The organism is Geodermatophilus sp. SYSU D01176, assembly GCF_054050015.1.
In genome coordinates this window covers 1-55,202 of sequence record NZ_JBJGYN010000006.1, presented here as the reverse complement: position 1 = coordinate 55,202, position 55,202 = coordinate 1, and the positions used below count along the sequence as shown (strand labels likewise).

The 55,202-nt window shown below is 75.5% G+C and carries 56 protein-coding genes, 3 tRNA genes and 1 pseudogene (1 of these 60 running past the window's edge); 26 read left to right on the top strand and 34 right to left on the bottom strand.

Going from position 1 to position 55,202, the window contains the following annotated elements; translation table 11 throughout:
- From ACI78Z_RS05645 to ACI78Z_RS05635, 3 genes are all read right to left on the bottom strand, one after another.
- Positions 1-705 carry the 5' portion of a ribose-phosphate diphosphokinase gene (locus ACI78Z_RS05645; RefSeq protein WP_457035547.1) on the bottom strand. The gene continues 276 nt to the left of window position 1, outside the view, so 705 of the gene's 981 nt are visible here — the first part of the coding sequence; the start codon lies at positions 703-705; the stop codon falls past the left edge of the window.
- Between the two features lie 48 nt (positions 706-753).
- Positions 754-2,250, bottom strand: coding sequence for a bifunctional UDP-N-acetylglucosamine diphosphorylase/glucosamine-1-phosphate N-acetyltransferase GlmU (glmU, locus tag ACI78Z_RS05640; RefSeq protein ID WP_457035546.1), 1,497 nt, complete (start codon positions 2,248-2,250; stop codon positions 754-756).
- Positions 2,251-2,281: 31 nt separating this feature from the next.
- Positions 2,282-2,354: transfer RNA gene (locus tag ACI78Z_RS05635), tRNA-Gln, on the bottom strand.
- A gap of 161 nt (positions 2,355-2,515) precedes the next feature.
- Here ACI78Z_RS05635 and ACI78Z_RS05630 point away from each other — a divergent pair.
- Together ACI78Z_RS05630 and ACI78Z_RS05625 are read left to right on the top strand one after the other, a co-directional pair.
- The gene (locus tag ACI78Z_RS05630; protein WP_457035545.1) at positions 2,516-3,505 is read left to right on the top strand and encodes an acyl-CoA desaturase; all 990 of its coding nucleotides are present in this window, start codon (positions 2,516-2,518) and stop codon (positions 3,503-3,505) included.
- Positions 3,506-3,567: 62 nt separating this feature from the next.
- A complete protein-coding gene (locus ACI78Z_RS05625) occupies positions 3,568-4,167 on the top strand; it encodes a TetR family transcriptional regulator (protein ID WP_457035544.1) in 600 nt (199 codons plus the stop codon).
- Between the two features lie 3 nt (positions 4,168-4,170).
- Here ACI78Z_RS05625 and ACI78Z_RS05620 read toward each other — a convergent pair whose 3' ends face one another.
- The 8 genes from ACI78Z_RS05620 to ACI78Z_RS05585 form a co-directional block, all read right to left on the bottom strand.
- Positions 4,171-5,136 carry a 4-(cytidine 5'-diphospho)-2-C-methyl-D-erythritol kinase gene (locus tag ACI78Z_RS05620; protein WP_457035543.1) on the bottom strand — a complete coding sequence of 322 codons (966 nt, stop codon included), beginning with the start codon at positions 5,134-5,136 and terminating at the stop codon, positions 4,171-4,173.
- A gap of 73 nt (positions 5,137-5,209) precedes the next feature.
- Positions 5,210-5,941, bottom strand: a complete 732-nt coding sequence (gene rsmA, locus ACI78Z_RS05615) for a 16S rRNA (adenine(1518)-N(6)/adenine(1519)-N(6))-dimethyltransferase RsmA (RefSeq protein WP_457035542.1) — start codon at positions 5,939-5,941, stop codon at positions 5,210-5,212.
- A 153-nt stretch (positions 5,942-6,094) separates the two neighbouring features.
- Positions 6,095-7,186, bottom strand: a complete 1,092-nt coding sequence (locus ACI78Z_RS05610; RefSeq protein WP_457035541.1) for a ubiquitin-like domain-containing protein — start codon at positions 7,184-7,186, stop codon at positions 6,095-6,097.
- Positions 7,187-7,657: 471 nt separating this feature from the next.
- A complete protein-coding gene (locus ACI78Z_RS05605; protein WP_457035540.1) occupies positions 7,658-8,497 on the bottom strand; it encodes a hypothetical protein in 840 nt (279 codons plus the stop codon).
- Positions 8,498-8,591: 94 nt separating this feature from the next.
- A complete protein-coding gene (locus ACI78Z_RS05600) occupies positions 8,592-9,464 on the bottom strand; it encodes a TatD family hydrolase (protein ID WP_457035539.1) in 873 nt (290 codons plus the stop codon).
- Between the two features lie 40 nt (positions 9,465-9,504).
- On the bottom strand, positions 9,505-11,298 hold the full coding sequence (gene metG / locus ACI78Z_RS05595; RefSeq protein ID WP_457035538.1) for a methionine--tRNA ligase: 1,794 nt from the start codon (positions 11,296-11,298) through the stop codon (positions 9,505-9,507).
- Positions 11,299-11,331: 33 nt separating this feature from the next.
- Positions 11,332-11,967, bottom strand: a complete 636-nt coding sequence (locus ACI78Z_RS05590; protein WP_457035537.1) for a hypothetical protein — start codon at positions 11,965-11,967, stop codon at positions 11,332-11,334.
- 102 nt (positions 11,968-12,069) lie between these two features.
- The gene (locus ACI78Z_RS05585; RefSeq protein ID WP_457035536.1) at positions 12,070-13,572 is read right to left on the bottom strand and encodes an amino acid permease; all 1,503 of its coding nucleotides are present in this window, start codon (positions 13,570-13,572) and stop codon (positions 12,070-12,072) included.
- A gap of 104 nt (positions 13,573-13,676) precedes the next feature.
- Here ACI78Z_RS05585 and corA point away from each other — a divergent pair, with 104 nt between their 5' ends.
- Complete coding sequence (gene corA, locus ACI78Z_RS05580) at positions 13,677-14,783, top strand: magnesium/cobalt transporter CorA (RefSeq protein WP_457035535.1); 1,107 nt, start codon at positions 13,677-13,679, stop codon at positions 14,781-14,783.
- Between the two features lie 51 nt (positions 14,784-14,834).
- On the opposite strand, the gene ACI78Z_RS05575 is transcribed toward corA, so the two are convergent.
- On the bottom strand, positions 14,835-15,716 hold the full coding sequence (locus tag ACI78Z_RS05575; protein ID WP_457035534.1) for an endonuclease domain-containing protein: 882 nt from the start codon (positions 15,714-15,716) through the stop codon (positions 14,835-14,837).
- A 119-nt stretch (positions 15,717-15,835) separates the two neighbouring features.
- Positions 15,836-16,675, bottom strand: coding sequence for a 16S rRNA (cytidine(1402)-2'-O)-methyltransferase (gene rsmI / locus ACI78Z_RS05570; protein ID WP_457035533.1), 840 nt, complete (start codon positions 16,673-16,675; stop codon positions 15,836-15,838).
- A 140-nt stretch (positions 16,676-16,815) separates the two neighbouring features.
- Here rsmI and ACI78Z_RS05565 point away from each other — a divergent pair, with 140 nt between their 5' ends.
- The 3 genes from ACI78Z_RS05565 to ACI78Z_RS05555 all read left to right on the top strand — a co-directional run bounded on the left by ACI78Z_RS05565 (position 16,816) and on the right by ACI78Z_RS05555 (position 20,126).
- Positions 16,816-18,339 carry a dolichyl-phosphate-mannose--protein mannosyltransferase gene (locus ACI78Z_RS05565; RefSeq protein ID WP_457035532.1) on the top strand — a complete coding sequence of 508 codons (1,524 nt, stop codon included), beginning with the start codon at positions 16,816-16,818 and terminating at the stop codon, positions 18,337-18,339.
- A gap of 16 nt (positions 18,340-18,355) precedes the next feature.
- Positions 18,356-19,138, top strand: coding sequence for an enoyl-CoA hydratase/isomerase family protein (locus ACI78Z_RS05560; RefSeq protein ID WP_457035531.1), 783 nt, complete (start codon positions 18,356-18,358; stop codon positions 19,136-19,138).
- Positions 19,139-19,238: 100 nt separating this feature from the next.
- On the top strand, positions 19,239-20,126 hold the full coding sequence (locus ACI78Z_RS05555; RefSeq protein ID WP_457035530.1) for a hypothetical protein: 888 nt from the start codon (positions 19,239-19,241) through the stop codon (positions 20,124-20,126).
- A 65-nt stretch (positions 20,127-20,191) separates the two neighbouring features.
- Here the strand turns inward: ACI78Z_RS05555 and ACI78Z_RS05550 are convergent.
- From ACI78Z_RS05550 to galU, 5 genes are all read right to left on the bottom strand, one after another.
- A tRNA-Ala gene (locus ACI78Z_RS05550) sits at positions 20,192-20,265 on the bottom strand.
- A 69-nt stretch (positions 20,266-20,334) separates the two neighbouring features.
- Positions 20,335-21,048, bottom strand: coding sequence for a divisome protein SepX/GlpR (gene sepX / locus ACI78Z_RS05545; protein ID WP_457035529.1), 714 nt, complete (start codon positions 21,046-21,048; stop codon positions 20,335-20,337).
- 155 nt (positions 21,049-21,203) lie between these two features.
- Entirely contained in the window at positions 21,204-21,824 is a 621-nt protein-coding gene (locus ACI78Z_RS05540; protein WP_457035528.1) for a GNAT family N-acetyltransferase, read from the bottom strand.
- A gap of 8 nt (positions 21,825-21,832) precedes the next feature.
- Positions 21,833-23,257 (bottom strand): molybdotransferase-like divisome protein Glp, encoded by a 1,425-nt coding sequence (gene glp, locus ACI78Z_RS05535; protein ID WP_457035527.1) that lies wholly within the window; start codon positions 23,255-23,257, stop codon positions 21,833-21,835.
- Positions 23,258-23,298: 41 nt separating this feature from the next.
- On the bottom strand, positions 23,299-24,213 hold the full coding sequence (gene galU / locus ACI78Z_RS05530; protein ID WP_457035526.1) for a UTP--glucose-1-phosphate uridylyltransferase GalU: 915 nt from the start codon (positions 24,211-24,213) through the stop codon (positions 23,299-23,301).
- Positions 24,214-24,298: 85 nt separating this feature from the next.
- Here galU and ACI78Z_RS05525 point away from each other — a divergent pair, with 85 nt between their 5' ends.
- Positions 24,299-24,883: a 5-formyltetrahydrofolate cyclo-ligase gene (locus tag ACI78Z_RS05525; RefSeq protein ID WP_457035525.1), complete on the top strand. Its 585-nt coding sequence runs from the start codon at positions 24,299-24,301 to the stop codon at positions 24,881-24,883.
- A gap of 14 nt (positions 24,884-24,897) precedes the next feature.
- Here ACI78Z_RS05525 and ACI78Z_RS05520 read toward each other — a convergent pair whose 3' ends face one another.
- The gene (locus ACI78Z_RS05520) at positions 24,898-25,629 is read right to left on the bottom strand and encodes a FadR/GntR family transcriptional regulator (RefSeq protein WP_457035524.1); all 732 of its coding nucleotides are present in this window, start codon (positions 25,627-25,629) and stop codon (positions 24,898-24,900) included.
- A 116-nt stretch (positions 25,630-25,745) separates the two neighbouring features.
- On the opposite strand from ACI78Z_RS05520, the gene ACI78Z_RS05515 reads away from it, so the two are divergent.
- From ACI78Z_RS05515 to ACI78Z_RS05505, 3 genes are read left to right on the top strand one after another with little or no spacing between them, the layout of a single operon-like run.
- Positions 25,746-27,098 (top strand): SLC13 family permease, encoded by a 1,353-nt coding sequence (locus tag ACI78Z_RS05515; RefSeq protein ID WP_457035523.1) that lies wholly within the window; start codon positions 25,746-25,748, stop codon positions 27,096-27,098.
- 20 nt (positions 27,099-27,118) lie between these two features.
- Positions 27,119-28,297, top strand: a complete 1,179-nt coding sequence (locus ACI78Z_RS05510; protein ID WP_457035522.1) for a CaiB/BaiF CoA transferase family protein — start codon at positions 27,119-27,121, stop codon at positions 28,295-28,297.
- Complete coding sequence (locus ACI78Z_RS05505; RefSeq protein WP_457035521.1) at positions 28,294-29,814, top strand: carboxyl transferase domain-containing protein; 1,521 nt, start codon at positions 28,294-28,296, stop codon at positions 29,812-29,814. The genes ACI78Z_RS05510 and ACI78Z_RS05505 overlap by 4 nt, the downstream gene beginning before the upstream one ends.
- A 135-nt stretch (positions 29,815-29,949) precedes the next feature.
- Here ACI78Z_RS05505 and ACI78Z_RS05500 read toward each other — a convergent pair whose 3' ends face one another.
- Both ACI78Z_RS05500 and ACI78Z_RS05495 read right to left on the bottom strand, forming a co-directional pair.
- A complete protein-coding gene (locus ACI78Z_RS05500; RefSeq protein WP_457035520.1) occupies positions 29,950-30,438 on the bottom strand; it encodes a MarR family winged helix-turn-helix transcriptional regulator in 489 nt (162 codons plus the stop codon).
- A gap of 65 nt (positions 30,439-30,503) precedes the next feature.
- Entirely contained in the window at positions 30,504-30,971 is a 468-nt protein-coding gene (locus ACI78Z_RS05495) for a nuclear transport factor 2 family protein (protein WP_457035519.1), read from the bottom strand.
- A 467-nt stretch (positions 30,972-31,438) separates the two neighbouring features.
- On the opposite strand from ACI78Z_RS05495, the gene ACI78Z_RS05490 reads away from it, so the two are divergent.
- The 5 genes from ACI78Z_RS05490 to ACI78Z_RS05470 all read left to right on the top strand — a co-directional run bounded on the left by ACI78Z_RS05490 (position 31,439) and on the right by ACI78Z_RS05470 (position 35,427).
- Positions 31,439-31,630, top strand: a complete 192-nt coding sequence (locus ACI78Z_RS05490) for a hypothetical protein (protein WP_457035518.1) — start codon at positions 31,439-31,441, stop codon at positions 31,628-31,630.
- 79 nt (positions 31,631-31,709) lie between these two features.
- The gene (locus ACI78Z_RS05485) at positions 31,710-32,033 is read left to right on the top strand and encodes a TraR/DksA family transcriptional regulator (RefSeq protein ID WP_457035517.1); all 324 of its coding nucleotides are present in this window, start codon (positions 31,710-31,712) and stop codon (positions 32,031-32,033) included.
- Between the two features lie 168 nt (positions 32,034-32,201).
- A complete protein-coding gene (locus ACI78Z_RS05480) occupies positions 32,202-33,479 on the top strand; it encodes an NAD(P)/FAD-dependent oxidoreductase (RefSeq protein WP_457035516.1) in 1,278 nt (425 codons plus the stop codon).
- Positions 33,480-33,556: 77 nt separating this feature from the next.
- Complete coding sequence (locus ACI78Z_RS05475; RefSeq protein WP_457035515.1) at positions 33,557-34,027, top strand: STAS domain-containing protein; 471 nt, start codon at positions 33,557-33,559, stop codon at positions 34,025-34,027.
- Entirely contained in the window at positions 34,024-35,427 is a 1,404-nt protein-coding gene (locus ACI78Z_RS05470; protein WP_457035514.1) for a DUF2254 domain-containing protein, read from the top strand. The genes ACI78Z_RS05475 and ACI78Z_RS05470 overlap by 4 nt, the downstream gene beginning before the upstream one ends.
- Before the next feature lie 91 nt (positions 35,428-35,518).
- Here the strand turns inward: ACI78Z_RS05470 and ACI78Z_RS05465 are convergent, their stop codons facing one another.
- Complete coding sequence (locus ACI78Z_RS05465) at positions 35,519-36,034, bottom strand: CBS domain-containing protein (RefSeq protein WP_457035513.1); 516 nt, start codon at positions 36,032-36,034, stop codon at positions 35,519-35,521.
- A 73-nt stretch (positions 36,035-36,107) separates the two neighbouring features.
- The gene (locus ACI78Z_RS05460; RefSeq protein ID WP_457035512.1) at positions 36,108-36,515 is read right to left on the bottom strand and encodes a DUF3040 domain-containing protein; all 408 of its coding nucleotides are present in this window, start codon (positions 36,513-36,515) and stop codon (positions 36,108-36,110) included.
- A 133-nt stretch (positions 36,516-36,648) separates the two neighbouring features.
- Between ACI78Z_RS05460 and ACI78Z_RS05455 the strand changes: the two genes are divergently transcribed.
- From ACI78Z_RS05455 to ACI78Z_RS05445, 3 genes are all read left to right on the top strand, one after another.
- Positions 36,649-37,872 carry a PucR family transcriptional regulator gene (locus ACI78Z_RS05455; RefSeq protein ID WP_457035511.1) on the top strand — a complete coding sequence of 408 codons (1,224 nt, stop codon included), beginning with the start codon at positions 36,649-36,651 and terminating at the stop codon, positions 37,870-37,872.
- 73 nt (positions 37,873-37,945) lie between these two features.
- Positions 37,946-38,587: a TetR/AcrR family transcriptional regulator gene (locus ACI78Z_RS05450; protein ID WP_457035510.1), complete on the top strand. Its 642-nt coding sequence runs from the start codon at positions 37,946-37,948 to the stop codon at positions 38,585-38,587.
- A gap of 23 nt (positions 38,588-38,610) precedes the next feature.
- The gene (locus ACI78Z_RS05445) at positions 38,611-39,543 is read left to right on the top strand and encodes a DMT family transporter (protein WP_457035509.1); all 933 of its coding nucleotides are present in this window, start codon (positions 38,611-38,613) and stop codon (positions 39,541-39,543) included.
- Positions 39,544-39,572: 29 nt separating this feature from the next.
- On the opposite strand, the gene ACI78Z_RS05440 is transcribed toward ACI78Z_RS05445, so the two are convergent.
- On the bottom strand, positions 39,573-40,466 hold the full coding sequence (locus tag ACI78Z_RS05440; RefSeq protein ID WP_457035508.1) for an ornithine cyclodeaminase family protein: 894 nt from the start codon (positions 40,464-40,466) through the stop codon (positions 39,573-39,575).
- A complete protein-coding gene (locus ACI78Z_RS05435; protein WP_457035507.1) occupies positions 40,463-40,771 on the bottom strand; it encodes a proline racemase family protein in 309 nt (102 codons plus the stop codon). Before ACI78Z_RS05435 ends, ACI78Z_RS05440 begins: the two co-directional genes overlap by 4 nt.
- Before the next feature lie 181 nt (positions 40,772-40,952).
- Here ACI78Z_RS05435 and ACI78Z_RS05430 point away from each other — a divergent pair, with 181 nt between their 5' ends.
- Both ACI78Z_RS05430 and ACI78Z_RS05425 read left to right on the top strand, forming a co-directional pair.
- Positions 40,953-41,282 (top strand): FmdB family zinc ribbon protein, encoded by a 330-nt coding sequence (locus ACI78Z_RS05430; protein WP_457035506.1) that lies wholly within the window; start codon positions 40,953-40,955, stop codon positions 41,280-41,282.
- Between the two features lie 82 nt (positions 41,283-41,364).
- Complete coding sequence (locus tag ACI78Z_RS05425; protein ID WP_457035505.1) at positions 41,365-42,093, top strand: SAF domain-containing protein; 729 nt, start codon at positions 41,365-41,367, stop codon at positions 42,091-42,093.
- 12 nt (positions 42,094-42,105) lie between these two features.
- Here ACI78Z_RS05425 and ACI78Z_RS05420 read toward each other — a convergent pair whose 3' ends face one another.
- Positions 42,106-42,801 (bottom strand): YbaK/EbsC family protein, encoded by a 696-nt coding sequence (locus ACI78Z_RS05420; RefSeq protein ID WP_457035504.1) that lies wholly within the window; start codon positions 42,799-42,801, stop codon positions 42,106-42,108.
- A gap of 90 nt (positions 42,802-42,891) precedes the next feature.
- Between ACI78Z_RS05420 and ACI78Z_RS05415 the strand changes: the two genes are divergently transcribed.
- Positions 42,892-43,254, top strand: coding sequence for a VOC family protein (locus tag ACI78Z_RS05415; protein WP_457035503.1), 363 nt, complete (start codon positions 42,892-42,894; stop codon positions 43,252-43,254).
- A complete protein-coding gene (locus tag ACI78Z_RS05410) occupies positions 43,251-43,670 on the top strand; it encodes a PaaI family thioesterase (protein WP_457035502.1) in 420 nt (139 codons plus the stop codon). Before ACI78Z_RS05415 ends, ACI78Z_RS05410 begins: the two co-directional genes overlap by 4 nt.
- Positions 43,671-44,155: 485 nt before the next feature.
- On the opposite strand, the gene ACI78Z_RS05405 is transcribed toward ACI78Z_RS05410, so the two are convergent.
- From ACI78Z_RS05405 to ACI78Z_RS05390, 4 genes and pseudogenes are all read right to left on the bottom strand, one after another.
- The gene (locus ACI78Z_RS05405; RefSeq protein ID WP_457035501.1) at positions 44,156-45,118 is read right to left on the bottom strand and encodes an MSMEG_6728 family protein; all 963 of its coding nucleotides are present in this window, start codon (positions 45,116-45,118) and stop codon (positions 44,156-44,158) included.
- A gap of 341 nt (positions 45,119-45,459) precedes the next feature.
- Positions 45,460-46,326 carry an NAD-dependent protein deacetylase gene (locus tag ACI78Z_RS05400; protein ID WP_457035500.1) on the bottom strand — a complete coding sequence of 289 codons (867 nt, stop codon included), beginning with the start codon at positions 46,324-46,326 and terminating at the stop codon, positions 45,460-45,462.
- A gap of 40 nt (positions 46,327-46,366) precedes the next feature.
- Positions 46,367-46,813, bottom strand: coding sequence for an SRPBCC family protein (locus ACI78Z_RS05395; RefSeq protein ID WP_457035499.1), 447 nt, complete (start codon positions 46,811-46,813; stop codon positions 46,367-46,369).
- A 230-nt stretch (positions 46,814-47,043) separates the two neighbouring features.
- A pseudogene (locus ACI78Z_RS05390) lies at positions 47,044-47,121 on the bottom strand (DUF2695 domain-containing protein); the annotation flags it as partial.
- A gap of 270 nt (positions 47,122-47,391) precedes the next feature.
- Between ACI78Z_RS05390 and ACI78Z_RS05385 the strand changes: the two are divergent.
- The 4 genes from ACI78Z_RS05385 (at position 47,392) to ACI78Z_RS05370 (ending at position 50,782) form a co-directional block, all read left to right on the top strand.
- Positions 47,392-48,333, top strand: coding sequence for an alpha/beta fold hydrolase (locus ACI78Z_RS05385; protein WP_457035498.1), 942 nt, complete (start codon positions 47,392-47,394; stop codon positions 48,331-48,333).
- A 320-nt stretch (positions 48,334-48,653) separates the two neighbouring features.
- Positions 48,654-48,726 (top strand) — tRNA-Arg (locus tag ACI78Z_RS05380).
- 328 nt (positions 48,727-49,054) lie between these two features.
- Complete coding sequence (locus tag ACI78Z_RS05375) at positions 49,055-49,660, top strand: DUF1326 domain-containing protein (RefSeq protein WP_457035497.1); 606 nt, start codon at positions 49,055-49,057, stop codon at positions 49,658-49,660.
- 282 nt (positions 49,661-49,942) lie between these two features.
- A complete protein-coding gene (locus ACI78Z_RS05370) occupies positions 49,943-50,782 on the top strand; it encodes a DUF2182 domain-containing protein (RefSeq protein WP_457035496.1) in 840 nt (279 codons plus the stop codon).
- Between the two features lie 483 nt (positions 50,783-51,265).
- Here ACI78Z_RS05370 and ACI78Z_RS05365 read toward each other — a convergent pair whose 3' ends face one another.
- The 4 genes from ACI78Z_RS05365 to ACI78Z_RS05350 all read right to left on the bottom strand — a co-directional run.
- Positions 51,266-51,787 (bottom strand): DUF4396 domain-containing protein, encoded by a 522-nt coding sequence (locus tag ACI78Z_RS05365; protein ID WP_457035495.1) that lies wholly within the window; start codon positions 51,785-51,787, stop codon positions 51,266-51,268.
- A gap of 60 nt (positions 51,788-51,847) precedes the next feature.
- Positions 51,848-52,576: a DUF3159 domain-containing protein gene (locus ACI78Z_RS05360; protein WP_457035494.1), complete on the bottom strand. Its 729-nt coding sequence runs from the start codon at positions 52,574-52,576 to the stop codon at positions 51,848-51,850.
- A gap of 101 nt (positions 52,577-52,677) precedes the next feature.
- Positions 52,678-54,039, bottom strand: a complete 1,362-nt coding sequence (locus ACI78Z_RS05355) for a DJ-1/PfpI family protein (protein WP_457035493.1) — start codon at positions 54,037-54,039, stop codon at positions 52,678-52,680.
- 27 nt (positions 54,040-54,066) lie between these two features.
- Positions 54,067-55,202: flavin-containing monooxygenase (locus ACI78Z_RS05350; protein WP_457035492.1), on the bottom strand; the 1,136-nt coding region annotated here is incomplete at its 5' end.

The window sequence follows — 55,202 nt, the reverse complement described above, 5'->3', positions numbered from 1 at the left end:
GGTGTCGATCATGTCGTCGACGAGGATGCAGACGCGGCCCTCGACCTCACCGACGACGCGGTTGGCGACCACCTCGTTGGGCCGCATCGGGTCGCGGGTCTTGTGGATGAAGGCCAGCGGGACGCCGCCCAGCTTGTCGCTCCACCGCTCGGAGACCCGCACCCGCCCGGAGTCCGGCGACACCACGGTGATCTCGCGGTCGCCCCAGCGCTCCTTGACGTGGTCGACGAGCAGGTCGAGGGCGAACAGGTGGTCGACCGGGCCGTCGAAGAAGCCCTGGATCTGCGCCGTGTGCAGGTCGACGGTCATCAGCCGGTCGGCGCCGGCGGTCTTGAACATGTCGGCGACCAGGCGCGCGGAGATGGGCTCGCGGCCGCGGTGCTTCTTGTCCTGCCGGGCGTAGGGGAAGAACGGGACGACGACGGTGATCCGCTTGGCCGACGCCCGCTTGGCGGCGTCGACCATGAGCAGCTGCTCCATGAGCCAGGTGTTGATCGGCGCGGCGTGGCTCTGGACGATGAAGGCGTCCGAGCCGCGTACCGACTCCTCGAAACGGACGAAGAGCTCACCGTTGGCGAACTCGTAGGCCGCCGTGGGCGTGGGCGACACGCCGAGGTGCCCGGCGATCTCCTCGGCCAGCTCGGGGAAGGCGCGGCCGGAGAAGAGCATCAGGCTCTTGCTCGTGGTCTGCCGGATAACGCTCATCGGCTCGTACACCCCTGCTCGTCGCGTTCGTCGGGCCGACCGGCGGCGCTACTCGGACGCGTCCGCGCGAGTGTCGGCCGCCGCCCCGGCCCCTGCTTCCCCGGCCGCCTCGGCGGCCCTCGCGGCAGCCGTCCCGGGACGACGCCGCCGTACCCAGCCTGCCACATTCCGCTGCCGCGCCCGCGCGACACCCATGGCGCCCGGGGGGACGTCGGTGGTGATCACCGAGCCGGCCGCGGTGTAGGCGCCGTCCCCCACGGTGACCGGCGCGACGAGCATCGTGTCCGAGCCGATGCGCACGTGGTCGCCGACCCGGGTGTGGTGCTTCTCGACGCCGTCGTAGTTCACGAACACCGTCGCCGCCCCGATGTTCGCGCCCCGGCCGATGGTGGCGTCCCCGACGTAGGACAGGTGCGGCACCTTGGAGTCCTCGCCGACCTGCACGTTCTTGGTCTCGACGAACGCGCCCACCTTCGCCCCGGCGGCCAGCCGGGTGCCCGGGCGCAGGTAGCTGAACGGGCCGACGGTGGCCCGCGGGCCGACGACCGCGCCGAGGACGTGCGACCGGACCACGCTCGCCCCCTCCTCCACCGCGGTGTCGACGAGGGTGGTGTCCGGTCCGACGACGGCGCCGGTGGCCACCGACGTCGTCCCCCGCAGGTGGACGCCGGGCTCGAGCAGCGCGTCGGGCGCGACGGTGACCGTGACGTCGACCCAGGTGGTGGCCGGGTCGACCACGGTCACGCCGGACCGCATCAGCTCGTCGAGGACGCGGTCGTTGAGCGTGCGGCGGCGCGCCGCGAGCTCGCGACGGTCGTTGCAGCCCAGGACGTCGACCGGGTCCTCGGCGGGCGCGCCGCCGACCGGGGCGCCCTCGGCGACCAGCAGGCCGAGGACGTCGGTGAGGTACTGCTCGCCCTGGTCGTTGTCCTCGCCGAGGGAGCCCAGCGCCCGGCGCAGCGCAGCGGCCTCGCCGACGTAGACGCCGGCGTTGACCTCGCGGATCGTCCGCTGCTCGGGCGTGGCGTCGCGCTCCTCGACGATGGCCCGCACCGCACCGTCGGCGTCCCGCACGATCCGGCCCAGGCCCGTCGGGTCGTCGACCTCGGCGGTGAGCACCGTGAGCACGTTGCCCGCCGCGCGGTGCGCCTCGAGCAGGGCTGCGACCGTCTCGAGCCGCAGCAGCGGGGCGTCGCCGTTGACCAGCAGGACCGGGCCCTCGAGGTCGGGGACGGCGGCCAGCGCGACCGCCGCCGCGTGCCCGGACCCGTTCTGCTCCTCCTGGAACACCGGCTGCGCGCCGGGCGCGACCTGCGCCAGGTGCTCCTCGACGACCTCCCGACCGGCCCCGACCACCACGAGGGTGTGCCGGGCGGCCAGCGGCGCGGTCGCGGCCAGCACGTGGCCGAGCATGCTGCGCCCGCCGAGCGCGTGCAGCACCTTGGGCGTCGCGGACTTCATGCGGGTGCCCTGCCCGGCGGCGAGGACGACGACGGCGGCGATGCCGCCCTCGGGAGCAGGACCCGGCTGGGGCGGAACGGTCACGGATCTCCTCGGCCTCGGGCGACGGTCGTTGCTGGGGGACTCGGACTCGAACCGAGACTTCCCGGCTCCAAAGGCCGGCGGGCTGCCGATTACCCCATCCCCCACTGCGGGCGGCGTGGACGCCGGGCCGGCGTCCCCAGGGAGCCTAGGCGCCCGCCCCGCGGGTCACCCGCCTGCCGAGCGGGGCTCCCTACGGTGACGTAGCTTACGGTCCCGTACCGGTACGGCGGCCTCGCCGGACCGCATGACGCGACCTGGAGGCCGCTTGTCCGCTCCTGCCAGCACCCGGCCCACGGCCCCGGTCCTCCGGCCGGCCGACCCCGATGCCGGGCTCCCGGCGAACGCCTTCGGCAAGGAGAAGGGGGCACTGGAGCAGGTCACGCTCTACGTCTTCGTCGTCGTGCCGTTCCTGGCCCTCGCCGCCGTCGTCCCCGCCGTCTGGGGCTGGGGGCTGTCCTGGCTCGACGTGGGCCTGGCCGTCGGCTTCTACTCGCTCACCCTGCTGGGCATCACCGTCGGCTACCACCGGCACTTCACCCACGGCTCGTTCAAGGCCGTCCGGCCGCTGCGGATCGCGCTGGCCGTCGTCGGCTGCATGGCCATCCAGGGGCCGGTCGTGCAGTGGGTGGCCGACCACCGCCGGCACCACGCCTTCTCCGACCGCGAGGGCGACCCGCACTCGCCCTGGCGGTACGGCACCGACGCCCGCGCCCTGCTCAAGGGCATGTGGCACGCCCACCTGGGCTGGCTGTTCGACCGCCGGCAGACCAACGCCGAGCGCTACGCCCCCGACCTGATCAGGGACGCCGGCCTGCGCCGCACCAGCCGGCTGTTCGTCGTGTGGGCGTTCCTCAGCCTGGCGCTGCCGGCCGTCGTCGGTGGCCTGGTCACGGCGAGCTGGACCGGGGCGTGGACGGCGTTCTTCTGGGCCGGGCTGGTGCGGGTGGCGCTGCTGCACCACGTGACCTGGTCGATCAACTCGGTGTGCCACGTCGTCGGGGACCGGCCGTTCGCCTCCCGCGACCGCGCGACCAACTTCTGGCCGCTGGCGATCCTCAGCGCCGGCGAGTCCTGGCACAACCTGCACCACGCCGACCCCACCTGCGCCCGGCACGGCGTGCTGCGCGGGCAGGTCGACATCAGCGCCCGGGTGATCTGGGTCTTCGAGAAGCTGGGCTGGGCGCACGGCGTCAAGTGGCCCGACCCGGTCCGGCTGGCGGCCAAGCGGCGGCTGCCGGCGACGGCCGCGTCCTGAGCGACCCCGCGCGGGGCACGGTGGGGGCCGCGCCCGGCAGCGGGGCGCGGCCCCGGGTCCGGATGACCGGCGCGCAGCGGCGGGAGCAGCTGCTCGACGTCGGCCGGGAGGTGTTCGCCCAGCGGGGCTACGACGGCACCTCCATCGAGGAGCTCGCCGCGCGCGCCGAGGTCAGCAAGCCCGTGGTCTACGAGCACTTCGGCGGCAAGGAGGGCCTCTACACGGTCGTCGTCGACCGGGAGATGCAGCGGCTGCTCGACCGCTTCGCCTCCGCGCTGGCCGCCGGCGGCCGCCCGCGGGACCTGCTGGAGCGCGCCGCCCTGGTGCTGCTGGACTACATCGAGGAGGACACCGCCGGCTTCCGGGTGCTCTCCCGCGACTCCCCGGTCGGCGGCTCACCCGGCGGCTGCGCGTCCCTCGTCGGCGAGGTGGCCCGCAGGGTGGAGCACGTCCTGGGGGCGCAGTTCGCGGCCCGCGGCCACGACCCGGCGCTGGCCGAGCTGTACAGCCAGGCCCTGGTCGGGATGGTCGCCCTGGTCGGCCAGTGGTGGCTGGAGCGGCGCTCCCCCGGCAAGGAGGAGGTCGCCGCCCGCCTGGTGGACCTGGCCTACGACGGCCTGGCGCACCTGCAGCTCTCCTCCGGTCGCCGTCCCCGCGGCTGAGCTTCAGCCGACGAGCCGCGCGCCCGGCACCGGCCCGTGCACCGCGCGGACGGTGCGGTAGACGCCCTCCCCGGCCAGCGCCGCGGTCAGCCGGACGGCGGAGTCCTCGTCCTCGGCGAGGGCGGCCACCGTCGGGCCGGACCCGCTGACCAGCGCCGCCGCCGCACCGGCCCCGGTCGCGGCCCGCAGCGCCCGCCGCAGGTCCGGCCGCAGCGAGAGCGCCGGGGGCTGCAGGTCGTTGCCGAGGGCGGCGGCGAGCGCGGCCACCGGCCCGCTGCGCAGCGCCGCGATCACCGGGTCGGGCGAGGACAGCTCCTCGCCGGCGGGCACCCGGCCCTCGGCCCGCAGCCGGTCCAGCTCGGCGTAGACCGCCGGCGTGGACAGCCCCTCGCCGGCGATGCCGAGCACCCAGTCCCAGCGGCGGCGGGCCAGCACCGGGGACAGCTGCTCACCGCGGCCGGAGCCCAGGGCCACCCCGCCGAGCAGGCTGAAGGGGACGTCGCTGCCCAGCCGGGCGGCGAGCGCGGTCAGCTCGCCACGGGTGGCGCGGGTCCCCCAGAGCGCGTCGAGGGCGACCAGGGCGGCGGCGGCGTCCGCGCTGCCCCCGGCCAGCCCGGCGGCCGCGGGGATCGACTTGTGGATGGTGACGGCGGCGTCGGCCGGCACCCCGGCTCGCTCGGCCAGCAGCTCGGCGGCCCGCCAGACGAGGTTGCGGCGGTCGGTGGGGACGGCGTCCGGCCCGGTGCCCGTCGTCCCCTCGCCGGTCACGGACAGGGAGAGCCCGTCGCCGGGGCGCACGGTGACCGTGTCGAACAGCGAGACGGCCAGGTAGACGGTGCGCAGCTCGTGGAACCCGTCGGAGCGCAGCGGCCCGACCGCCAGGTGCACGTTGACCTTGGCGGGGGCGCGGGCGACGACGGCGCCGCCGCCGGCCAGCCGGCCGGGTCCGCCGGGCGAGGACCAGCTCACGGGCTCTCCTCGCCGGCGCTCGTCGGCAGCGCTCGCTGTGCTCCTGTGTCCATGCGTGAGTGCGCGAGCTCGTTCACGTCGCGTCCACGGGGTCGGTCGCGGCCAGCCGGGCGAAGTCGGCGATCGACAACTGCTCGCCGCGGGTGGTCGGCTCGATGCCGGCGGCGCGCAGCCGGGCCTCGGCGGCGGTGGCACTGCCGGCCCAGCGGGCCAGCGCGGCGCGCAGCCCCTTGCGACGGGTGGCGAAGGCGGCGTCGACCACGGCGAAGGTCGCGGCGCGGTCGCCGGATGGCGGCGGACGGCGGTCGAGCGCCACCAGGCCCGAGTCGACGTTGGGCTCGGGCCAGAAGACCCGCCGCCCGACGTTGCCGGCCCGGCGCACCTCGCCGTACCAGGCGGCCTTGGCCGACGGCACTCCGTAGGCGGCCGAGCCCGGGGCCGCGGCGAGACGCTCGGCGACCTCGGCCTGGACGAGGACCAGCGCGCGCCGCAGCGTCGGCAGCAGCTCGAGCAGGTGCAGCAGGACGGGCACCGCCACGTTGTACGGCAGGTTGGCCACGAGCGCCGTCGGAGCCGGCCCCGGGAGGTCGCGGACGCGCAGCGCGTCGGCCTCGACCACGGTGAGCCGTCCGGCCGACTCCGGGGCGCGCTCGGCCACCGTGCGCGGCAGCAGCGCGGCCAGCCGGGGGTCGATCTCGACGGCGGTGACGTGCGCGGCGACGGGGAGCAGCCCCAGGGTGAGCGAGCCGAGCCCGGGGCCCACCTCCAGGACGACGTCCTCGGGGGTGAGCTCCGCGGTCCGCACGATCCGCCGGATGGTGTTGGCGTCGTGCAGGAAGTTCTGCCCGAGGGTCTTGGTCGGACGCAGCTCGAGCTGCTGGGCCAGGTCGCGGATGGCGGCCGGGCCCAGCAGCCCGGAGGTCTGCTCGGGTGGGGTGCTCAGGTCAGCGGGGTCCGATCAGGAGAAGAGGCGCGGGCCGCAGTGCGGCCACTGGCCGGCGCCGGAGCGCTGGTAGAGCAGCTGCGCACGGTAGGTCTGCTCGTCGGCCGAGGCAGCGGCGGGGTCGCCGGTGCCGCCGACAGCGTTCCACGTCGCCTGCGAGAACTGGTACATGCCCCGGTACTTGCCGGTGCCGCTCACCGCGTTCGGGCGGCCGCCGGACTCGCACGCCGCCAGCGCGGCCCAGTTCAGGCCGTCGGCGCTGGGCTTGTTGGTGGGGCGCGGCTTGGTGCCGACCGTGACCAGCTCGTCGACCGGCTGCCGGGTGACCGTGGTGACCAGCTGCTCGCGGGCGGTCTCGACGCCGTCGGTGACGGTGACCCGGTAGGTGGTCACCTGCTCCCCCTCGACACCCTCCTGGGTGACGGTGTCGTCGCCCTCGAGGGCGTCGGGGTCGGGGGTCTCGACCGTCCGGTAGTCGATCGGCACGGGGACGGCGACCTCGCTGACCTGGACGCGGAAGACCTGCAGCCGCATGCGCGCCAGGAGCGCCTGGTCGGGGTACATGCTCGCGCGGTCGGTCGCCGCGAGCACGACGCCCTGCTCGGCGAGCAGGTCGCCGGCGGTGGCCGCGGTGGTGGTGACCACCCGCTCCTGACCGTCGACGACGAGGGTGACGTCCTTGGGCGTGGTGATGGACAGCGCCATGCCGTCGAGCGGGAGGCGCTCGCTGCGGCTGGCGGAGACGACGAGGTCGTCGGCGCGGTAGCCGAGCTGGGCGAGCGCCTCGTCCACCGACAGCGCCGTCACGTAGACCTCGCTCTCGACGCCGTCCACGGTGAGCGTGAGCGGGCGGGCGCGGTTGAGGACGACGGTGTCGCCGTCGGCGACCGGAGCGGCGGTGTCCGGGAGGACGACGTCGTGCGACTGCGTCTGCAGCCCCTCCTCCTCGAGCACCTCACCGACGGTGGCGGCGTAGGTGCGGACCTCTCGCGCCTGCCCGTCGACGGTCAGCGTCAGCGACTTCTGCGCGGCGAAGTAGGCCAGGGAGCCGCCCACGAGTCCGAGCAGGACGAGGGCGAAGAGGACGGACTTCAGGGCTCGGGGCACGACTCTTCCAGGGCTCGAGGACCCGGGAGGAGCGCACGCAGGCACACGCCGGCTGGCGGGTACCGAGCGCGATCCGGCGCGGACGGCAGACGACCGGGAGACGGAGCTCCCGGTCGCGGTGCCCTCCGGGTCGGTCCCCACCCCGGCTGGTCACGACACGATAACGGACACGATGTGTGTGGCGACTGTGCGCGACGAGTGAACCAGCGAGGTGATCTGTCGACTCGGGGACGCGCCGACACGGTCGGTGACGGACGCGCCGGTTGGGACGGGTGTGACAACTGCGCAGCGTGAGGTCGGCGAGGTGATCAAGGCCACGGTGCCGGCAGCGGCACCGTGGCCCCGATGGCACCGGCCGCCCCGCGCGGCGGTGCGAGGAGTGGGGCCGGAGGGTCCCCGACGAGCGGCCGGGCTGGGCTCAGCTCAGGCGGGACGGCACCTGGACGCGGTGTCGGCCGGTAGGCCGACAGATCACACAGTCAGCGCGCGGTCGTCGACCCGCACCGGCTTGAGCCAGGTGACCAGGAAGACGGCGAGGGCGAGGCCCGCGGCCAGGGCGGCGAAGCCCCCGGCGACCAGCGCCACGGGCAGCAGGTCGAGGCCCCGGCTCACGCGGTCGCCGAGGTCGATGCCCGCCGCCAGCAGCAGGGCGCCCAGCGGCAGGAGCGCGAGCACGCTGACGGCCGCGGCGACCAGGTGCGCCGTCCAGGTGCGCAGCGCCTCGTCGACCGGCACGTCGGCACCCTCGGCGGGCAGGGGGCGCACCAGGGTCCGCAGCAGCGCCACCTCGGCGAGCGCCCAGGCCAGCACGGGAACGGCGACGGCGACCCAGCCGACGGTGTCGGGGAGCTCGCCGCGCTGCCACATGAGGACGGCGGTGGCCACCTCGGCGGCGACGACCGCCCGCATCGACGAGAGCAGCACCATCGAGATCAGCTCGGACTGCCGCGGCCGGCGGGCCGGGGAACTGGTCCGCCAGCGCGGCCGGGGGCGGGTCGCCTCGGCGAGGACGACACCCAGCAGCAGCCCGAGGACCAGGGCCGGCAGCCAGAGGAACACCGACGCCTCGGCGAACAGCACGATGCTGGCGCCGATGCCGACCACCCCGAGGAGGAGGCCGAGGCGGCGCACCCGCCGTCCGTGCTGCGCCTGACGGCCCAGCACCGCCACACCCTCCGGCGTGGGGGTGGTGAACCCGACCGCCGCAGCGGCGACGGCACGACGACCGGCGGCCAGGGCCCAGGCGCGGGCCAGCAGGACACCGGGGACCAGGACGGCGATGAAGAGAACGACGGCGATGAGGCGGCCCACGCGGTCCAGTGTGCCCCTCCGATGCCACCGTCGGCCCCGCTACAGGGGTCCCGCCGAACGCCAGCGAGGGGTGGGGGGGCAGGGGGTCCTTCTGCTACCAGCTGCCGAAGACGCGCTCGGCGGTAGCGGTGAGGTGGGCGCAGAGCTCCTCGAGCGCCACGCCGGTCACCTCGGCCAGCGCGAGGACGGTGTGCGGCACCAGCCGCGAGGCGTTCGGCCGCCCGCGGTACGGCACCGGGGTGAGGAACGGCGAGTCGGTCTCGACCAGCAGCTGGTCGACCGGCGTCAGCGCTGCCGCCTCCCGCAGGTACCCGGCGTTGGCGAAGGTCAGCGTGCCGGCGAAGGAGAGCACGAAGCCCCGCTCGACGCAGGCCCGGGCGAAGGCCGCGTCGCCGGAGAAGCAGTGCATGACGACGTGCTCGGGCGCGCCCTCGTCGTCGACGACCCGGAGCACCTCGTCGTGCGCGTCGCGGTCGTGGATGACCAGCGCGACGCCGCGCTCCCCGGCGATCCGGATGTGCGCTCGGAAGGACGCCTCCTGCGCCGCCCAGCCGTCGGGCCCGGTGCGGTAGCGGTCCAGGCCGGTCTCCCCCACCGCCCGCACCCGGGGCAGCGCCGCCAGCCGGTCGATCTCGGCCAGCGCGTCGTCGGTGGCCGCGCCCTCGCCCGCCTCGTTGGGGTGCAGGGCGACGGCGGCCAGCACGTTGGGGTGCCGGACCGCGAGCTCGGCCGACCACTGCGACGACGGCACGTCGACACCCACCTGCACCAGCCGCGGGACGCCGACCGCGGCGGCCTCCGCGATCTCGGCGTCCACGGCGTCGTCGTCGGCGGGCTCCTCGGTGCGGAAGCCGTTGAGCACGATGTCGAGGTGCGTGTGGCTGTCGACGGCCGGCGCCGGCAGCGGCTCGGGGGACGGCGGCACCTCGCCCCGCCGGTTGGCGCGGGCGCTCGCCGACCGGCTCACGCACCGCTCCCCGCGCCGGCGGTCCCCGCGGGGATCGCCGTCACTGGCCGCCCTCGAGCCGGGCCAGCTCGTCGGCGACGATCGACTCGTCGAGCTTCCGGAACACCGGGGTGGGCGGCGACAGCGGCGTTCCCGGCGGCAGCGGCCGGGACGCCCACACCGCCTGTCCCGCGGAGTGGTCGCCGGTGATGATCGGGTACGGCGAGCCGTCGTCGAGGTCGGTGACCTCCTCGATCCGCGGCGCCGGCGACCACACGCCGGTGCCGCCGAGCAGTTCGTGCACCTTCTGCGCCGAGTGCGGCAGGAACGGGGTGAGCAGCGCGTTGCAGTCGCTGACGGCCTGCAGCGCGGTGTGCAGCACGGTGTCCCGGCGGGCCGGGTCCTCCTTGAGCTTCCACGGCGCCTGGTCGGACAGGTACTTGTTCGCCTCGCCGACCACCCGCATCGCCTCCGCGGCCGCGGCCTTCTGCCGGTTGCGCGACAGCAGCTCCCCGACCGGCCCGAAGGCGCCCGAGGTGGCGCCCAGCAGCGCGCGGTCGGCGTCGGTCAGCTCACCCGGCGTCGGGACGGCGCCGACGTTCTTCGCCGCCATCGACACCGTGCGGTTGACCAGGTTGCCCCAGCCGGCGACCAGCTCGTCGTTGTTGCGGCGCAGGAACTCCGCCCAGGTGAAGTCGGTGTCCTGGCTCTCCGGCCCGGCCGCGGCGATGAAGTAGCGCAGCGCGTCGGCGTCGTACCGGGCCAGGAAGTCGCGCACGTAGATGACCACCTGGCGGGAGGAGGAGAACTTGCGCCCCTCCATGGTGAGGAACTCGCTGGAGACGACCTCGGTGGGCAGGTTGAGCCGGCCCAGCGAGCCCGGCGTCCCGCCCTTGTCGCCCTCGCCGTTGTAGCCCAGCAGCTGCGCGGGCCAGATCTCGGCGTGGAAGACGATGTTGTCCTTGCCCATGAAGTAGTAGGCGTCGGCGTCCGGCGTCTGCCACCACTGGCGCCACGCGTCGTCGTCCCCGGAGCGGCGGGCCCACTCGATGGAGGCCGACAGGTAGCCGACGACGGCGTCGAACCACACGTAGATCCGCTTGTCGGGGCGGTCGCGCCAGCCGTCCAGCGGCACCGGGACGCCCCAGTCGATGTCGCGGGTGTAGCTGCGCGGCTTGAGGTCGGTGAGCAGGTTCTTGGCGAAGTTGAGGACGTTGGGCCGCCACCCCGTGCGGCTGTCCAGCCAGTCCCCCAGCGAGCGGGTGAAGGCCGGCAGGTCGAGGAAGTAGTGCTCCTCCTCGACGAACTTCGGGGTCTCGCCGTTGATCCGGCTCCTCGGGTTGATCAGGTCGACCGGGTCGAGCTGGTTGCCGCAGTTGTCGCACTGGTCGCCGCGGGCGCCGTCGTAGCCGCAGATCGGGCAGGTGCCCTCGATGTAGCGGTCGGGCAGGGTGCGCCCGGTCGACGGGCTGATCGCGCCGAGCGTCGTCCTCGGGAAGACGTACCCGTTCTTCAGCAGGCCGAGGAAGATCTCCTGGCTGATGGCGGCGTGGTTGCCGGTCGTCGTCCGGGTGAACAGGTCGTAGCTCAGCCCGAGGCTGGCCAGGTCGTTCACGATGATCCGGTTGTTGCGGTCGGCGATCTCCCGCGGGCTCACGCCCTCCGCGTCGGCGGCGACGGTGATCGGCGTCCCGTGCTCGTCGGTGCCGCTGACCATAAGCACCCGGTTGCCCACCATGCGGTGGTAGCGGCTGAAGACGTCGGAGGGGACGCCGAAACCGGAGACGTGGCCGATGTGCCGCGGGCCGTTGGCGTAGGGCCAGGCCACGGCGGTCAGGATGTGCCGATCACTCACGCGGATGAGCCTAGGCGGCGGCGTCCAGCCGACTCAGTGCTGGCTGGTGCCCGCCGTCGCCGGGGCGTCACCGGTCGACCCCGGGACCGGGGTGGCGACGGCGACGGCGACCAGGGCCAGCCCGATGACGGCGAGCGTCGCGATGCGGGTTCTCAGGCCGGCGGCGGGCGGCTGGTCGCGGCGCGCCGGGGCCCGGGGGGCCTCGGCGACCCAGGCGACCGCCGACGGCGCACCGGCGAGCAGCAGCTTGCCGACCGGCAGGCCGAGGGTCAGCAGCGCCAGCGCCGGCAGTGGCAGGCCCACCGGCAGCGCGTCGAACAGGGGCGTGATGAGGGCGAGCGCCAGGAGGGCACCCACGAGCGCGATCTCCGCGGTGGCCACGACGGTGTAGACCCGCCGTCCCGAGCCGTCGACCAGCATCACCCCGCCGCCGGCGCAGAGCACCACCCACCCGGCGAGGAGCAGGAGCACGCCGGCGACGACCGGGCCCGCCGGCCGCAGCGCGGACAGCAGCAGGCCGTCCAGCCCGGTCAGCCCGCCGGCGAGCAGCGCCACCGCCTCGGCCACGCCGACGGCCGCGGCCGCCAGCACGGCAGCCGGCGGACGGCGCCGGTCGGTGGACGACGGCGCGCGCGGGGTTCCGCGCGCGTCGAGGACGGTGCTCGCCACGGGTGTGCTCTCCCTGGCCGGGGACGTCGGTCACCGGTCGGGTCGGCGCGGGCGGCGGGCGGCTGGAGGTGCCGGCCGGGCGCCCTCACCCCTCCGAGGGGGTCAGCGCGGCGGCTCGCCCACGTCGGCGGGACGGCGCTCGCCGGTGGCCATCCGGCTCCGGCTGCGGCTGTAGGCGAAGTAGATGACGACTCCGGCCGCCATCCAGATGAGGAAGCGCAGCCAGGTGTCCGTGGGCAGGTTCGCCATGAGCCACAGCGAGGCCAGCGCCGACACGATCGGCAGGACCGGCACCCACGGCACCCGGAAGGTGCGGTGCAGGTCGGGGCGGGTGCGCCGCAGCACCCAGACGCCGATCGAGACGAGGAAGAAGGCGAACAGCGTCCCGATGTTGACCAGTTCGGCGAGCGCGGTGAGCGGGACGAACCCGGCGAGCAGCGCGACCACGATGCCGGTGGCGATCGTGATCCGGTACGGGGTGCCGTACCGGGGGTGGACCTTCGCCAGGGCCGGCGGCAGCAGGTGGTCGCGGCTCATCGCGAACAGCACCCGGGACTGACCCAGCATCAGGATCATCACCACCGAGGTGAGCCCGGCCAGCGCGCCGATCGAGATGACGCTGGAGAACACCGGCCACCCGTTGGCCGAGAAGGCGCCCGCGAGCGGGGCGGTCGCGCTGAGCTCGGTGTAGTTCTGCATCCCCACGACCACCAACGACACCGCGACGTACAGCGCGGTGCAGATCGCCAGCGACCCGAGGATCCCGCGCGGCATGTCCCGCTCGGGGTCGCGGGTCTCCTCCGCGGCGGTGGCCACGATGTCGAAGCCGATGAACGCGAAGAACACGATGGCGGCGCCGGCGAGCACGCCGCCCCAGCCGAACGTGCCGGGGCTGAACCCGGTGATCACCGAGATGAGCGGCGTGTGCAGCCAGCTGTCCTCCCCCGGCGCCGCGGGCTGCGCCGGCGGGATGAACGGCGTGTAGTTCTCGGCCTTGGTCAGGAAGAAGCCGACCGCGATCACCAGCAGGACGACGACCAGCTTGATCGCCACGATGATGGCCGTGACGCGGGACGAGAGCTTGATCCCCAGGATCAGCACGCCGGTCATCGCGAGGGCGATGAGGATCGCCGGGATGTTGACCGTCGCCGTCTCCCCCGCGATCGACGTCGGCAGCGGCGTGCCGATGTCGTCGAGCAGTTGGTTGAGGTAGCCGGACCAGCCGACGGACACCGTCGCGGCACCCAGGGCCAGCTCCAGGACGAGGTCCCAGCCGATGATCCAGGCGATGAACTCGCCGAAGGTGGCGTAGGAGAACGTGTACGCCGACCCGGCGACCGGCACCGTCGAGGCGAACTCGGCGTAGCAGAGGGCGGCCAGCCCGCAGACGACGCCGGCGATGACGAACGAGATCGCCACGGCGGGGCCGGCCTGGTCCCGGGCGACGATGCCGGTGAGCACGAAGATCCCGGTGCCGATGATCACGCCGACGCCGAAGACCGTGAGGTCCAGGCCCGACAGGTTCTTCTTCAGCCGGTGTTCCGGTTCGTCTGTGTCGCGGATGGAGTCCTCGACGGACTTCACCCGGCGGGTGTTGACGGCCACGACGTCCTCGCTCTCCGCAGATCCGGACCCAGCGAGCGTGGCACGGGCGCCGCCGGGCCGCATGCCTACGCTGCCTGCGTCGCCCCGGTCGGAGAGGAGTGCGGATGCCCGGCACGGAGGTCCCCCGCGGGACGTCGCGCGCGCTGCCGACGGAGCTGCCGTCGACCCGGCCGCGACCCGAGGGGCGGCCGCGCACCACGCCGTCCCGGCCGGACGGGGTCGGACCGGTCGTGGACTGCGCCGTCTACGTCGACGGACGCCGCGAGCCCCCCATCGAGCCGCACGAGGCGCTGCGGACCGCGGAGTCGCGGGGCGGCTTCGTCTGGCTGGGGCTCTACGCGCCGACCGAGGACGAGCTGAGCGCCATCGCCGAGCACTACCGGCTGCACCCGCTGGCCGTCGAGGACGCCGTCTACGCCCACCAGCGACCCAAGCTCGAGCGCTACGGCGACGGGCTGTTCATGGTGCTGACCACCGCGCGGTACGTCGAGCACGACCGGCTGACCGCGACCAGCGAGGTCGTGGACACCGGCGAGGTCATGGTGTTCGTCGGCCCCCACTACGTGATCACCGTGCGGCACGGCGAGCACGGCAGCCTCGCCGACCTGCGCCGGGGCCTCGAGGAGCAGCCCGACCTGCTGTGCCTGGGCCCGTCGTCGGTGCTCTACGCGGTCGCCGACAGCGTGGTCGACGCGTTCGTGGAGGTCGCGACCGCGGTCGAGGAGGACGTCGACGAGCTCGAGGCCTCGGTGTTCAGCCCCGACCGCACCGACGACATCGGCCGGCTCTACCAGCTCAAGCGGGAGCTGCTGGCGCTGCGCCGGGCGGTCTCCCCGCTGGAGGTGCCGCTGGAGAAGCTGGCCGAGAAGCCGATCGACGTCGTCCCGGAGGCGATGCGGTCCTACTTCCGCGACGTCGAGGACCACGCCATCCGGGTGCGCGACCAGGTCAACGCCCTCGACGAGCTGCTGACCTCGATCCTGCAGGCGTCGCTGGCGCGCACGTCGCAGGCCGACAACGAGGACATGCGCAAGATCAGCGCGTGGGCCGGCATCATCGCCGTCCCGACCGCGATCGCCGGGATCTACGGGATGAACTTCGAGTACATGCCCGAGCTGCGGTGGCGCTACGGCTACTTCGTGGTGCTGCTGGTGATCATCGGCACCTGCCTGCTGCTCTACCGCGGCTTCAAGCGCAACGGCTGGCTGTGACCCGCCGGCGATGTGCGCTCGGTGTGGTCTCCCGCTGATCGGAGACAACACTCAGCGCACGATGGCCAGTGCCGCTCCGATGCGCCGCACCAGCTCCTCGGGCCGGTACAGGTCGGCGGCGGTCACGAACACCACCCGCCAGCCGGCCGCCTGCAGCCGGTTGAGCCGTTGGCGGTCGCGCGCGAACTGACCGGGCTCGGCGTGCCAAGCACCGTCGTACTCGACGGCGAGCCGCAGCTCGGGCCACGCGAAGTCGACGCGCGCCACGAAGCCGCGAGCATCCCGCACGACGTACTGCGCCACCGGCGTCGGCAGGCCGCCCCGCGCCATCAGCAGCCGCACCCGGGTCTCCGGCGGCGACTCGGCGAGCCCGTCGGCGAGTCGGCCCACCTCGCGTGCCCGCGCACTGCCGGGACCGCGGGCGGTCGCGGCGAGGGCACGCACCGACCCCAGGTCGACGACCCCGGACGCGATGAACCGGTCCACCGCGACGACGGCGTCGTCCCCTGGCAGAGCGGCGGCGACTCGGACTGCCGTCGCCTCCGGCGTCGTGACGGCCACGCCACGACGGCGGAGGACCCACTCGGGAGGCAGCCGGCTCCGGCGCACGCGCAGCCCCGGGACCCGCACCGGGTGGCGGTCGGGCGGGACGGTGAGTTCGACGTCGGCTGCGGCATCGGCCAGGTCGACGTCCCACAGCACCGCAGCGCTGCAGCCCGTCACCACGGAGCCCGGCACGAGCAGCGTCGTGGCCGCACGGGCTCGGAGCGCGTGCGTGATCTCGACGTCGCGGTGCGCGAACACGTCCGGCCACACCCTCCGCCAGGTCGGACCCCTCAGCTGGCTGCGGGTGAGCAGACCCCGTTCGATGACCACCGAGGCGCGGAAGACCCTGCCGCGCAGGGCTCCGGGCACGGAGGGCGGAACGGGCACCGGCGCACCGTGCCGGACCCCGTGCCGGGGCCACGATCCGTCGTCCACAGTCGCGCCGCTGTGCACCGACGGTGGTCTCCCGCTGGCGCGAGACCACCGGACGTGCACACCGGCGGCGGTCAGTCGGACTTCGCGGCGACGACGGCGTCGTAGACCGTGCGGCGGGGCAGCCCGGTGCGGACGACGACGGCCCGGATGGCGTCCTTGCGGGTGGCGCCCGCGGCCTCCTCGTCGGCCACCAGGGCGGCCAGCTCCGCGGGCGGGAGCGACACCGGCCCCGCCGGCGCGCCGCCGACGACCAGGGTGATCTCCCCGCGCACCCCGTCGGCGGCCCACTCGGCCAGCGCCGCCAGCGGGCCGCGGCGGACCTCCTCGTGCGTCTTGGTCAGCTCGCGGCAGACGGCGGCGGGCCGGTCGGCGCCGAAGGCGGCCGCGGCGGCGGTGAGCGCGTCGGCCAGCCGGTGCGGCGACTCGAAGAAGACCATCGTGCGGCGCTCCTCGGCCAGGCCGGCCAGCCGCGACCGGCGCTCGCCCGCCTTGCGCGGCAGGAAGCCCTCGAAGCAGAACCGGTCGACCGGCAGCCCGGACACCGCCAGCGCCGTCGTCACCGCCGACGGTCCGGGCACCGAGGTCACCTCGACGCCGGCGTCGATCGCCGCGCGGACCAGCGTGTACCCGGGATCGGAGACCGAGGGCATCCCGGCGTCGGTGAGGAGCAGGACGGTCCGCCCCTCGGCCAGCGCGCTCAGCAGCCCGGGCAACCGGGAGCGCTCCACCGACTCGTGGAAGGTCACCACGCGACCGGACAGCTGCACCTCCAGGTCGGCGGCCAGGCGGTGCAGGCGGCGGGTGTCCTCGACGGCGAGCACGTCCGCGGTCGCCATCGCCGACCGCAGCCGCGGGCCGACGTCGCCGGGCTGCCCGAGCGGAGCGCCACCGAGCACCAGCCGTCCGACCATGCCCCGAGCCTGTCACGACGATCGCCGTAGGCCCGCCTGCAGGGGCCGCCCCCTGCAGGGTCCCGCCGCGAGCTGGCGGGGGCAGGGGGTGTTTCCACGAGCGCCGGGGGGCAGGCGGGTTGTTTCACTACCCTGGCCGCATGGCGGTCCTGGCTCCCGAGCGCACGGCCCGGGAGCCCGGCGAGACCCGGCCCACGGGGACGCGCCGCCGCGCGCTGCCCCGGCCGCGCCGCGACACCACCCCGCCGCTGCCCGCCGACCGCCGGACCGCCTGGGTGCTCACCGCGCTGCTCGGGCTGGCCGCCTTCGCCCTCCGGCTGTGGGGCATCGGCTACCCGGGCGACCTGCTCTTCGACGAGGCGTACTACCCGCCGGAGGCCCGGGAGCTGCTCGAGTGGGGCCATGAGTACAACCGCGGCTACACGTTCATCGTCCACCCGCCGCTGGGCAAGTGGCTGATCGCCGGCGGCATCGGGCTGTTCGGCTACGACTCCTTCGGCTGGCGGTTCCCCTCCGCGGTCGCGGGCAGCATCGCCGTCGTCGTCCTCACCCGGCTGGCCCGGCGGCTGACCGGCTCGACGCTGCTCGGCCTGGTCGCCGGGCTGCTCCTCGCCCTGGACGGACTCGCGTTCACCCTGTCGCGGATCGGCCTGCTCGACGTCTTCCTGCAGGTCCTCGTGCTGTCCGCGGTGGCCTGCCTGGTGGTCGACCGCGACACGGTGCGCCAGCGGATCCAGGCGCACGGGGTGACGTCCACCGGCTTCCGACTCGGCCCGCGCGGGTGGCGGCTGGCCGCCGGGTTCCTGTTCGGCTGCGCCTGCGCGGTCAAGTGGAGCGGGGTGTACTTCCTCGCCGCCTTCGCGGTGCTGAGCCTGTTCTGGGACCGCGCCGCCTGGCGCGCGGCCGGTGTCCCGCGCCCGACCGTCACCGCCGCGCGGCGCGGCCTGCCCGGGGCGCTGTGGGCGCTGGCCGCCGTCCCGGTGCTGAGCTACCTAGCCAGCTTCACCGGCTGGTTCCTCGGCGAGACCTCGCAGGGCAGGGCCTGGGCGCAGCAGAACCCGGAGACGGCGTTCCCGTGGGTGCCCGACGCGCTGCGCTCGCTGTGGCACCAGCACGCCGAGTGGCTGACCTTCCACAACGGGCTGTCCACGCCGCACCCGTGGGAGTCCGGGCCGTGGAGCTGGCTGGTCAACGGCCGGCCGATCCTGCTGTGGAACCCGCAGGGCCTCACCGACGCCGCGGGCGACCAGGTCATCCGCTACATCCTCATGGTCGGGACGCCGACCCTCTGGTTCGCCTTCGCGCCCGCGCTGGCCTGGCTGGCCTGGCGGCTGGTGGCCCGCCGCGACCCCACCGCGCTGGTCGTCGCCGTCGCGGTCGCCGCGGGCTGGGGCACGTGGTTCCTCAACCCCGAGCGCACGATGTTCGTCTTCTACATGGCACCGGTCCTGCCGTTCTTCGTGCTGGCCGTCGTCCTGGTCCTGCAGGACGTCCTCGGTCCCCCCGGGGCCCCACGGCTGCGCCGGCAGGTCGGCCTGGGCGTCGTTGCCCTCTACGTCGGCGTGGTGGCGGCGACGTTCGTCCACTTCCTCCCCGTGCTCACCGGGGAACCGCTGTCGCAAGCGGAGTGGCTGGACCGCATGTGGTTCCCCTCCTGGTTCTGACCCTCGGAGGCCTGACATGACCGACCAGCCGGTGCGCACCGGGACCGACGGCGACGTCTGGCGGGTGACGCTGGACTCCCCGGCCACCGGGAACGCCGTCGACCCGGCGATGGCGGCGGCGCTCGGCGCGGCCCTGCGCGCCCGCCCGCCGCGGACGCGGGCGGTGCTGCTCCTGGCCGAGGGCGAGCGCTTCTGCGTCGGTGGCGACGTGCGCGGGTTCGCGGCGGCGCAGGACCCCGGCGCCGAGGTGGGCCGCCTGGCCGCCGACTGGCACGAGGTCGTCCGGGCGCTGCTGGCCGCGCCGGTGCCGGTCGTCGCCGGCGTGCACGGCGCGGTCGCCGGGGCGGGCGTCGGGCTCCTGGGCGCCTGCGACGTCGTCGTGTGCGCCCGGTCGACGAGGATCCGGCCCGCCTACGGCGCGATCGGCTTCTCCCCCGACGGCGGCACCTCGTGGACCCTGGCGCACGCCCTCGGACCGGCCCGCACCCTGGACCTCACCCTGACCGACGGCACGCTGGACGCCGCGGAGGCGCACGCCTGCGGCCTGGTCGCCCGGGTGGTGGCGGACGACGACCTGCGGGACGCCGCCGTCGCGCTCGCGCACGCGCTGGCGGCCGGTCCGGTGCGGGCGATGGTGCGCACCCGCGCGCTGGTCCGCGGCGCCGCCGTCCGCACGCTCGACGAGCACCTGGACGACGAGGCACGGCTGATCGCCGAGTCCGCGGCCGACCCGGAGGGTCGCGAGGGTGTGCGGGCCTTCGTCGAGAAGCGCCGGCCGGACTTCCGGGCCGCGGACTGACCGCTCCCCCGGCCAGGTTGCCGCCGAGCCGGCCGGGTAGCACCCAGCGGGGAGCGGGCCGGGACACCGGCCCCCGGCAGCACCGGCACGAGGAGGCGGCATGGGCCTGCCAGGACGCGACGAGGCACGGAACTGGGTCGGCTGGACGGTGGTCGACCGGGAGGGTGCCGAGCTCGGCGCCTGCACCGCCGTCCTGGCCGACGACGCCACCGGCCTGCCCGAGTGGGTGTACGTCGAGGTCGAGGGGGTCAGCGCGGTCGTCCCAGCCGTGGACGCCGACGGCTCCGAAGGGCGGGTGACGGTCACCGTGACCCGCGCCCAGGTATCCGGCGCCCCCTCGGTGGGCACCGGCCGCGAGCTGACCCAGGACCAGGAGTCCGCCCTCTACCGGCACTACGGCATCGACGCCTCCCGGGAGGCCTCGCAGACCCTCCTGCCCGCGGGCCGCGCGGCGGAGGACGGCGGCGGGGCGGACACCGGCGTCGCAGCCGGTACGGCCGCCGCGACCGACACCACCGCCCCCGCGGACACGCCGGCCACGGGCAGCCGCGGAACGGTGGGCGTCGCGGTCGCCCTGGCCGCGGTGGCGGGGATCGGCGTGGCTCGGGCACGGCTGCGGCGCCCGGCCGTGCCGCAGCCGTGGCACCGGCGGTTGTGGGCCCGTCGTCCGTGGGCGCCCCGCCCGCCCTCCCGCGCCGAGGTGCTCGCCGGGCAGGTCCTCGCCCTGTCCGCGCGGACGGCCGAGGGCGCCCGGCACCTCGGCCGCACGGCGGCGCCGCTGGCGGTGGCCGCGGCCGAGTCCGCCCGGCACAGGGCGGTGCGGTCCGCGGAGGAGGTGCGACACCTCGGCCACACGGCCGCGCCGCTCGTCCTCGCCGCGGCCGAGTCGGCCCGGCACCGGACGGTGGTCGGCGCCGAGGAGCTGCGCCACCTGGGCGCGCTGGCCTCGCAGGCCGCGGTGGCCGCCGTGGCCCGGGCACGGAGCTGACCTCCGACCGGACGCGAGAGAGCCCCGCACCGGACGGACCGGGCGGGGCTCTCTGCGTGTCGGGGTGGAGCTGAGGGGATTCGAACCCCTGACCCCCTCGATGCGAACGAGGTGCGCTACCGGACTGCGCTACAGCCCCTGACGGGAGACGAGCTTACCGCCCGCCTCCGCCGGCGCCGCCGACGGGGGGCGGCGCCGGTGCGTCGGTTCAGCCGTTGGCGACCCGGCGCGGCTGGTAGACGTCGATGTCGGCGAAGCCGATGTCGTCGTCGTCCAGGCCCACGACGGCGCTGTTCTGCCAGCCGGCCGGCGCGGCGGTGCGGGCGGCCACGACCCGGCCGGGGCGCAGCGGGTGCACCGGGGCGAGCGGCAGGCTCGGGTGCGGCAGGCCGACGGTGGAGTGCACCTCCGCGGCCGGCTCCTCCTCGACGGGGGCCGGGCGGGGCCCCGGCACCGGACGCGCGGCAGGACGGGCGACGGGCCGGCGCGCGGTGCGGGCTGCGGCCCGGGCGGCGCGGCGGGCGGCCAGCCGCTCCCGGCGCGCGGCGGCCCGCAGCACCATGAGGTAGGCGACCACCAGGACGTCGAGCACGCCCTGCGCTATCCACAGCCACGGGCTCCAGGCCAGCGCCCCCACGAGGGCCACCAGCGTGAGGCCCAGCAGGCCGGCCAGCGTGCGGCGGCGGACCGCGTGGACGTCGACCCGCAGCTCGCCGGAGGTCACCAGCGCGGCACGGTCGATGGACACCCGCTCGGTCTCCGCGAAGACCGCGGGGTCGACCGTCCGCCGCCGCTGCAGCGTCCGGCCGGCGTCGGCCCCCGTGGCGTCGGCCGCCGAGGAGTCACCGCGGGTCACCACCATGGGCACCAGCACGACGAACCACAGCACGACCAGAGCGGCCAGCAACACACCCGAACCCATCCTGAACACCACCCGTCACATGCGTCACCTGCCGGGCGAAGTTACGGCCTGACCTCCTCCGTTCGAGGGAGGCGCGCGGGCGTGTCACGGAGAGTCGTGTGACTGGAGTGCCGCGACGTCGGCGTGTCGACTCGGCGACACGCACCGGCCGGTCCTCAGCGTGGTAGGCGCGCCTGCCAGCGGGCGAGCACGCCGCCGGGCACGTCCTCGGCCAGCAGCGCGAACGTGTCGTGGTCCCGCCAGTCGCCGTCGATGTCCAGGTACCGACGCAGCAGGCCCTCGTGACGGAACCCCAACCGGTGCACCAGCGCCCGGCTCGGGGCGTTCTCCGGGCGGATGTCGGCCTGCACGCGGTGCAGCCGCGCGGGCCCGAAGGCGTGGTCGCACACCAGCGCCACGGCCAGCGAGGCCATCCCCCGGCCGGCGACGGCGCGGTCGATCCAGTAGCCGAGGTTGCCCGAGCGCAGCGCGCCGCGGACGACGTTGTCGATGGTCACCTGCCCGGCCAGCCGGCCCTCCACCCGGACGACGAACGGCAGCGACATGCCCATCGCGGCCCGGCGCAGCGCCGCCCGCCGCATCACCCGGTAGGCCGCCGGCGTGTGCCGCGCCGCCCAGGGCCCCGCCGCGGTCGGCTCCCAGGGCGCCAGCCACGCCTCGTTGGCCACCCGGACCCGGCTCCAGTCCTCGGCGTCCCGCCGGCGGGGCGGGTGCAGCTCGACCGGCCCCCAGCTCAGGCGGGCGGGCCAGCCGGGCCGGAGGGCGGGGTCGACCACGGCGCCGCTCAGCCGCCGAGCAGCAGGGGCATGACGGTGACCAGCCCGCCGGCGGCCACCTCGGTGACGTCCTCGTCCACCACGATCAGGCAGTTGGCGCGCGCCATCCGCGCCAGCATCGCCTCGTCGCCGTCCCCGAGGGGCTCGACCACGTAGCCGCCGTCGGGGTGCCGCATGACCTGGCCGTGCAGGTACTGCCGGTAGCCCAGCGGCGAGAGGATCCGCTCGGCGGCGATGGCCTGCACGGTGCGGCGGAACAGCTGGCGCTTGCCCAGCATCATCCGGATCGCCGGGCGCACGAACACCTCGAAGGCCACCAGCGCCGCCACGGGCTCGCCGGGGACGCAGATGACCGGCACCGCGTCGCGGCCGAGCCGCCCGAAGGCCTGGGCGGGTCCCGGGTGCATCGTCACCTGCGAGAACTGCACGGGGCCGAGGGCGGCGAGCGCCTCCTGCACCGGGTCGCCCTCGCTGGCGAAGGTGCCGGCGACGAGCACCAGGTCGCTGCGCAGCGTCTGGCTCTCCAGCACCTCGGAGAGCCGGCGCGGGTCGGCCGGGAGGATGCCCCACCGGTAGGCCTCGGCCCCGGCGTCGCGGGCCGCGGCGGCCAGCGCGTAGCTGTTGACGTCCACCACCTGGCCGGGGCCGGGGACCGCGCTGATGTCGACGAGCTCGCCGCCCGCGGAGAGGACGGCGACCCGCGGCCGCGGCCGCACCTGCACCCGGTCCCGGCCGACCGCGGCGAGCAGGCTGATCTGCGCCGGGCCGATCGGGGTGCCCACCTGCACGGCGGTCGTCCCCGGCGCGACGTCGTCCCCCGCGCGGCGCACGTAGCCGCCGGCCTCCGGGCCGGCGTGCACGGCGACGGTGGCCATGCCGCCGTCGGTCCACACCCCCGGGACGACGACGTCCGCGCCGGCCGGCAGCATCGCGCCGGCGGCCACCTTCTGCGCCATCCCGGGACCGATCGACGCCGGGCCGGTGGGGCCGGCGACGGTCTCCCCCACCACGGAGAGGCGGGCCGGCTCCGCGGGGGTGGCGCCCTCGACGTCCAGGGCGCGGGCGGCGTAGCCGTCGAGCGCGGCCTGGTCGAAGGCCGGCAGCGCGCGCTGGCTGACCACCTCCTCCGCGCAGAGCAGGCCCTGCGCGTCGAGGACGGCCAGCTCGATGGGGTCCGGCTGCGGCACCGCGGAGAGGATCTCGTCGAGGTGCTGCTCCACGCCGATCGGCGGCGCCGGCTCGGGGGCCGCGGGCGGCGGCGGGACCGCGCCGCGGTCGATCGCCGTCGTCGCGTGCACGGGGGCATCCGCGACGTCGGCGTCGACGGCCGGCGAGGGCGCTGGCACGTCCCGCACCGAGGTGCCCTGGCGCAGGTCCAGCGCCGTGGTGTCCCGCTGCCCCGCGGCCGTCCCGCCCCTGCCGTCCTCGGTCATGCCCACCACGGGGGTCGATGCTGCCCCCTGCGGGCCTCCGCTCAGGCCTCCGACGCGCCCGCAGCGGGCAGGTCGGCCACGAACTCCGCCAGCCAGGCGCGGAAGCCGGGGCCGAGGTCCTCGCGCTCGCTGGCCAGCTGGACGACGGCCTTGAGGTAGTCCAGCCGGTCGCCGGTGTCATAGCGGCGGCCGGAGAACACCACGCCGTGCACCGGCTCGCCGCGCTCGACGAGGGTGGCCAGGGCGTCGGTCAGCTGGATCTCCCCGCCGCGGCCGGGGGCGGTCTCCCGCAGGACGTCGAAGACCTCGGGGGCCAGCACGTAGCGGCCGATGACGGCCAGGCTGCTGGGCGCCTCGTCGACCGGCGGCTTCTCGACCAGGCCCGTGATGGTGACGACGTCCGAGCCGCCGGGCTCGACGGCGACCGCGCCGTACTTGTCGATGTTCTCCCGGCCGACGTCGAGCAGCGCCACGACCGAGCCGCCGTGCTCGGCCTGCACCTGCAGCATCTGCTCGAGCAGGTGGTCGCGGGCGTCGATGATGTCGTCACCGAGGAGGACGGCGAACGGCTCGTCCCCGACGAACGCGGCGGCCTGGAGCACCGCGTGGCCGAGCCCGCGCGCCTCCCCCTGCCGGACGAAGTGCACCTGGGCGATCTCGGTGGAGGCGTGCACGGCCTCGAGCCGGGCGGCGTCGCCCTTCTTCTCCAGCGCCGTCTCGAGCTCGGGCTGGCGGTCGAAGAAGTCCTCGATCGCGGCCTTGTTGCGCCCGGTGACCATGAGCACCTCGCCGAGCCCGGCGCGGGCGGCCTCCTCGACGATGTACTGGAGGGCCGGCCGGTCGACCACCGGCAGCAGCTCCTTGGGCACCGCCTTGGTGGCCGGCAGGAAACGGGTCCCCATCCCGGCGACGGGGATGACGGCCTTCCGCGTCGGGCGGGCACTCGGAGTCGGCATGCGCGCGAGCCTAGTGACAGGGGCCGGGCGCGCCTCCCGGGCGGTCGGACCGGGGCCTCCCAGGTGGGCTGGCTAGCCTTCGACGGTGACCTCCGCGGACGACGTGATCGAGGCCAAGGTCGCCCTCCGCGCCCGGTTCCTGGCCCGCCGCGAGGCCCGCCCGGCGGAGGAACGCGCCGCGGCCGGCGCGGCGGTCACGACCGCCCTGCTCCGCGGCCTGGGGGGCACGCGGACGCTGGCGGCCTTCGTCCCCGATCCGAGCGAGCCCGGTGCCGGCCGGCTGCCGGCGGCCTTCACCCAGCTGCGCTCGCGGGTGCTGCTCCCGGTGGTCCCGCCCGACGGCCGGGAGCTGTCCTGGGCCGTGGACACCGGCCGCCTCGCCCCAGGCCGCTTCGGCCTGCTGGAGCCGGTCGGACCACGCCTGGGGGCCACCGCGATCGGTGCCGCCGAGGTCGTCGTCGTCCCCGCGGTGGCGGTCGACCGCACCGGGGTGCGCCTGGGCCGCGGCGGCGGCTACTACGACCGGGCCCTGCAGCACGTGCGGCCCGGCGCCCGGCTGGTGGCCCTCGTCTTCGACGACGAACTGGTCGACGAGCTGCCCGTGGAGCCGCACGACCGGCGGGTCACCGCCGTGGTGACCCCCTCGGGCGGCTGGCTCGACCTGGCCTGATCCCGGCCGCCGTCTCAGCCGTCCTCGGCGGCGAGCAGGGGGACGTCGGAGACCAGGTCGATGTGCGCGGTCATCGCGGCCGCGGCCGCCGGTGCGTCTCCCGCCCGGATGGCCTCGGCGATCGCGCGGTGGCCGGCCAGGCTGCGCGACGGGCGGCCGTCCTGGGACAGCGACTGGATCCGGCTGTCCCGGACCAGGTCGGCGATCTCGGCCATCAGCCGGCCGAGCAGCGGTGAGTGACCGGCCGCCGTCACCGCCGCGTGGAACCGCTCGTCCCCGCCGACCCCGCGCCCACCGGCCCGTACGTCCTCGGCCATCGCCTCCAGTGCGGCGTCGATCTCGGCGAGGTCGGCCTCGGTGCGGCGGTGCGCGGCCAGAGCCGCCAGGCGGACCTCGAGCGCCTGCCGTGCCTCGATGACGTCGCCCAGGTCGTCGCGGCGCGCGCGCAGCGCCGCCAGCACCGCCTCGGTGCGCGGCGCGGCGAGCAGGACGGTGCCGTCGCCGTGGCGGACCGACACCACGCCGGTCACCTCCAGGGCGACGAGGGCCTGGGCCAGGGTCGCGCGGCTGACCCCCAGCCGGGCGGCGAGGTCCCGTTCGGCCGGCAGCCGGTCCCCCGGTCCGAGGCCGCCCGCGTCCGCCCAGGCGATCAGCTGCTGGACCACCTGCTCGTACAGGCGCGGGGACCGGCGGAGCGGCTGCAGGCCGTCGGGGGGCATCGCGGTGGGCTCACCGGGCGCGGACACGATCACCTCCCTGCATGCTGTGGCGTGGTCCATGACACAGTGTCCCCCGCGTCAGTGGCTAGGCCACTGATCCACTGAAGCGGGTGTCCAGCCCTCCGACGCCGTAGGAGCTCCTCGTGTCACCGGAGATCGTCACCATCCTGGCGCTCGTCGTGATCTTCGCGATCGCGACGTTCCTGCCCATCAACATGGGCGCGCTCGCGTTCGTCGCCGCCTTCGTCGTCGGCACGCTGTCGGTGGGGCTGAGCACCGACGACATCCTCGGCGGCTTCCCCGCCGAGCTCGTCCTGACCCTGATCGGCGTCACGTACCTGTTCGCGATCGCGCAGAACAACGGCACCGTCGACCTGCTCGTGAGAGGCGCGGTCCGGCTGGTCGGCGGCCACGTCGCCGCCATCCCCTGGGTGATGTTCTTCGTCACCGCGCTGCTGACGGCGATCGGCGCCCTCTCCCCCGCCGCGGTGGCGATCATCGCGCCGATCGCGCTCGGCTTCGCCGCGCGGCACGGGATCAACCCGCTGCTCATGGGCATGATGGTCATCCACGGCGCCCAGGGCGGTGGCTTCTCCCCGATCAGCGTCTACGGCGTCACGGTCAACGAGATCGTGGAGACCGAGGGACTACCCGACAGCGCCGTCGCGGTGTTCCTCGGCAGCCTGTTCTTCAACCTGGCGATCGCGGCGGTCCTCTTCGTCCTGTTCGGCGGACGTCAGCTCATCGGGCGCAAGGTCTCGACCGCCCCGGCGGCGGAGGAGGTCCACGCCGAGCACGGTTCCGGACGCGGGCCCGAGGTGCGCGGCCACGGCGCGGCGCCCGGTCCCGCCGTGGGCGGGGACGACGGCCACGAGGACCACCCCGACCGGCCGCAGCCGGTCACCTTCGAGCAGGTCCTCACACTGGTCGGCCTCATCGTGCTGGCCGTCCTGGCCCTGGGCTTCGACCTCGACATCGGGTTCGTCTCGATCACCGTCGCCGTCGTCCTGGCCCTGTTCTCCGCCCAGCGGCACAAGGGCGCGGTCAGCCAGATCAGCTGGTCCACCGTGCTGCTGATCGCCGGCGTGCTCACCTTCGTGTTCGTGCTCCAGGAGGCGGGCACCATCGACTACGTCGGCGAGGGGGTCACCGGCCTCGGCGTGCCGCTGGTCGTGGCGCTGCTGCTGGCCTACATCGGCGGCGTGGTGTCGGCCTTCGCCTCGTCGACGGCGATCATCGGCGTGGCCATCTCGCTCGCGGTGCCGTTCCTCCTCGCCGGCGAGATCGGCGCGGTGGGTGTGATCGTGGCGCTCTCGGTCGCCTCGACGATCGTCGACGTCAGCCCGTTCTCCACCAACGGCGCGCTGGTCCTGGCGGCCGCCCAGGGCGTCGACAAGGACCGCTTCTACAAGCAGATCCTGGGTTACGCGACGATCGTCGTCGTCGTGGGACCCCTGCTCGCCTGGCTCGTGTTCGTCGTGCCCGGCTGGCTGTAGACCACGAGAGGGAGGCACCCGTGCCCGGACCCCTGGACGGCGTCCTCGTCGTCGACCTGACCCGCGCCCTCGCCGGGCCGCACGCCGGGATGATGCTCGGCGACCTCGGCGCCCGCGTCATCAAGGTGGAGAACCCCGGCAGCGGGGACGACACCCGCGGCTGGGGCCCGCCCTTCCTCCACCCGGAGGGTGCCGAGCGGGAGTCGACGTACTTCCTGTCGACCAACCGCAACAAGGAGTCGGTCACCCTCGACCTGAAGGACGACGGCGACAAGGAGCTCCTGCGCGAGCTCGTCCGCCGCGCCGACGTGCTGCTGGAGAACTTCCGCCCCGGCACCCTGGAGCGCCTCGGCTTCGGCACCGACGTGCTGGAGCAGCTCAACCCGCGGCTGGTCGTGCTCTCCATCAGCGGCTTCGGCCACGACGGGCCCGAGGGCGGGCGGGCCGGCTACGACCAGATCGCGCAGGGCGAGGGCGGGCTGATGTCGCTGACCGGCTCGGGCCCCGACGACCCGCAGCGGGTCGGCGTCCCGATCGCCGACCTGCTGGCCGGCATGTACGGCGCGTACGGGGTGCTCGCCGCGCTCGTCGAGCGGCAGCGCACCGGCCGCGGCCAGGTGGTGCGCACCTCCCTGCTGGCGGCGATCGTCGGCGTGCACGCCTTCCAGGGCACCCGGTGGACGGTCGCCGGCGAGGTCGGCCGCGCGCAGGGCAACCACCACCCCTCGATCGCGCCCTACGGCCTGTTCCACTGCAAGGGCGGCAGCGTGCAGCTCTCCTGCGGGTCGGAGGGGCTGTGGCGGCGGCTGTGCACCGAGTTCGGCCTGGACGCCGAGGCGCCCGGTCTGGCCACCAACGGCGAGCGCGTCGACCACCGCGACCAGGTGATCGAGCTGCTGGAACGGACCTTCGCCGACCTGACGCCCGAGGAGCTGCTCGCCCGCCTCGCGGGAGCCGGCGTCCCGGCGGGCAAGGTGCGCACCCTCGACGAGGTCTACGGCTGGAACCAGACGCTGTCGCAGGGGCTGCTGGTCGACGTCGAGCACCAGACGCTCGGCCGGCTGCAGCTGCCCGGCCCGCCGCTGCGCTTCTTCTCCCCCGGGCCGGACGGCGAGACCGAGACCACCCGGCGTGAGCACGCCGCGCCGCCGGTGCTGGGCGCGTCGAACGAGGCGATCCGCGCCTGGCTGGCCCAGTGACCCGATCCCTGGACGCCCGCGCGCTGCGGGACCTGGTGCTCGACCCGGGCTCCTGGAAGAGCTGGGACTCCCCCGTCCCGGCCCGGGACGTGCCGCAGTCCTACGCCGCCGAACTGGCCCGGGCGGCGGAGGCCACGCGGCAGGACGAGTCGATCATCACCGGGGAGGGGCTGCTCCGCGGCCGGCGGGTGGCGGTGATCGCCGGGGAGTTCGGCTTCCTGGCCGGGTCGATCGGCGTGGCCGCCGCGGAGCGGCTCATCGCCGCGGTCGAGCGGGCCACCGAGGAGGGGCTGCCGCTGCTGGCCGCCCCGGTGTCCGGCGGCACCCGGATGCAGGAGGGCACCGTCGCCTTCCTGCAGATGATCGGGATCACCGCCGCGATCGCCCGGCACAAGGAGGCGGGGCTGGCCTACCTGGTCTACCTGCGGCACCCCACGTTCGGCGGCGTCCTGGCCTCGTGGGGGTCGCTCGGCCACGTGACCATCGCCGAGCCCGGCGCCGCGATCGGCTTCCTCGGCCCGCGGGTCTACCAGGCGCTCTACGGCGAGCAGTTCCCCGAGGGCGTGCAGACCGCCGAGCACCTCGCCGAGCACGGGCTGATCGACGCCGTCGTCCCGCACGAGGAGATCGCCGAGGTCGCCGACCGGGCGCTGCGGGTGCTGGCCGCCCGGCAGACCTGGCACCGCGACGTCGCCAGCGCGGAGCCGCCCACGCCGGAGGACGGCACCGACGCCGACGACCCCGAGGACGGGCGCAGCGCCTGGCAGATCGTCACCGCCTCCCGCCGCGAGGAGCGGCCCGGGGTGCGACGGCTGCTGCGCACCGCGGCCACCGACGTCGTCGGCCTGTCGGGCACCGGCGCCGGCGAGAAGGACCCCGGGCTGCTGCTCGCGCTGGCCCGCTTCGGCGGCGCGCCGTGCGTCGTCCTCGGCCAGGACCGGCGCGGGCAGTCGCTGTCGGCGCCGCTCGGGCCGGCCGCGCTGCGCGAGGCCCGGCGCGGCATGCGGCTGGCCGCCGAACTGCGGCTGCCGCTGGTCACCCTGATCGACACCCCCGGCGCGGCGCTGTCGAAGGAGGCCGAGGAGGGCGGGCTGGCCGCCGAGATCGCCCGCTGCCTGCAGGACCTGGTGATGCTGCGGGCGCCCACGCTCGCGGTGCTGCTCGGTCAGGGCACCGGCGGTGGCGCGCTCGCGCTGGTGCCGGCCGACCGGGTGCTCGCCGCGGCCAGCGGCTGGCTGGGCCCGCTGCCGCCGGAGGGCGCCTCGGCGATCGTGCACCGCACCGTCGACCGGGCCGGCGAGATGGCCGCGCACCAGGGGGTGCGGGCGACCGACCTGTGGCGGGCCGGGATCGTCGACCGCGTCGTCCCCGAGCGGCCGGACGCCGCCGACGAGCCGGTCGAGTTCTGCCGGCGGCTGGGGCGGGTGCTCGGCGAGGAGCTGGCCAACCTGCTCGGGCGGGACGACGGCGAGCGCTTCCGCACCCGCCTGCACCGGTACCGCCACCTCGGCCGCTGAAAGAGGACCCCGTCCTCTCCCCCCGTCGATGATCAGGTCACCTGATCGTCCTGCGTCCTGGCTCACCGTCGACCGTGAGCCAGGACGCGCGTCGGTGAGCCAGGACGGCGACCCCGAGCGCGCCGCGAGCGTCGGTCAGCCGGCGTCCGCACCTCGCAGGCGCAGGCTGTGGTCGGGGTCGAGCCGCTCGAGCACCGCCTGCAGGGCGTCCCCGAGGGCGCGGGTCTGCTCGTCGGTGAGCGGGTCGAACAGCGCCGCGCGGACGGCGTCCACGTGGCCGGGCGCGACCGACCGGACGACGTCCCACCCGGCGTCGGTCAGGACGGCGACGTTCCCCCGCCCGTCCTCGGGCGAGGGCTCGCGGCGCACCCAGCCGCGCTCCTCCAGGCGGGCGACGGTGTGCGACAGGCGGCTCTGCGACTGGTTGGCCCGCCGCGCGAGGTCGCTCATCCGCCGGCTGCGGCCGGGCGCCTCGGACAGCATGGCCAGGACGACGTAGGCGGCGTGGCTGAGCCCGGCGTCGCGCTGGAGCTGGGCGTCGAGGACCCGCGGCAGCAGCTCGGCGACGCTCAGCCACGTCCGCCAGACCCGCTGCTGCTCCTCGTCGAGCCACCGCTGCGCCACATCCGGGACGGTACTGGTGGGCGCCCCTGCTCCGGCCGGGCGGCGGTCACCCCTCGGCGCGGAGGTCAGCGCAGCGGGATGTCGTGCTCCGGGCCGCGCTCGTCGTCCGCCCGCGGACCGTGCCAGCGGCGGTCGGTCTCGGCGATCGGGACGTCGTTGATGCTGGCCTCGCGGCGGCGCATCAGGCCGCGCTCGTCGAACTCCCACAGCTCGTTGCCGTAGCTGCGGAACCACTGGCCGCCGTCGTCGTGCCACTCGTACTGGAACCGGACGGCGATGCGGTCGTCGGTGAAGCCCCACAGGCTCTTGCGCAGCACGTAGTCCCGTTCCCGCTCCCACTTGCGGGTCAGGAACGCCACGATCTCCGCCCGGCCGGTGAGGAACTCGTCGCGGTTCCGCCAAACCGAGTCCTCGGTGTAGGCCAGGCTCACGCGGTGCCGGTCGCGGCTGTTCCAGGCGTCCTCGGCGGCCTGGACCTTGGCGAGCGCGCTGTCGCGGTCGAACGGCGGGAACGGCGGGCGGGGTTCGGTCACGGCGGCGCTCTCCTGCGGGGGTCGGGGACCCCTGGATCCTGCCCCGGCGCAGGGGTGGCCGCCCGTCCGGCCGGGTGCAGCCATGGGTTGCGGACCTGCAGGTCCGCGCGGCGGTTCCTCCCCCGCCACACAGGTGGACCGGCCGGCGACGCAGCACGGGTGCGGCGGACCTCGCACCGCCGTCTCCCACCCGGGCTCGTTGCCGGTCGTCGGCAAGGTCCGACCCCGTGAGTTCACCGGCCGCTGCCGTGTCCCGGTCAGCAGCGCGCGGGCATGGTGGGCTCAGGTCCGCGGAGGGCGTGGCACATCCCCGTTCTCGCAGGCCTCGGCTGCCGGGCGCCACGTGTCCGTGCGGCGGCGGTGCTCGACCCGGTCATCGCCGCAGGCCGGCCGGCCTGGTGCCACCTGCTCCAGCCGGCCCGGCCCGTGCGGACACGCACTGACCGACGAGAGGAGGGGTGACTCCGGTGGACGCGCTGACCCTGCGGGCGCCCGACCCGGCCGCTGCCGTCGTCCCCGCCGAGTCACCCACGCGCCGGCACTCGCCGGTGACCGGCGGCGAACTGCTGGCCCTGGCGCTGAGCCTGCGGGCTCGCGGGTTGCGCGGCCTGGACGTGCTGCGACGCAGTCAGGACCGAGCGCCACCGACGAGGCCCTGACCCGTCCGGGTCGTCCGGTCCTCGTCCTGCGCGTCCCGCTCCCGGTGGGACGCGTTTCTCGTCATCCCAGGAGACCTCCATGACCGCGCTCACCACCCCCACCACCACGTCCCAGGCCACGGACTGGGCGCCCTTCCGGACCCTGCTGGAGGCGCAGCGGGCCGACTGCGTCCGGCAGCGCGAGCTGGCCCTGACCGAGATGGCCACCTCGGTGCCGGACCCGGTCGCGGTCAACCGCGCGGCCACCCTGTTGCGCACCATCGAGGACATCGACGCGGCGCTGGAGCGGATCGCCGCCGGCACGTACGGCGTGTGCGTGCACTGCGCGGCCGCCATCCCCGCCGAGCGGCTGGAGTTCCGGCCCTTCGCCGCTGCCTGCGTCTCCTGCCAGCAGAGCCGCTGAGCGGTCCGCGCCGCGGCCGCGTGTCCCGGCGCGGCCCGCCTCCAGCCATCCACCTGCTGGGCAGCCACCGTCCACCACCGCACCTGCGTCGGCGTCGGGGCAGATCGCGTGCCGGTCGCTGCCCGGTCGACCCGTCCCGGCGCTCCGGTCGCCGGGGAAGGAGCGGGCATGTCCTCGTCCCAGCACGGTCCGGTGTTCGTGCCCGGCTCCCCGCGGCAGGTCGCGGTCGTCGGCGGCGGCATGGTCGGCCTCTCGTGCGCCTGGTTCCTGCAGGAGGCCGGCGTGCAGGTCACCGTCTACGAGCGCGACGCCGTCGGCGCCGGCGCTTCGTGGGGCAACGCCGGGTGGTTGACCCCGGCCCTGACCGCGCCGCTGCCCGAGCCGGCGGTGCTGCGGTACGGGCTGCGCGCGGTGCTCGGTCCCCGCTCGCCGGTGTACCTGCCGCTCCGCGCGGACCGCACGCTGCTGCGCTTCCTCACCGGGTTCGTCGCCCACAGCACCGCACGACGGTGGCAGGCCGGGATGGCCGCGTACGTGCCGCTGAACGAACGGGCGCTGGAGGCCTTCGACGTCCTCGCCGCCGCCGGGGTGGCCGCCGTCACCCACCCGGCGCGGCCCTTCCTGGCCTGCTTCCGCCGCGAACGCGAGGCCGAGCGGCTCTGCGCCGAGCTGGAGGCCATCCGCGACGCCGGCCAGGACGTCAGCGGCCATCCGATCACCGGCTGGCGGGCCCGGGCGATGGAGCCGGCGCTGACCGACCGGGTGGGTGCGGCCGTGCAGATCCACGGCCAGCGGTACCTGCACCCACCGGAGTTCGTGCGGTCCCTGGCCCACGCGGTCCGCTCCCGCGGCGGCGAGCTGGTCGAGGGTGTCGGCGTGGCCGATGTGCAGCACGCCGGCGGCCAGGTCGCCGTCGTCACCACCAGCGGCCACCGGCAGCGGCGCGACGCGGTCGTGCTCGCCACCGGCGCCGAGCTCGGCCGGCTGGCCGGCCGGTTCGGCGTGCGGTGCCCGGTGCAGGCCGGGCGCGGCTACAGCTTCAGCGTGCCGGTGGAGCGGATGCCCCGGGGCCCGCTGTACTTCCCGACCCAGCGGGTGGCCTGCACGCCGCTCGGCGGGCGGCTGCGGGTGGCCGGGATGATGGAGTTCCGCCGCCACGGCGCGCCACTGGACCCGCGCCGCGTCACCGCGATCGTCGACGCCGTCCGCCCGTTCCTGACCGGGGTGGACCTGGACGAGCGGCGCAACGAGTGGGTCGGCTCCCGCCCGTGCACCCCCGACGGGTTGCCGCTGGTCGGCGCCACCGCCTCCCCGCGGGTGTTCGTCGCCGGCGGCCACGGCATGTGGGGCATCACGCTGGGACCGGTCACCGGGCAACTGGTCGCCGAGACCGTGCTCAAGGGCGAGGCCCCACCGGAACTGGCCCCGTTCGACCCGCTGCGCTGACCGCCCCGCACGCCCACCCGTCGGCGGCCACCCCCAGCCGCCGGCGGGTGGGTTCAATCCCGCCCTGGAGTCGCTCCGTGCCGTACCCCCCCGCCCACCGGCCCGTTCCCGATCACGAGCGGCTGCTGCTGTCGGTGCGCACCGTCCCCGACCCCCGCCCCGGCCGCGTCGTCGTCGAGGTCGTCGGCGCGGTCGACACCTCCACCGCCCCTGTGCTCGAGCTCTGCCTCACCTCGCAGGCCCGCCGGCCCGGCCTGCGCGAACTGTTCGTCCACCTCGGGCAGGTGACCTTCCTCGGCGCCGCCGGGGTCGCCGTGCTGGCCCAGGCGCACCGCCGCTGCCGGATGCGCGGAGCCCGGCTGGTCGTCCGCACCGGCGGCCGTCGCCGCGTGGCCCGCTCGCTCCAGCTCGCCAGACTCGCCGATCCGGTCGCCGTCGACCCGGCCGACACCGGGCTCCCGCGGCCGCGGGACCCGCGGACGTGGGGGCGGCCGCGGACGACGACGCGCCGCCCCGCGGCGCGCCGACCGCGACGGGTGTGCCGGTGAGCGGCACCGCGCGGCCGCCGCTGCCGATGCGCGCCGCGGCGGCGGCCTACCGGTTCCGGGAGAGCCTGTTCGCCCTGCCGGCCCTGCTCGTGGTCGCCGGCATCGGCGTGGCCGAGGTCGCCGGAGCGGTGGACCGGGCCGTGGGCGAGCGGGCCGTCCCGGGGACCCTGACGATGCCCAGCAGCACCGCCACCTGGCTCCTGAGCACCGTGGCCGGCGCGACCATCACCACCGCCGGGGTGGTGTTCCCCCTGACCGTGGTCAGCCTGCAGCTGGCCAGCAGCCAGTTCAGCCCCCGGGTGATGCGTTCGTTCATCCGCGATCGGCTCAGCCAGGTCGTCATCGGCCTGCTGATCGCCACCTTCGTCTACTGCGTGCTGATCCTGCGCCGCGTCGACGGCGACGCCACCGGCCCGGCGCCCCGGGTCTCGCTGACCGTCGCCGTCGTGCTCACCGTGGTGACCGTCCTGCTCATCGTGGCCCACCTGGACCACCTGGCCCACGGCCTGCAGGTCGGCGAGGTCGTCCGCCGGATCAGCGAGGAGGGCCGGCACGTCCTGCGGGCGGCCCAGCAGGACACCGGGACCGGGCGGCCGACCGCGGCGCGCACCCCGCCGGTCGGTGGTCGCGTGCTGACGGTGCCCGCGCCGCGCGACGGCTGGATCACCCAGGCGCCCAGCGACCGGCTGCTGGCCGCCGTGCCACCGCGCACCACCGTGCGGCTGGACACCCGGACCGGCGCCTACGTGCACGCCGGTGAGCCCCTGGTGACGGTGTGGCCGGCGCCGGCCGACGCCGGTGCGGTGGCGCGGCGGCTGGCGGCCACGGTGCTCATCGACGACGTCCGGACGATGCAGTGCGACGTCGACTTCGCCCTGCGGCAGCTGGTCGACATCGGCCTGCGCGCGCTGAGCACGGCGATCAACGACCCGACCACCGCCGTCGAGGTGACCGTGCGGATCGGCAGCCTGCTCCGCCGGATCCTCACCGCCCCCGCCCCGGCCGACGCGGTCACCGGCCCCGGCGGGCGGCTGCTGCTACGGCCCTGGCAGCTGTCCGGCGCGGAGTACGTCGCGCACGGCGTCGACCAGCTCCGCCACGCCGCCCCCGCGCAGCCGCAGGTCGCCGCCGCGCTGCTGCGCGTGCTGCGCATGCTCATCGCCCACGTCGAGACCGCCGGCCGGCCCGAGCACGCGCCGGCGCTGCGCCGCCAGATCGACCTGCTGCTCCACGCGCTCCGCACGACGCCGGGCCTGCACCCGGCCGACCTCGCACGGCTCGAGGCGATCGCCACCGACGCCGACCCGGCCGACCACAGCCACCGGTGGGCGCCGGCGCCCACGGGAGCGCCGGCGCCCACTCGGGCGCTCAACGGCCACCGGACGCCCGGTCCGCGGTGACCGGACCGTTCCCGCCGGCCGGCTGGGCCCACCACGACGGTCGCCGTCGTCACCAGGGCGACCGACTCCATCGCCGGCTCGCGGTGGGCGCCTACGTCGCCAGGCGGCGGGCCACCAGCTCCACGCAGTGCCGGGCGGTGACCAGACCCAGCAACCGGCCGTCGTCGTCGACCACGGGGACCGCGTCGGTGTGCGCGAGCAGCATGGTCCGGGCCACCGTCGCCAGGTCGTCCCCGGGACGCACCTGCGGTCGCGGTCCTCGGTGCACCAGCCGACGCAGGGGGATCCGCTGCGCGCCGAACGGGCCGGGCGGCCAGGCCAGCGCGAGCTCGCGGTCGTCCAGCACACCGACCGGGTGCAGCTGGTGGTCCACGACGACGAGGTGCCGGTTGTCCGGTCCCCGCAACCGTGCCCACGCGCCCCACAGGGAGGTGCGTTCGTCGGCGGCGGGTGGCCGCGGGTTCATCACGTGCGCTGCGGTCAGGACACCGGACCCCCGGCCGTGGACGGCGAGGGCGGCCGGCGCGGTGGACCGCGGGGGCAGCGGTGCCCGCGGCACTCCGCCGTCGATGGCGGCGACGTCACCGCCCGCTCGCTGACCGGTCATCGCGATCTCTCCTCTCGGACGTCCCCCCGTCGGCGGACCCCGGCAGCGCGGCCTGGGGCGCTCGAGGTGGTGCTCATCCGCCGTCCCCCCGGCGCCGCAGGCGCCGGCGCCAGGGCTTCTCCCTCGGCCACCGCGCGGCCCGGCCCGTGGTCGACGGCTCCCCTGGGGGCGGCCCGCCGGGCGCGCTGCCGCTCAGCAGCGGCCAGTAGCGCCACAACGCCGACCCCAGCGCGGCCGTGGCGAACAGCGCCAGCCCTGCGGCGTGGACCCCGAAGAGGACGAGGAGGACGGCGGCCCAGAAGCTGCCGATGACCAGCACGGGCGCGTCCTCCAGCGTCCGCGGCGTCGACCGCGGCGGGACGTCCGCCATGCGGGCGGCGGGGGGCTCCTCGGCGTCCTCGGCCCAGAACCTTTCGATGTCGTCCCACACGCGCTGCTCGTGATCGCTGAGCACGGCCACCTCCTCGCCGACCTCGACCATCCCCGCCATCGGGACCGCCCGCTACGGGTCCACCCGGTCAGATGCGGCACGCTGACCTTGCCGATCCCCGGCAAGCCACGACGCCACAGCACCGGCCCGCTTGCCGATCGCGCGGGGGAGAAAGGAGTGCCTCATGACCCGCAACGCCGCACGTCCGCCCACCGGCCCAGCCGCCGCGGCGCCGGAGGAGTGGCTCGCCTCGGTCGGGAACTCGGCCGCGGCCGCCGTGCAGGCGCCGGCCGACCTGCTCGGGGAGTACCTGCCACTGCTGGCCGACGCCGCCATCCACGGGCGTGGCGCCGAGGCGTGGGAGCTCGACGCGGTCCGCGAGCTCGGCCGGCGCGCGGCCGCGCAGGGTGTCGGCGCGCGCCGCGCGGTGGACCTGTACCTGTCCGCGGCGTGGCGGCTGTGGCGGCACCTGCCGGTGGTCGCACGCTCCAGCGATCCGGAGAAGGTCCGCGCCGCCGCCGAGGCCGTGCTGCGCGTCCTCGACGACGCCGTCGGCGTGCTCGTCGACGGCCACCAGGCCGAGCGCCGGGAGATGATCCGCCGCGAGGAGGCCGTCCGGGCCGAGTTCGTCGACGACCTGCTGCGCGGTGACGCCGACGTCTCCCGGATGGTGGAGCGCGCCGAGCCCTTCGGCATCGACCTGGGCAAGCCGCACCACGTCGCGCTGGTCGCCGCACGCGACGCCGAGGCCACCGTCGACCGCGCTGCCACCGCCCTGGAACGAGCCGTGGTGGACCGGTTCGGTGACCGGGAGGTGCTGGTCGCGGTCAAGGACGGCCGCATCGTCGTCGTGGTGCCCGGCGCGGACACGGCTGCGGGCGCCGCCTCCCGCGGCGCCGACATCGGCGCCCTGCTGCAGCAGGACCTGCGGCGGCTGCGCACCCCCGGCCGGTGGCGGGTGGCCGCCGGCCGCGCCTTCCCCGGCGTGTGGGGTGTGCCCCGCAGCTACGAGGAGGCCCGGGAGGCTCTGGCCGTCGCCGACCGGCTGGGCCTGGACGCCGACGTGGTGCACGCCCGCGACCTGCTGGTGTACCGGGTCCTCGGGCGTGACCAGGCGGCGATCGTGGACCTGGTCCGTGACGTCCTCGGCCCGCTGGAGCGCGTCCGGGGCGGCGCGGACGTCCTGATCGACACGCTTCAGGGCTACTTCGACGCCGGTGACGTCGCCACCGAGGCCGCCCGCCGGCTGCACGTCTCCGTCCGCACCGTCACCTACCGGCTGGCCCGCGTCGCCCAGTTGACCGGCCACCACGTGTCGCGGCCCGATCAACGGTTCTCCCTGCAGGCGGCCGTGCTCGGTGCCCGGCTGCTCGAGTGGCCTCCGAGGCCGCTGCCGAGCGAGCCGTGAGCGCCGGCCGCGCCGCGCACGACCGAGCTGGGTAGACTGGTCTACCCAGCTCGCCGAAACGAGGGAGCCGTCCGTGTCCGACCGTGGACCGCAGCAGGCCGTGGCGACCCAGCCGCCGGCGAAGCCGTCCCGCGGCTCGGCCCGGGCCCGGCTGCTGGCGGCGGCAGCGGAGTGCTTCTACGACCACGGGGTCACCGGCACCGGGATCGACACCATCACCGCCGCCGCGGGCGTGGCGAAGATGAGCCTGTACAACAACTTCGCCGGCAAGGACGACCTGGTCCTGGCCTACCTCGAGGCGCGGCACGAGGAGTGGCTGGGCCTCTACCGCCGCCGGCTGGCCGACGCCACCGACCCCCTCCAGCGGATCGCCGCGGTGTTCGACGCCTACGTCGACCACGCCGAGCTGGCCCACCGGCACGGGTTCCGCGGGTGCGGGCTGCTCAACGCGGCGGCCGAGCTGCCCGCCGGCGCCCCCGGGCGGCAGCTGGTGCGCCGGCACAAGGAGGAGGTCGAGGCGCTGCTGGCCGCCCACCTCGCCGAGGTCGACGGGCTGCCGGCCGAGCGGGTCGCCGACCTGGCCGAGCAGCTGTCCTTCCTGCTCGAGGGGGCGATGGCCCGGGCCGGGCTGGAGGGCGACTCCCGCCGGCTGCACCGGGTCCGCGAGCCGGCCCTGCAACTGGTGGCCGCCGCCACCGGCGGGGCGGCGCGGTGAGGCCCGGCGCGACCCACGGCAGCGTGTGCGTCCTGGCGGCGGCCGTGCTGTGGGGCACGACGGGCACCGCGGCGGCGCTGGCTCCCCGTGTCGGGTCGCTGGCGGTCGGGGCGGCGGCGATGGGCGTCGGCGGCCTGCTGCAGGCGGCGACCGCGCTCGGCGTGGTGCGTGCCCACCGCGCGGGTCTGGTCGCCCAGTGGCGGACGCTGGCGGTGTCCGCCGTCGCGGTGGCGGTGTACCCGCTGGCCTTCTACACCTCGATGCGCCTGGCCGGGGTCGCGGTCGGTACGGTCGTGTCCATCGGCTCGGCGCCGATGGCGGCCGCCCTGATCGAGCGCGTCGTCGACCGCCGGCCGCTGTCCCGCCGCTGGGCGCTCGGCGCCACTGCCGGCGTGGTCGGCGTGCTGGCACTGGCCGTCGCCCGCGCCGGCGAGGAGGCGGCGACCGGCGGTCCCGGTGCGCGGCCCGTGCTGGGCATCGCCCTGGGGTTGGTGGCCGGCCTGACCTACGCCGTCTACTCCTGGGGCGCCGGGCGGGTGATGCGCCGCGGACTGCCCACCCGCCCGGTCATGGGCGTCGTCTTCGGGGCCGGCGGCGTGCTGCTGCTGCCGGTGCTGCTGCTCACCGGCGCGCCCATCGTCGCGTCCTGGTCCAATGTCGCGGCCGTGGCCTACCTCGCCCTCGTGCCGATGTTCCTCGGCTACGTGCTGTTCGGCCGGGGTCTGGCCGCCGTCCCCGCGAGCACCGCCACCTCGCTCTCCCTGCTCGAGCCCGCCGTCGCCGCGGTCATCGCCGTCCTCGTCCTGCACGAACGGCTGCCGGCCCTGGGGTGGGCCGGCATGGCGGTCCTGCTCGCCAGCCTGGTGGTGCTGACCGCCGTCCCGGGCCGGCAGCGCCCGGACCCGGCGCGCATCCCGTCCCCGTCGCCCCCACGCGCGGTCGAGCCCGTCCCGTAGGCCTCGCGTCGGGACGTCGGCGCGGCCGGTCAGCCGGACGCGGCGAGGACCGCCTCCGCGACGACGAGGTCCTGCCAGGACATCCCGACGCTCTTGAACACCAGCGGCCGGCCGGCCGGCGGTTCGGTCCCGCCGGTCATGACGTCGCGCATCGGCACGAGGTCGGCGGCGGTCAGCGCGCCGTCGGCGATCGCCAGCACCACGTCCCCGGCCTCGCGCAGCGCGGTGGCGACGTCCTCGACCACCACGGTGGCCCGGCCCAGCAGCGCCGCGTCCAGTTCGCGGGCGTCGGGCTCGTGCGAGCCGACCGCGACGACGACGGCGTCGTCGCGCAGCAGAGCCGAGTCGAACAGTGGCGCGCGGGCCGAGGTCGCGCAGACGACGACGTCCGCGGCGCAGAGCACCTCGTCGGCCCGCACGGTCCCGAGGGCGACTGCCGCGAGCGGCGTCCGGGACGGGTCCCGGACCAGGTGGGTGGCGCCGGCCAGCGGGCGGACGGCGGCCAGCGTGGCGACGTGCCCGACCGCCTGCGGTCCGGCGCCGACCACGGCCACGTGCAGCGGTCGCTCGGGCAGGGCCGGGAGGACGGCGGCGACCGAGACCGCCGGGGTGCGCAGCGTGGTCAGCGCCGCGCCGTCGAGCACCGCCCGCAGGGCCAGGGTCTCCCGGTCGAACAGCAGGTAGGCGGCCTGGATGCGGGGCAGGCCGCGGGCCGGGTTGTCCGGCGCGACGGTGACGACCTTCACCCCGGCCGCGGCCGGCGTCTCCGAGGGCATGAGCAGGAACTGCCCGTGGGAGAGGCCGACCGCCGCGCGGGGCGGGTCGGTGGCGGGGTCGAGCCCGCCGCGCAGTGCGTCGGTGATCGCCCGCACCGCGGCGACCGGGCCGAGCGCGGCGACGGCGTCCGCGTCGAGGACCCTCACCGCAGCACGAACCCGGGGACCAACGGGTCGTGCGGATCGACCGAGAACACGTGCTCGCCGGTGCGGTAGGCCATCCCGGTCACCCGCGGGAGCACCGCCCGGCGCCCGTGGACGTCCACGGTGTCCAGCACCGTGCCGGTGAAGGTGCTGCCGACGATGGAGTCGTGCGGCAGCACGGTGCCTGCCGGCAGCCGGCCCTCGTCGGCGAGCACGGCCAGGCGGGCGCAGGTGCCCGACCCGCACGGGGAGCGATCGACCTCGCCGTCGGTGTGGTAGTCGGTGGACGCGATCGTCGAGGGCAGCACTGCGGCACCCTGCCACATCGGGGGGCTCGCGGCTCTCGCGTCCCGGTCCGCAGGCGGTCGCGGACGCAGTCGGCGGAACGCTCCCCCTCGGAACGTGGACGGACGCCGCCGCGGCGCGCATCATTGGCAGTCGCCGGGTGTGAGTGCCAGCCCGGCCCGTCCGACGAGGAGTGCCCGCACCGTGCCCACGTACCAGTACGCCTGCACCAACCCCGACGGGAAGCACCAGTTCGAGGTGGTGCAGAGCTTCACCGACGCCCCGCTGAGCGAGTGCCCCGAGTGCAGCAGCGCGGTGCGCAAGGTCTACGGCTCGGTCGGCGTGGTCTTCAAGGGCTCGGGCTTCTACCGCACCGACAGCCGCTCCAAGGCGTCGTCGAGCGAGTCCGGCTCGTCGTCCAACGGCACGAAGGACGCGGCGCCCGCCGCCAGCAGCAGCTCGACCTCCTCGTCCTCCTCGAGCTCGTCGAGCGGCTCCAGCGCCTCCTCGGGCAGCAAGGCCGCCGCCGGCTGACCCCCGGTCCACAGGCGGGCGCGCTCTCCACAACCCGGCGTCCGCCGCCCCGCCACGGACCGCGGGCGGCCAGCGTGGATGCATGGTCCGTCTCCGCCGCCCGCGCCGGCCGCTGCACACGGCCCGGCAGGTGCTCGCCGCGCTGCTCGTCGTCACCGCGCTGGTCCTGGCGCTGCGCCCCGCGCCGGCGCCGGCCGGAGCCCCGGCCACGGTGCCGGTCGTCGTCGCCGCGGCAGACCTGGCACCGGGCGCCGTCCTCGCGACCGGCGATGTCGCCGTCGCCGCCTATCCGCCCGCCCTCCGCCCCGCCGGCGCGGTCGAGGACCCGGCCGCGCTCGTCGGGCAGGCATCTGGCCGGCGGCGTCCGGTCCGGCGAGCCGCTCACCGACGCCGCCCTCGTCGGCGCGGGACTGACCGCGCAGCTCACCGCCGGGCAGGTCGCCGCGCCGGTGCGCCCGGCCGACCTCGCGGTCAGCGCGCTGGTGCAGCCCGGCGACCGGGTCGACGTCCTGGCGACGCCGCCGGGCGCCGCGCGCGCCGAGGTGGTGGCCGCCGGGGCCCCGGTCCTGGCCACGCCCGGGCCGGACGACGACGGCCTGCTGCTGGTCGCCGTCGACGCCGACACCGCGGCCTGGCTGGCCGCCGCGGCCACCACCGCGACGCTGACGCTCAGCCTCCCGCCACGCTCGAGGCCGGGTGCCGGCCCGGTTCAGGCCCCGTTCGGAGGCTCGCCGTGAGCGTGCGGACGGTGAGGAGGACGGGCGGCCCTCCCACAGGGGCCCGCCGCGAGCGTGCGAGCGGTGGGGAGTAGGAGGGTCCTTCTTCAGTCGCTGCCCCAGTGCGGCGGGCGGTCCTCGAGGTAGCGGCGGTCGGTGGCCGAGTGCTCGTCGGGTCGCTCGCCCCAGCCGACGTCGCGGTCGTCGGGAGCCCGCTCCGCCGGCGCGGCCGGGGCCGGTCGCGGCGGCTCGGCCACGGGCCGGCCCAGCCCCTCGAGGACCTCCGCGCCCGGCAGGGCGGCCAGCGCGGCCCCGGCCACCGCGAGCTTGCTGCCCCGGGTGCCCGACCCGATCACCACCAGTTCGGCGGCCGCGACGGCCGGGTCCACGAGCACCGGCCAGGACGGCGGCAGCCCGATCGGCGTGATGCCCCCGTACTCCATGCCGCTCTCCGCGACGGCGACGTCCTGCGGCGCGAAGGAGACCTTGCGGGCGCCGAGGTGGCGCCGCACCAGGCCGTTGACGTCCGCGCGGGTGCTCGCCGGGACCAGGCACGCGGCCAGCTCGGTCTGCCCGGCGCGGCGGGCGGCGACGACCACGCAGTTGGCCGAGACCTCCGGCGGCACCCCGTAGGCCTCGGTGAAGGCGGCGGTGTCGGCCAGGTCGGCGTTGATCTCGGCGACCCACGCCGGGGCGTGCAGCGCGCCCAGCGCCGCGACCACCGGGGCGGCGAGCAGCTCTGGCCGCTCGGTGGCGGAGGTCCAGGTCAGCGATCCGAGCCGGGGGGCGGTCGAGGAGTCCACGCCGACGATCCTGCCCCGCCGGCCGGATCGTCGCGGCGGGCGGCCGGATCCCCGCTGGTCGGGTCCTCCCCCGCCCCGCAGGATGGGCCCATGATCGGCCAGCTGCACTCCGTCGTCATCGACGCGCCGGACGCGTACGCGCTCGCGACCTTCTACGCCGACCTGCTGGGGATGGAGGTCAGCAAGGGCTCCCCGGGCGACGACTGGGTCGTCGTCACCGGTCAGGGGTACCGGCTGGCCTTCCAGCAGGCGCCGGACCTGCGCCCGCCGGACTGGCCCGACCCGGAGCGTCCTCAGCAGTTCCACCTCGACGTCCGGGTGGCCAACGTCGAGGAGGCCGAGCCGAAGGTGCTCGCACTCGGCGCCCGCAAGCTGCCCGGAGGCGGCGGCGACTTCCGCGTCTACGCCGACCCGGTGGGACACCCCTTCTGCCTGGTGTGGGACGCCGCATGAGCGCCGACATCCCCGCGGTCGACCTGGCGTCGGGCAGCCCGTTCGTCGCCGCCACCGCGTTCGAGGTCGGGGAGGTCAGCGGCACCCGCGTGACCGGGACGGTCCAGGTCGGGCCCGAGCAGCACACCCCCTGGGGCGTCGTCCACGGCGGGCTCTACTGCGCCGTCGTCGAGTCCGCGGCCAGCATCGGGGCCAGCGTGGCGGTGGCCGACTCCGGGCAGTTCGCCGTCGGCGTGAACAACAACACCGACTTCATCCGCTCGATGACCGAGGGGCGGCTCGACGTCGTCGCCGAGCCGGTGCAGCAGGGGCGCACGCAGCAGCTCTGGCAGGTGCTGCTCACCCGGGCCGACGACGGCAAGCTCGTCGCGCGCGGCCAGGTGCGGCTGCAGAACGTGCGTAGACCCGGCGCATGATCCCCTCCGCCCGGGCGGCGCGGGCCCTGCTCGCCGCCCGGGCGGAGGCGGCGCAGCACGGGGTCCGCTGCGAGGAGGCGCGGGTGCTGCGGGACGGCGTCAACGTCGTCGTCCACCTGGCGCCGCCGCCGGTCGTCGCGCGGGTGGCGACGCTGACCCCGCTCCTGCGGCCCGCGCCGCTGCGCTCGTTCGCCTGCGAGGTCGCCGTCGCCGGGGCCCTCGCGGCGGCGGGCGCCGGCGGCGTCCCGCCCCGTGACGTGCTCCCATCGGGGCCGCACCGGTACGCCGGAGAAAGGACCCCCTGCCCCCCACCGCTCCCACGCTCGCGGCGGGACCCTGCAGGGGAGCCGCGGCTGGCCCTCCGACGCCGAGCTGGCGCCGTGGCTGGAGCTGCGCCGGCTGCACGCGCAGGCGTGGTCGACCGTCGTCGCGACAGGCCTGCGGGGTCCCGGGCCTGCGAGCGGTGGGGCGGACGAGGTCCTCCTTCAGGCCAGCGGGAGCGCCGGCTCGCGGTAGGTCGTGCCGGCCAGCGCCGGCGGCAGGACGCCGGGGTCGAGGACGACGGAGAACAGCGCGCGGGGGTCTTGCAACGTGGCCGGCGGGCGGGCTGCGGCGCGCGGGACGACGCGGTCCCAGCGGGCGGGACGCCGGTGCGGCAGCAGCTCGCGACCGTCGAACAGGTAGTCCCCGACCACCTCCCCGACCAGCAGCCCGGCGCCGTGCTCGATCGGCAGCGCGACCGGGTCGCCGGGGCGGACCTCGTCGAGGAAGGTCGAGAGCTGGCGCAGGTCCTTGGCCGGGCGACGTCCGGAGATCTCCTTGGACAGCGCCCGCAGCTCGGCCGGGGACAGCCCGGTGGCGTCGACGTCGATGCCCGACTGGGTGCCCAGCCCCACCATGCCGGCGGCCAGGCAGGCGCCGAGCTCGCCGTGCGCGCGGGGGCGCACGACCCACACCCGGGTGCCCTCAGGCTCCGGCGCCGGTGGGAGGTCGTCGGACTCGGGCCAGACGTAGGGCAGGTCCTCGGGCTCGGCGCCGAAGAGCGGGCCGAACAGCGGCCGGTAGAAGTCCGGCTCCTTGGCCAGCAGGTTCGACCGGTGCGACAGGTGCAGCGCCTCGTCCCCCACCCAGGAGGGCAGCATGCCGGCGCGGGACAGCTCCTCCTGCGGGACACCGACGACGTCCGGGGCGAACTCGGCGATCAGCGTGTGCGTCGTGTCGGCGAACCCGCGCTCGCGCCAGACCCGGACCATGGCCAGCCCGTAGGCCACCAGCGCGGGTGTGCGACCGCGCCACATGCGGACCACGGGGTGCGAGGTCCAGCCGTAGTCGGGCAGCTCGAGTGCCCGCAGCACCTGGAGGGTCTCGACCCGCTGCTTGCCCAGACGGGGCGAGTCCAGGAGCCGGGCGCTCTCCTCGAAGTCGGCCACGGGCAGGAAGGTCTGCATCGCCACTCCTCCTTCCCGGGCCGGCGCGCGGTCAACCGCCCGCGGCATCCAGGGCCTCGAGGGCGGCCTCCCAGCGAGCGCCGCGGGCGGCGTCGTCCTGCTCCCACCAGGCGGTGCCCCGCTCCCCCAGCCCGGTCTTGGCCAGCTGCACCCGGGCGCGGGCGGCGGCTCGCGCGGCGTCGTCCCCGGCGGTCCGGACGGCCGAGCGCGCGACGCCGAGGTGGTGCAGCAGCCGGGCGCGGACGTCGTCGGGCAGCGCGGGGTCGGCCGCCCGCCAGACGGCCTCCCTGCAGGGTCCCGGCGCGAGCTCGCGAGCGCTGGGGGGGCAGGGAGGTCCCTTCTCACGCAGCGAGGCGGCGGACGAGGTCGGGCAGCACCGTGCCGAGCGGGGCGTCCACCCGGACGTCGACCTTCGCGTCGCCGCGGGTCGGGCCGAGGTTGACCAGCCCGACCGGGATGCCGAGCTTCTCCGCGCGCAGCACGAACCGGTAGCCGCTCATCACGGTCAAGGACGAGCCCAGCACCAGCAGGGAGCCGGCCTGCTCGACCAGCGCGAAGCAGGCGTCCACGCGGTCGCGCGGCACCGTCTCGCCGAAGAAGACGACGTCGGGCTTGAGCGGACCGCGCCCGCAGGCGAGGCACTCGACCATGACGAACCCGTCGAGCAGCTCGTCGGGCAGCTCGGCGTCGCCGTCGGGGTTGACCTCGTCGACGTGCGGCCCGAAGTGCGGGTTGACCGCGTGCAGCCGCTCGTGGAGCTCGCCGCGGTCGGCGACGTCCCCGCAGGCCAGGCAGATGGTGCGGTCCAGCCCGCCGTGCAGCTCGACCACGTCCCGCGCACCGGCGGCCTGGTGCAGCCCGTCGACGTTCTGCGTGACCACCCCGGCCACCAGACCGGCCCGCTGCAGGTCGGCGACCGCGGCGTGCCCGGCGTTGGGGCGGGCCTCGCGGATCTGCGGCCAGCCGACGAAGCTGCGGGCCCAGTAGCGGTGCCGGCCGCGCGGGTCGCGCAGGAACGTCTGGTACGTCATCGGCGTGTGCCGGCGCAGGGACCCGGTCGCCCCGCGGTAGTCGGGGATGCCGGAGTCGGTGGACAGGCCGGCACCGGAGAGCACGACGACGTCGCCGTCCCGGACGAGCCCGGCGAGGGCCTCGAGGCCGCCGGGGGCTGCGGCGGCCGGGTCGACGTCGGTGGGGACAGCGGTCACGCCGCCATGGTCCCCCTCGACGTCGACCCGTGCCGCGACCTCAGGAGGCGGCGACCTCGCGGTCCAGCCGGCCCAGCAGCTCCTCGTACACGCGGCGCAGGCCCTTGGGCGCGAAGGTGCGCTCGAAGAAGCCGCCGATGCCGCCGGCACCGTTCCAGGTGGTGCGCACCCGGACGGTGGTCAGCCCGGCGTCGGCCGGGTGCAGCGTCCACGTGGTCACCATCGACGAGCGGGTGTCGGTCTCCACGAGGGTGTCGGGGTCGGGCTGGCCGACCTCGACCAGCTGGTCGCGCACCCGCTTGGAGGTCGCGGCGAAGCGCCAGGCGACGCGGGTGCCCGCGCCCTGGCCGCCGGACTCGACCCGGTAGCCGCTGAACTGCTCCGGGAGCACACGCGGGCGCGTCCCCTCGTAGTCGGCGAGAGCGGACCGCACCCGGTCCACCGGCGCCCGAACGACCCGTTCCGCGGTGGCGACGACCTGACCCATGACCCCCATCCTGCCGCCGTCACCAGCGCGGCCGCCGTCAGGGCCGCCAGATGCCGCACGGCTGGGACGAGCGCGGGGGGGCCCACCCCGGCGCACGGCGGCCGCTCCGCGGGCCAGGCCGGCTCGCCGTCCTCGTCGACCGCCAGCAGGTCCTCGCGCAGCATCCAGCCGTTCAGGAACACCTCGCAGTCGCAGAAGCCGCCGCGGGCCTGCAGCCGGCGCTCCAGCCCCGTCGCGCGCGGCAGCCGCAGGTCCCGCCAGCGCCGCGCCCAGCGCAGCGTGCAGTCGCAGCCGAAGGTGGCGAGCATGCGCTCGACGTAGCAGAGCACGCACTCGGCCGGCTCGGGCGCGGTCAGCGCCGCCGACAGGTCGCTGAGGTGCTGCTGGAGCTCGTCGGGTGTCCTGATCTCCACGGGGGCCTCCTCGATCGGTGGGAGGCCAGGCTCGGGAGCGAGGACGACGGTCCGCGCACCGCCGTCCACAGCGATCTGCGCCGTCCACATCCGGCGCCTACTACTGGACGGCGGGCGTGGCGAAACTCACGGTCGCCGCGCCCTAACGTGGGGTACCACGGATGGGTGACCCGCCCCCTCTCCCTCACCCGCACCGGCTCCGGCGAGCCGCTCCTGCTGCTGCACGGCATGGGCAGCTCGCGGCGCGACTTCACCGCCGTCGCCGACCTGCTCGCCCAGCACTTCGACGTCCTCAACGTCGACCTGCCGGGCGTGGGGCGGTCCCCGGTGCTGGAGCGGCGGCCCAGGGTCGCCGCCCTCACCGATGCGGTCGAGCGGACCCTCGATGCGGCGGGCGTCGGCGCGGTGCACGTGCTCGGCAACTCCCTCGGCGCCCGCGTCGCGCTGGAGCTGGCCGTCCGGGGCCGCGCCCGGTCGGTGGTGGCCATCGCGCCGTCGGGGCTCAACCTGCCCCCGGAGCGGGTCTTCCAGGGCGCCGGCATGGGCCTGGCCCGAGTCGTCACGCGGACGGCGGCACCGCTGATCGAGCCGCTGTCCCGCTCGGCGGTGGGTCGCACGACCCTGCTCGCGCCGCTCAAGGCCCGGGCGTGGTCGACCTCGCCCGAGGAGGCCATCGGCGCGCGCGAAGGCTTCGCCGACTCCCGCGACTTCTGGCGCACCCTGCTGTGGGGGCTCCTGCTCGACGTCCCGCGGGGTCTGGACCGCGTCGACTGCCCGGTCACCCTCGTCCAGGGCGTGGCCGACTGGGTCGCGTCGGGGCAGACGGTGCGCTACCTGCCGCTGGTCCCCGGGTCCCGCTTCGTCCCGCTGCTGCGGGCCGGGCACGCGCCGCAGTCCGACCGGCCCCGGACGGTCGTGCGGCTGGTCGAGGCTGCCGCCCGCCGAGCCGGTCAGCCGGCGGACTCCTCCGCGTTCAGGTACGAGCACCGGAACCGCGCGCCGGACATCGCCTCGGTGAAGCGGGTCTCCCAGGCCGGGTCGGTCGCCGGGAAGGTGGCGAACACCCGTTCCTCGAGGACAGCGGGCAGCCCGTCGAGCCCGGTGTAGGAACGTCGCAGGAGCACGCGGGTCTCGCCGTCCACCTCGTCGTGCGCCGGGTCCCAGCGCGCGCGGGCGACCGCGTCGGCAAGCTCGGCACGACGGCGCGCGGGCAGCCGGACCGGTCCGGGGCCGGCAGGCGCGGCCGGCCGGGTCGACCACACGCCCAGTCCGTACAGCAACAGGCCGGCGAGCAGCAGCAGGACCACCAGCTCGGCCAGCAGGACCACCATGGAATGACGGTAGTTCCCCGGGGGCGCCGTGGGCAGGCGCCCGGCACCGGCCAGCTAACCTCGTCCGGTACGCCCCGGTCGGCCGAGCGCCGACGAGCCCCCGTAGCTCAGGGGATAGAGCATCGGTTTCCTAAACCGTGTGTCGCAGGTTCGAATCCTGCCGGGGGCACTGGCGTACCTGTAGGTCAGCGCCTCGTCCGGCGTCTTGTTCGAGGCGCCGGACGGCGAACACCGTGAATGAGCCAGTAGACCAAGATCGCCGGGCGCATCCCCGGCAGGTGACCAGCGTGGCGGAGTCGGCCCGAGGAGAACGTTCGCGGGAAGCGAGGGCCGGTGATCCTGGACCGAGGCTCCCCTCAGCGCAACACTGTCTTGTTGAGTACGCGCCGCCCCAGCAGGTGGGCACGCCAGAGCGAACGACGCGCGCAAGCCCTCGAGGCACAACCCGGTCCTGGAGAACGTGCGCCCTGAGATAGGGCCTCGCACTGGGAGGAGCGATGGCTTGGTCTGTCAGTGGACAGTGGTGGGAGCACTGCAGTTGCAAGATGTGGTGCCCGTGCTGGCTCGGCCCAGCAGAACCCGACCAGGGATGGTGTTCGGGAGTCCTGTTCTTCGACGTCCGACAAGGACAGTCTGACGGCGTAGACCTCCGCGGCGGGAAGGTCGTCTTTCGGGCCGACTGGCCTGCAGACTTCTTCAGCGGTAACGGAATCGCCCGTTTGTACCTCGATGAGTCGGCGAGCCAGGAACAACGGACCGAACTCGAGGGGATATTCTCGGGCAGGCGGGGCGGACATCTCGCGGCCGTCTGGCAGGGGACGATCTCGGAGTGGCTTCCCTCGGAGGTCACCAGGATCGAATTGCACGAGGGTGAGTCTCCGTCGATGCGCATCGGGGATGTCGGTCACGTGCAGTACCAGGCGCCGCTGCAGGACCCGACGGGCAGGGCAACGGCAGTGCAGGATGCCGCGGCCGCCACGGCGTTCGCACTCGGAACCGTCAGCCTGACCCGAAGTGACGGCAGCAGCTGGTCGGGAGCGGACATGCGGGAATGGGAGAGCGGCGGCTCCGGCACGTCGGGCACCTTCGACTGGAGCTCCTGAGCTGCTGGGCGCCACTCGAACCCGCGGCTTGCTCGGCTCCCCCCAGTCGATGCGAGCCGTCGTCGCACCGACAGCGGGAGTCGGCTCGGCGACCGTCCTCCGGTGCGAGTCGAGCCGGGCGCCGATCACGAGCGAGGGGATCACGCCGGGCGGCTGTCCCTCTGGGTGTTCGACCGTGGTCGCCGAGCCGACTCCCTGATCGGGCTGCCACCGACCAGCAAGGCCGTCGTCTCCCAGTCGGCGCATCACCTGTGAGGTGGATCGGCGAGGAAGAGGAGATCGATGCAGGCCAAGGAAAGCGCACCAGGCTCTCGAGGCGCGAAGTCGCCGGCCTCCTCCCGTGTCCTCGGAATCCGTGGTCTACCGCTGCGGTACGTCATTGCTCCGTGGACAGCACTGTTGCTTTCGGCCGCTCTGGCCTGGGTGGTGACAGTACGACAGGCGAGCGGTATGGATCTTGCCGCAGGGAGGATCCACACGCAGCTGCCGCTGTTCCTCGCGATGTGGGTCACCATGATGGCGGCGATGATGTTCCCGTCAGTGGCACCCACGGCCATCTTGTGGGCGCGATCGATCACCCGAGGGTCCACCGGCACGGTCCGGGCCTGGCGCATCACGTCATTTCTCTCGGGTTATCTGATCGCCTGGGCGGGCTTCGGGGTGGTCGCTTTCGCGGCCCTGAGAGGTGCGCGTCTCGTCGACGTGTCGCCGCAGCAGGCGAGCTTTCTCGGCTCTGCCATCTTTGTCGTGGCCGGGCTGTATCAGCTGACTCCCCTGAAGGACGTCTGCCTCCGGCACTGTCGATCCCCCCTCGCCCAACTGATGCACTACGGCAGCTTTACAGGGGTGGGTCGGGACCTGCGGGTCGGCGTCCATCATGGCGCCTACTGCGTGGGCTGCTGCTGGGCGTTTATGCTCGTACTCGTCGCCGTTGGTGTCATGAACATCGCCGCCATGGCGACACTCGCCGCTGTCATCTTCCTGGAGAAACTGTCTCGGCATGGGCCTTCAGTCGCGAGAGCGGTCGCTGTGGGGTTCATCGCGCTCGCCGCTGCTGCCCCGTTCCACCCCTGGCTGTTTCCTGGCCTGAATGACAGCGGAGGTATGTCGGGAATGGAGTGACGCACCTCCCGGTGCTACCACTCGTTCGAGTCTGACGCGCCGGCCGGGTGCCGGAGCCCGCTCGTACATGCAGACACGCGGCGGTCCGACCACGATCACCATCGGCGTCCTCCGTGGTCACGGGCAAGGTCGGGCTGCGGTTGCCTCGTCGGCCGGAGGTCCATCCAAAGGGACGCACAGCGCCCCTCCGGCGGGCGCGCTGCAGCCGGAAGTGCTCATCACGGTTGAGGAGCGGTCCTCCTCCCGACTCCCCGCGCTGTTCGAGCGCTCCGGGCCCACGGGAGCCGGCCGGGGCACATCTGGTCAGCACCTGGTCAGCAGGACATCCGTTCAGCGTCGTCGACAGCACCCCCCCCGGTCCGACACGACTTCGCGCAGGTCACGGGCCCTCGGTACAGCTTCTCGGCCGTGCGTCGGCGGACCTGTCCGGGGCCCTCCGGGGACCGACCGTGGATCGCGACAGCAGCCGACCCGCTCCGGCGCTCAGTGGTGGTACCGGTGAACCACGGCGTGACCCCGGCCGCGGCCGATCAGGTAGCGGTTCACCGGCACGGTCACGACGAACGCGACGGCCAGCGCGACGGCCAACGAGCCCCAGAACAGCGGCGAGGTGAGGCCGGCGTCCATCGCTCCGGGGATGAGCAGCATGATGGCGTTGTCCACGATCTCCATGACCGTGATGGACAGGGTGTCGGCGGCGAAGGCCACCCCGATCGCCGCGCCGAGGGCCAGCCCCGAGCGCAGCACCGGCGCGATCGTCAGCGAGTAGCCGAACACGAACGCCAGGGCGACCGCCAGCGCGATCGTGGCGGTGTCCGACCAGCCGAGCGCGGTGCCGATGACCATGCCCAGGACCTCACCGATCGCGCAGCCGGTGAGGCAGTGCAGGGTCGCGCTGAGCGCCAGCCGGTTCAGTTCCCGCCGCCCCTCCGGGCTGTCGGCCGCCATGCCGTGCCGCTGGGCGGTGCCGGCCCCGTGGCCGTGGTGCTCGTTCGTTCCGGTCATGATTTCCTCCGTACGTCCGTGTCCGTCGATGCCTCTGACGTCTCTGGGCTGCACCCGCGCTCACCGGGCCGGGGCCGGCTGGGTGTGTAGCGCGGTGCGCCGCGTGGCGCGGCGGACGGCCGCGAGGGTGAGCGCCACCGCGGCGAGGGTCAGCGGCCAGCCCAGCAGCAGCTTGCCCACCGCGAGCAGCCCGGGCAGGTCCTCCCGGTACAGGAACGCCTGCACGCCGGCGCGGACGGCGAACACCGCCGACCAGCCGAATGTGGCCAGCACGAACAGCCGGCGCAGGCGCGGATCGTCGCGCCAGGCACGCTCGCCGTAGAGCAGGCCGTAGATCGTGCCGACCAGCGGGTACCCGAGGAGCGCGGAGCCGGCGAACACGGCGCCGTAGGCGGCGTCGACGAGGATGCCGGGCAGGAAGAACCCGCGCGCCTCACCGGAGGTGGCGGCGAAGACGACCGCGACCGTGAGCCCGGCCAGCCCGCCGAGTGCCTGCCGCAGCGGCTCCCGACGGACGAGCCGCAGGACGACGATGGCCAGGCCGACCGCCGCCGCGGCGGTGATCGCCGCGGGCAGGGCGGCCGACCGGGCGGTCTGCGCGCCCGCGACGGCGTGGACGGCGACGAAGACCAGCGGGGGCAGGCCGCCGTCGAGCAGGCCCCGCCTGCCGCCGATCGCCTCGATGAGGGGTCGCCGGCCCGTGGGTGCGGCGGGCCCGCCGTCGGCGACCGCGCGGTCGTGGGACCCGCGCACCGGAGCGGTGTCGAGATCGGTTGCGGGAAGGGTCATCGGGGACTCCGGGGCTGGCTCGTGGCGCTGGTGTGGCGGACGTCCGTCAGGGTGCGGGGCGGGCCTGTCGCGGTGCTGTCCGGCCGCTGGCGTCGTGCGCATCAGCGGCCGGCGCGGGCCATCCGCTTGGGCCGGGCGGCGACCGCCGGCGCGAGCAGGCCGATGGCGCCCCGCATGACCCGCGGCACCAGCGGGATGTGCGCGTAGTCGATGCCGCCGTAGGGTGGCTGCGGGTCGTAGTCGATCGCGAGTTGCACCTGCCGGGCGGTGGCCTCGTCGGTCAGCCGGGCGACCAGGTGCAGCGCCATGTCGATGCCGGCCGACACGCCCGCGGACATCACCAGGTTGCCGTCCTCGACCCAGCGCTGCCGGTGGTAGGTGGCGCCCAGGTTCTCCAGGATCCCCGAGTAGAACCAGTTGGTCGTGGCGTCGCGGCCCTCCAGCAGGCCGACCGCGCCGAGGATCAGCGAGCCGGTGCACACCGAGGTGACCAGGTCGCCGGAGGTGGCCGCCGTGCGCACGTAGTCGCGGACCGCCGGGTCGCTCATGGCGCGGATGGTGGGCAGGGCACCGCCCGGGACCACCAGGATGTCCGGCTGCGGGACCTCGGCGAAGGTGGCGTCGGGAGCCACCGGCACGCCCACGTCGGTGGGGACCGGGTCGCGGGAGGCCCCGACGACCACGGTGCGGTACTGCGGTGCGAACCGCTGCAGCGCGGTGAGCACCTGCAGCGGACCGACCAGGTCCAGCACGGTCAGCCCCGGGTACAGGACGAAGGCGATGACCCGGTGCCCGCCGTTCCCGGCGCCGGCCGGGGTCGGGGCGGCGGGCTCCCGCAGCGTTCGGGCGAGCGCGCCGTCCCCCTCGCCGGGCCGCACCCGACCGAACGGCGGCTGCGGGTCGTACTCGGTGAACAGCTGCGCCAGCCGCGTACCGGAGATCTGCAGCCGGGTCCGCCGGGTGAGCAGGGCCATGTCGATGCCGGCGGTGCCGCCGGCGGCGGTGAGCAGCCGGCCGTCCTCGACCCAGCGGTCGGGGGCGTGGACCGCGCCGAGCTCCTCCAGCGGCTCGGCCCAGGCCCAGTGGCTCGCCGCTCGCCGGCCGTGCAGCAGATCCGCGGCGGCCAGCAGCAGCGCCCCGTTGCCGGTGGACCCGACCAGCTCGGCGCCGGCCGCGGCGGAGCGGACGTAGCCGGTCAGCGCCTCGTCCTCCGTCGCGGCCAGGGCGGCCGGGCCCCCACCGGGCACGATGACCGCCCACGGGTCGGGGACGTCGGCGAAGGTCGCGGCCGGGGTGAGCCGCAGCGGCGTGTCGGTGGGCAGCTGCTCGACCCGTTCGGCGACGACGACGGTGCGGTACGGCGTACGGGCCGTGTTCCGCAGCACGGTCAGCGGGCCGACCAGGTCCAGCGGGGTCACGCCGGGGTACACGGGGAACGCGAGGAGCTTCTCCTGCTCGGGCATGGCGGTCCCCTCCCGGGGCTCGATGGGTCAGTGCAGGACCGGGTCGGCGGTCGGCGGGGTCGGCGCGCCGGCCGCGGCGCGGTCGCGGTGTCGTGCGGCGGCACGGGCCACGTACGCGGCGTCGTCGGCGACGAAGCCCAGCAGCGCCGAGCCGCGGGTGTGCTGCCAGGACTGGCCGAGGACGTACAGCCCGGGCACCTCGGTGATGCCGCGGTCGTGGACGACCCGACCGGCGCGGAGCACGCCGGGGACGTCGATCCAGGAGTGGTCGGACCGGTAGCCGGTCGCCCAGACGACGACGCCGACCTCCCGGCTGCTGCCGTCGGCGAACCGCACGGTGCGGCCGGCGGCGTCGACGAGCCGCGGCCGGAACCGGACGCCGGCCCGCTGCAGGCTGCGCCGGTCGGTGCCGATGAGGAACTCGCCACGGGCCTGCATCCGGCGGCCGAGCCGGGATCCGGCGGTCACCCGCATCAGGCCCAGCCGGGTCAGCCACCAGAACAGGTCCCGCCCGAGCAGCCGCTGCGGCAGCGCCGGGTACGCCGAGCCGATCGACAGCTCCACGGGCCGGGTCCGTGCCAGCTCGGCGGCGATCTGGAAGCCGGAGTTGCCGCCGCCGACGACCAGTACCGGGCCGCCGGGCAGGGCCTCGGGATTGCGGTAGCCGCCGCTGTGCACCTGGGTCACCGAGCTGTCCAGCCCGGCGGCGAGCGGCGGGACGAACGGCGTCTGGAACGGCCCGGTGGCCACGATGACCTGCCGCGCGGACACCGTGCGCCCGGTGGTGTCGAGCCGGAAGCCTTCGGCGGTGCGGCGCAGCCGGGTGACCCGCGCGTCCACCTCGACGGGCAGGTCACAGACGGCGGCGTAGGTGCGCAGGTAGTCGGCGACGGCCTCCTTGCCGGGGTAGGTGCCGGCCGGCGCGGGGAAGGGCAGGCCGGGCAGCGCGTCGTGCTCGGCCGGGGTGAACAGCTGCAGGGAGTCCCACCGCGAGCGCCAGGAGTGCCCGAGCTCCCCCTCGGCCTCCAGGACCAGGGGGCGCAGCCCGAGCCGGCGCAGGTGCCAGGCGGGGGGGGGGGGGGGGGGGCGGGGGCCGCCCCCGCCGCCCCCCACCCCCGCCGCGCCCGGGCCCGCGCCCGCGGGGTGCCCGCGGCGACTGCCCG

Bases quoted from the DNA above. Each gene is read 5' to 3' on its own strand.
- ACI78Z_RS05625 (WP_457035544.1), top strand. From the start codon at position 3,568: ATGACCGGCGCGCAGCGGCGGGAGCAGCTGCTCGACGTCGGCCGGGAG.
- corA (WP_457035535.1), top strand. From the start codon at position 13,677: ATGCCCGGCACGGAGGTCCCCCGCGGGACGTCGCGCGCGCTGCCGACG.
- rsmI (WP_457035533.1), bottom strand. From the start codon at position 16,675: ATGGTCGGACGGCTGGTGCTCGGTGGCGCTCCGCTCGGGCAGCCCGGC.
- ACI78Z_RS05565 (WP_457035532.1), top strand. From the start codon at position 16,816: ATGGCGGTCCTGGCTCCCGAGCGCACGGCCCGGGAGCCCGGCGAGACC.
- ACI78Z_RS05560 (WP_457035531.1), top strand. From the start codon at position 18,356: ATGACCGACCAGCCGGTGCGCACCGGGACCGACGGCGACGTCTGGCGG.
- ACI78Z_RS05555 (WP_457035530.1), top strand. From the start codon at position 19,239: ATGGGCCTGCCAGGACGCGACGAGGCACGGAACTGGGTCGGCTGGACG.
- sepX (WP_457035529.1), bottom strand. From the start codon at position 21,048: ATGGGTTCGGGTGTGTTGCTGGCCGCTCTGGTCGTGCTGTGGTTCGTC.
- glp (WP_457035527.1), bottom strand. From the start codon at position 23,257: ATGACCGAGGACGGCAGGGGCGGGACGGCCGCGGGGCAGCGGGACACC.
- galU (WP_457035526.1), bottom strand. From the start codon at position 24,213: ATGCCGACTCCGAGTGCCCGCCCGACGCGGAAGGCCGTCATCCCCGTC.
- ACI78Z_RS05485 (WP_457035517.1), top strand. From the start codon at position 31,710: ATGACCGCGCTCACCACCCCCACCACCACGTCCCAGGCCACGGACTGG.
- ACI78Z_RS05480 (WP_457035516.1), top strand. From the start codon at position 32,202: ATGTCCTCGTCCCAGCACGGTCCGGTGTTCGTGCCCGGCTCCCCGCGG.
- ACI78Z_RS05465 (WP_457035513.1), bottom strand. From the start codon at position 36,034: ATGACCGGTCAGCGAGCGGGCGGTGACGTCGCCGCCATCGACGGCGGA.
- ACI78Z_RS05460 (WP_457035512.1), bottom strand. From the start codon at position 36,515: ATGGTCGAGGTCGGCGAGGAGGTGGCCGTGCTCAGCGATCACGAGCAG.
- ACI78Z_RS05455 (WP_457035511.1), top strand. From the start codon at position 36,649: ATGACCCGCAACGCCGCACGTCCGCCCACCGGCCCAGCCGCCGCGGCG.
- ACI78Z_RS05425 (WP_457035505.1), top strand. From the start codon at position 41,365: ATGGTCCGTCTCCGCCGCCCGCGCCGGCCGCTGCACACGGCCCGGCAG.
- ACI78Z_RS05415 (WP_457035503.1), top strand. From the start codon at position 42,892: ATGATCGGCCAGCTGCACTCCGTCGTCATCGACGCGCCGGACGCGTAC.
- ACI78Z_RS05410 (WP_457035502.1), top strand. From the start codon at position 43,251: ATGAGCGCCGACATCCCCGCGGTCGACCTGGCGTCGGGCAGCCCGTTC.
- ACI78Z_RS05405 (WP_457035501.1), bottom strand. From the start codon at position 45,118: ATGCAGACCTTCCTGCCCGTGGCCGACTTCGAGGAGAGCGCCCGGCTC.
- ACI78Z_RS05395 (WP_457035499.1), bottom strand. From the start codon at position 46,813: ATGGGTCAGGTCGTCGCCACCGCGGAACGGGTCGTTCGGGCGCCGGTG.
- ACI78Z_RS05375 (WP_457035497.1), top strand. From the start codon at position 49,055: ATGGCTTGGTCTGTCAGTGGACAGTGGTGGGAGCACTGCAGTTGCAAG.
- ACI78Z_RS05370 (WP_457035496.1), top strand. From the start codon at position 49,943: ATGCAGGCCAAGGAAAGCGCACCAGGCTCTCGAGGCGCGAAGTCGCCG.
- ACI78Z_RS05365 (WP_457035495.1), bottom strand. From the start codon at position 51,787: ATGACCGGAACGAACGAGCACCACGGCCACGGGGCCGGCACCGCCCAG.
- ACI78Z_RS05360 (WP_457035494.1), bottom strand. From the start codon at position 52,576: ATGACCCTTCCCGCAACCGATCTCGACACCGCTCCGGTGCGCGGGTCC.
- ACI78Z_RS05355 (WP_457035493.1), bottom strand. From the start codon at position 54,039: ATGCCCGAGCAGGAGAAGCTCCTCGCGTTCCCCGTGTACCCCGGCGTG.